Here is a 57,443-nt window from a genome sequence, read left to right on the forward strand (position 1 = left end):
CTCGCGGCCGAGCGTCGCGGCCCGCGAGGGCACCGCGGCGAGCGCCTGCGCATTCGGCGCGAACAGGGCGGGATGGGAGAACTCGACGGGCGCCGGGTCACCCGGCGCGATGATCACCCGCATGCCGATCCAGGTCCGGTCGAACAGCTTCTCGGCAAAGCCGTAGGGCATGCGGACGCAGCCATGCGAGGCGGCATAGCCGGGCAGCGGCCCGCCATGCAGCGCCACCCCGTTCCAGGTGATGCGCTGCATGTTCGGCATCCAGGCATCGTCGTAAAGAGTCGAGTGGTGGTCCTTGTCCTTCTCGATGATGGCGAACACGCCGGCCGGCGTCTCGCGGCCGGAGACGCCGGTCGACACCGGTGCGCGCCAGATCCAGCCATCGGCGTCGTAGAACGTCACCTTCTGGGTCTTGATCGACACGATCGCCATGATCGGATCGCCATGCGCACGCGGCGCCGTCGCCTCGATCACCGGCGCCGGACGCCCCTGCCGGGCGCGGGCCTCGACGCCGCCGGACAGCGCCAGCACAGCCAGCGCCGCAATGGTCACGAAGGCGGAACTTCCCCAACGCCGCCTGGCTGGAGCGAATTGCGACGCCGTAACCTGACCAGCCATGCCCTGCCTCGATTTCAATGCCCGTTGCCGCCCGCTCAGCGCGGGCGGCCGAGCACAGTCTTTGCGCTCGATCATGTTTTTTGGGTGAAGAACCTGGTGTCCAGGCTCGTGCGGGGCGCGAAGGCCGCGAGAATCGTGACTTGCCATACCGAGCCGAGAAACCTCCAGACGTGGCCGACGTGATCCTGCCGAGACGTGCCGTGTGCACAGGCGAACCACCCGGCCCCGTCGGACCAGAGACCCGGCAGGTTCCCTGCCATCCCGCGCGCTATCAGGAGAGTGGCGATTCGATTGCGCAAAGACAAGTCACCTACTCAGCAGTCGATCCGGCTCGCCCGTCGCATCCGCTGTCGCGAGGCGCGTAACAAATCCCAATGCCAATCGAATGGCCATTCAGCGCCCGGGGGGCGGCCCGCACCGACCTCTGGACGGCGCGCGAATTGATCGGCAAAGGAACGAAACCATGATCGGCGAAGTGATCGTCGTTGGCGATCTGAAGCTGCGCAGCGACGCCTCGCTCGACACATATGAGCGGCTGGGCGAACGCATGTACGGCATCGTGAGCAGACTTCCGGGCTTCCTGTCGGTCAAGTCGTACAAGGCGCCCGATGGCGAGGAGCTGACCGTGTTCCGCTTCGCCTCGGAGGAAGCGCTCGAAGCCTGGCGGACCCATCCCGAGCATGTCGAGACCATGAAGCGAGGACATGCCGAGTTCTTCGCCAGCGGATTCCTGCAGATCTGCAAGGTCGTCCGCGAGGTCGGACCGTTCGAGCACGACTGAGCTTTTCGATCCGTCATTGTGACGGACCGCCGAGGACGCACCGGGCTGCGGCAACGGCGCGATCGATGTCGGCCTCGTTCGTCTGCCAGTTGCAGACCGAGACCCGCATGCAGCGCTTGCCGCGCCACGTCGTGCCGCCGAAGAAGGCTTCTCCGGTGGCGCAGATCGCCGCGATCACGGCATCGGTCCGGCGATCGTGATCCATTTCGGTCGCGGCTGGACGCGGATCAAGGAACCTCAACAATCCCTGATTCAGGGTCGGCTCCCACATCACGGCCGCACCGGACAGCGTTCCGATCCGCATGACCAGGGCGTGAGCATAGGCACAGCATCGGTCGACGAGGTCAGCGATGCCCCGCCGGCCGAGCTGTCGGATGGCAGCATAGGTCGGAACGGCGCGGCCACGCCGCGACCATTCGGGGGTCCAGTCGATCGGGTCGCGGGCGCCGTCGACAAACATCGTATAGCTCGTACGATGCGAGAAGGCGCTCCGATGCGCCCCGGCACCGGCCACGAACGCGTAGCCGCAATCGAATGGCGTGTTGAGCCATTTGTGGCCGTCGTTGGTCCAGGAATCCGCGAGTTCGACGCCGCGCAGCAGATGCCGGTAACGCGAACTCGCAGCCGCCCACAGGCCGAAGGCCCCGTCCACATGCACCCATGCGTCGTGCGCGCGAGCGATGGGGATCAGGTCGACAAACGGGTCGAACGCGCCGATGTTGAGGTCGCCCGCCTGCAGGACCACGATCGTCGGCTGCAGGCTGTCTGCCAACGCGCGTTCGAGCGCCGACGGCGTGAGCTGCCCTGCATCGTTGCAAGGCAGAGACTGCACCGCGTTCTTGCCGAAGCCGAGCAGGCGCAGCGCGCGCTCGACAGAGCCGTGCCGCTCGCTACTCGTGATGACGCGAATGGAAGGCGCGCCGAACAATCCCCGTTCCTCGACATCCCATCCCAGCCGCGCGAGCAAGCGATGACGCGCCGCGCCGAGACAGGTCACATGCGCCATCTGCGTGCCCGTCACAAATGCGAAACTCGCCGTCATGGGCAGCCCGAACAACTCCTTGAGCCAAGCGCCCGCAATCTCCTCGATGACGGCCTCTGCAGGACCACAGGCATTGATCGCCGCGTTCTGGTCCCAGGCGGAGACCAGCCAGTCGGCGGCCAGCGCGGCCGGCATAGTCCCGCCGATCACCCAGCCGAAAAACCGCCCGGATGTGCTGCCGAGGATTCCCCCGTCGACGTCGCGAACGAGATCATCGATGACGCGCTCTGCGGCAACTCCGTCACTGGACAGCGCACGGCCTAGCCGAAGTCGTAGATCTTCAAGTGAAGCCGTCGCGTGGACCGGCGTGCTGTCCTGGCGCTCCAGATGCCGCACGGCATGCTTCAGCGCCAATTCCAAGGTCCCGATCCATTCATCGCGTCCCGGCATATATCCGTCCATTCTTGCGTCAGGTCTGCAGCGTTATATGCGTTGAAACCGCCCCGATGCTTCGCTATCGATCACACCATGAGGGACGGTCCCAACTTCGCTGCCATCGCCGCGCTGATCGGCGATCCGGCGCGCGCCAACATTCTCTCCGCACTGATGGATGGACGCGCCCTGACCGTCAGCGAGCTTGCCAGGTCGGCGGACATCGGACTTCCGACCGCCAGCGCCCACGTCAGCAAGCTCGAGCGGGCAGAATTGCTCGTCTCGGTCCGGCAGGGACGCAATCGCTATGTGCGCCTGTCCGGCGAGGACGTCGTGCACACGTTGGAGACGCTGATGCTGCTGGCGGCGCGCACGGGACATCGGCGCGTTCGCACCGGTCCGCGCGATCCCGCGCTGCGCGAGGCGCGCGTCTGCTACGATCATCTTGCCGGCGCCCGCGGTGTCCAGATGTTCGAGAGCCTGCTGCGTGGCAGGCTGCTGGAGCGCAGCGGAGAGCACGTCACGCTGACCGACGCCGGGCGACTTTTCACCGAGCAGTTCGGGATCGATCTTGGTGAGCTGCAGTCGAAGGACCGCATGACCTGCGTCAGTTGCCTCGACTGGAGCGAGCGGCGAGACCATCTCGCCGGTCGTCTCGGCTCTGCCTATCTCGCGCGGATCTTCAAACTCAAATGGGCCCACCGCGACAAGGACAGCCGCGCCGTGCTGTTCAGCCCGCAGGGGCTGCGCCAGTTCGAACGGTTGTTTCCGGTCTGAGGACCCGCCCACCCTGGCGTGGCTCGCCTGCATCAGCAGAGCGCCTTTCGCTGCGTTATTTGACCGCCTCGGCTTGCACGGCCGGCACTGCATTCCCATCCTCTGTGGAGGAGGACGGCCCGCGGCTGGGTCCTTCCCTTGCCGATGCCCGATCGCTGACGGAGATGACGCGTTGCCCGACCCGCGCGATTTTCACGTGCCTCAATCGTCCTACGCCAAGGAGGATCTCCTTCGCTCAAGCGAAGGCGGCTATTTCGGCCCGGGCAATGCGCAGCTGCCGGCGCCGCCGATGCTGATGATGGATCGTATCACCGAGCTGAGGCTCGACGGCGGGCGCTATGGCAAGGGGCGTATCGTCGCCGAGTTGGACATCACGCCCAAACTCTGGTTCTTCGAATCCCTCTTCCGCGACGATCCGGTGATGCCGGGCTGTCTTGGCCTCGACGCGATGTGGCAGATGGTGGGCTATTGGCTCGGCTGGTCGGGCTCGCCCGGCAAGGGCCGCGCCGCCGGCGTCGGAGAAGTGAGCTTTAGAGGCCAGATCACGCCGGACGTCAATTGCGTGCGCTACGAGGTCGACATGCGCCAAGTCAAACGCGGCCGCCTAGTGCTCGGCATCGCCGATGGCCGCGTGCTGGCGGACGGCGCGTGTGTTTACGAGGCCAATTCCATGAAGGTAGCGTTGACGACATCTTGAGCTTTGCTGCCGTTATGACGACAGCTGCTTCTCGAAGAACAGGTCCGGATAGGGATCGTCGTTGAAGCGATCGATCTCCGTCCAGCCGGCGCGGCGATAGAGCTGGACGGCCTCGGCGAGCGCGCTGTTGGTGTCGAGGCGAAGAATGCTGATCGAGAGCGTGCGGGCAGCCTCTTCGGCCGCATCCATCAGGCGGCGGCCAAGGCCGAGGCCGCGGGCGGCGGGCGCGACCCAGAGCCGCTTGATCTCGGCGACATCGCCGCCGCTGCCCTTCAGCCCGACACAGCCGAGCGGCAGGCCGTCGGACAATGCCACGAAGAAAGCCCCGCGCGGCGCCATCATGTCCAAGGCATCGGGATCGCGCGACAGCGACACGTCGAAGCCGCGTTCGAAGCGGCGCGACAGCTCGGCGTAGTACTCGCCGAGGCAGTAGCGCGACTGCTCGCCGCGCGGATCAACCTCATCGATGGCGATGCGGCTGCGTCCCAGCGCGGCCGCGACCAGGTCCATCGCCGCCAAGAGCGCCTCGGGCTGCCCGTGACGCGCCAGCATCGATTCGGCCTGGGCGTTGGAGAGCGTCTCATAGGCCTCGAATTCGCGCCGCCCGGCGGCTGTGAGCCTGGCGATACGGCGGCGCGCGTCGTCGGGATGCGGCCTGGTCATCACCAGCCCCTCCTCCTCCAGGCTGCGCAGCAGCCGGCTCATCAGCCCGGAATCGAGTGCGAGGTAGTCGCGCAGCTCGGCCACGTCGCTGCGGCCATGGCCGATTGCATTGAGCACGCGGGCCGCCCCGAGCGGCCGACCGCGCCCGAGAAACGAGGTGTCGAGCGCGCCGACCTCCGAGGTGACGGCGCGGTTGAAGCGGCGGACGCGGGAGATGGGGTCGAGCATAATGCCTGACTTAAGTCAGACATTTCCGTCTGTCAATTGTGCCCGTAGTCGAGTGCAGGTGGCCGCTCCAGCCTCTGTCGTCATTGCCTGCGCAAGCAGGGCATTCAGTACGCCGCAGCGTTTCGATTGATCACAGCCGTCATGTCCGGTCCGCGGGTACCAAAAGCATCCCCAAGCAAAAAAAGGGCGGCCCAGCCGCCGGCCGAAGCCGGTTGCCGGACCGCCAGGTTTTCCCCGGGAGGAACTCAGTTCAAAAGCTTGGCGACGTTGTCCTTGGTGACGAGGTCGAGGCCGGTGTAGATCACCTCCGGCACCTTCTCGCCCTTCTTGATCGCGAGCAGCGTGTCCATCGCCTTCTCGCCCATCTCGAACGGACGCTGGCCGGTCAGCGCGTTGGAATAGCCGTCGCGCAGCAGCTCGAGCTGCATCTTCAGCGTATCGGCAACGACCAGCGTCAGCTTGCCAGCGTCGATGTCCTTGCGGTTCTTGTTGACGAAGGCCTTGTAGCCCTCGGGCGCGAACATCGGCCAGCCGCCGATCGGCACGATGGCGCCGAGATCCGGCGTCGCGGTGCGCAGATCGGCCATCTGCTGCACGGCGAGCGCGGGATCGTCGTTGCAGAAGGTCGGCGAGCCCGCCACTTCCGTCCACTTCGAGCCCTTCAGCGCCTCGCGCACGCCGTCGACGCGCTCGGCAAGGTTCTTGGCGCCGGGACCGCCGGAGACGACGGCGTACTTGCCGCCCTCAGGCCGCAGCTCGCGGAGCTGCTTGCCGAGCGCGAGGCCGAAGTCCTTGTTGTTGGTGCCGATATAGGCGATGCGCTTGGAGCCCGGCGCATCGGCGTCGAAGGTGATGACGGGAATGCCGGCCGCCGTCGCCGCCTCGATCGATTTCGTCATCGATGGAACGTCGGCGACCGAGATGGCGAGGCCGTCGACCTTCTGGGTGATGAAGTCCTGGATGATCTGCGCCTGCGTGGCCGGCTCGTGCTCGACCGGGCCCTTGTAGATGCACTCGACATTGCCGAGTTCCTTGGCGCGCTTCAGACAGCCGTCGCGCGCGACGTCGAAGAACGGATTGTTCATCGCCTTCGGCACGATGGCGAAGCGGTATTTGGTCTCGGCCTGCGCCGGGGCCATCAAAATCGCGAGCGATGCGACCGCATAGAGCAGCTTCTTCATGGGTTTCCCTCCTCCATGTCTATCCCTGATCATTGTCTGTTCCGGGTGAGGATAGACGCGATTGTCATCCCGGCCAGTATTCGTCACAGCAGGCGCGCGCGGATACGATCCACAAGCACGGCGGCGATGATGATCACGCCGACCAGCGTCTGCTGCCAGTAGGAGTTGACCTGCGCCAGTACCAGCCCGTTCCTGATCACCTCGAGCAGGACGCAGCCGACGATGGCGCCAAGCGGACCGCCGAGACCACCGGCGAGGTTGGCGCCGCCGATCACGGCCGCGGCGATCACGTTGAGCTCGTAGGACGTCGCCATGTTGGCGGGCGCCGATCCGAGCCAGCCCGAGATGATGATGCCCTGCAGGCCAGCGGCAAGCGCGCCGATCACATAGACCTCGATCTTCACCCGGGGCACGGAGACGCCGGTGAGCTCCGCGGCCTTCTCGTTGCCGCCGATCGCAAACACGTGGCGGCCGAACGCGGTGTGGTGCAGCACCAGCGCCATCACCAGCGCCAGCACGATGAGATAGATGAAGGGCGCCGGCACGCCGTACACATCGCCCTGCGTCAGCGCATAGAAATAATCGGCGTCCGGGCCGCCGGGAAAGCTGCCCTTGCCGTTCGAGATCACGTAGCTGAGGCCGCGCACGATCGACAGCATGCCGAGCGTGGTCACGAACGGCGACAGCCCGAGCAAGGCGATGCAGACGCCGTTGATCAGGCCGACCACCAGCGAAACCGCCAGGCCTGCCAGCACCGAGACGATCAGGATCAGGCCGGGCACGTTCGCGACCACGGTCTTGCCGTCCGCGGCGAGATGCACGAACAGCGACGACAGCGGCATCCCCGGCGTCGATAGCGTCGTCATCACCATCGAGGTGATCATCGCCGCGAAACACATCATCGAGCCGACCGACAGGTCGATGCCGCCGGTGATGATGACGAAGGTGATGCCGAGCGTCGCGATGGCGATGAAGGAGAAGTTCTTGGCGACGTTCTGCAGATTGCCTTCGGTCAGAAAATAGGGACTGGCGAAGCTCATCACGATGATGAGGGCGATGAGCGCCAGCGTAACGTAGGCCGTCTGCGAGGCGAACACGCCGCGGTGCCACCATCTGATGACGCCGACATTGGTGAAGGTGACGTCGGTGCCGGCGGAGCTGGTCTCGGATGGAACGGACATCACGCCGCCTCCTTGGCGCCAGTGATCAGCGCGGTCACTTCCTCGGGGCTGGTCTCGCCGACCGGCTTGTCGGCCTTCTTCTCGCCGCGGCGCATCACCACGACGCGATCGCACACCGCGAAGATGTCAGGCATGCGGTGCGAGATCAGGATGACGGCTATACCCTGTTCCTTCAGGCGATGGATCAGGCTCAGCACCTGCTCGACCTGGCGCACCGAGATCGCCGCGGTCGGCTCGTCCATCATCACCAGTCTGGCGTTGGACAGCCGCGTCCGCGCGATCGCCACCGCCTGGCGCTGGCCGCCCGACATGTCCTTGACGAGATCGTGCGGCCGCGTCTCGGAGCGCAGCTCGCGAAACAGCTCCAGCGCGCGCGCCTCCATGCCCTTGTGGTCGAGCAGCGCCAGCGGGCCGAAATTGCGCTTCAGCTCGCGGCCGAGAAACACGTTGGCCGCTGCCGTGAGGTTGTTGGCGAGCGCCAGGTCCTGGTACACGACCTCGATGCCGACGCTGCGCGAATCCATCGGGCGATGGAAATGCACCTCGCGGCCGCCGAAATGGATCGTGCCCTGGCTCGGCGGAAAATTGCCGGCGATGATCCGCACCAGCGTGGACTTGCCGGCGCCGTTATCGCCCATCAGGCCGACGACCTCGCCGGAGCCGATCGAAAGATCCACGCCCTGCAGCGCGCGGATCGCGCCGAACTGCTTGCCGATGCCCTTCAGCTCAAGGACCGGCTGCGCGGCGGTGCTCATCACGGCGCGCTCAGCGTCATTCGTCATCGTGCGCAGGTTGCTGTCGTCAGACATAGCGGTTCACCACGCTTTCGAGATATTCCTGCCGGCCGGACCGCGGCTGCGGATCGAGGCCGGTGTTGACGGCGCGGTCGGCGAGCTCGGCGAGCGAGCGGCGGCCGGCGAGGATCGCCTGCCCCTCGTCGCCGTCCCAGCCGGCGTAGCGCCGCGCCAGCGGCGCGGTCAGCGCACTGTCGGTCAGCATCTCGTCGGCGGCGATCAGCGCCCGCGCGCAGGCATCCATCGAGCCGACATGGGCGTGCAGCAGGTCATCCGGATCGATCGACTGCCGGCGGATCTTGGCGTCGAAATTCAGCCCGCCCGTGGTGAAGCCGCCGCCCTTGAGCATGTCGTGGAACACCAGCGCCAGCTCCGGCACGTTCATCGCGAACTGGTCGGTGTCCCAGCCGAGCAGATCGTCGCCGCGGTTGATGTCGAGGGAGCCGAACACGCCGAGCGCCTGCGCCAGCGCGATCTCGTGCTGGAACGAATGACCGGCGAGGATGGCGTGGTTCTGCTCGATGTTGAGCTTGACGTCGTTCAAAAGGTCATAGCGCTGCAGGAAGCCGTAGCAGGTGGCGACGTCGAAATCATACTGGTGCTTGGTCGGCTCCTTCGGCTTCGGCTCGATCAGCAGCGGGCCCTTGAAGCCGATCTTGTGCTTGTGCTCGACGACCAGCGCGACGAAGCGGCCGAGCTGGTCGAGCTCGCGCTTCATGTCGGTGTTGAGCAGGGTCTCGTAGCCCTCGCGGCCGCCCCACAGCACGTAGTTGGCGCCGCCGAGACGATGCGTCACCTCGAGTGCGGCACGCACCTGTCCCGCCGCGTAGGTGAACACGTCCGGATCCGGATTGGTCGCGGCGCCCGCCATGTAGCGGCGATGCGAGAACAGATTGGCGGTGCCCCACAGCAGCCGCACCTTGGCAGACGCCATCTTCTGCTCGAACAGATCGCCGATCGCATTGAGATTGGCAACCGACTCCTTCAGCGTCGCGCCTTCCGGCGCTGCATCGACGTCGTGGAAGGTGAAGAACGGCACGTCGAGCAGCCGGAACAATTCGAACGCCACGTCGGCCTTGGCCCGCGCCATCGCCATCGCGTCGTCGCCATGCTGCCACGGCCGCAGGAAGGTCTCGCCGCCGAACGGATCGCTGCCCGGCCAGCAGAACGAATGCCAGTAGCAGACCGCGAAGCGCAGATGATCCTCCATCCGCTTGCCCCGGATGACGCGATCCTTGTCGTACCAACGGAACGACAGCGGGCTGCGTGACTCGGGCCCGCCATAGCTGACGGTCGCGCCGGTCTGGAAGAAGGGGGCCTGGACGTTCACGACGTTACTCCTTGAGAGCAGGATAGAGCTTGCGCCATTGCGCGTAGGCGGCGTCATATGCCGCGCGCTGCGGCGCGCGGGGTTCGAAACTCTGCAGCCGCTGCGGCTTGCGGCAGACATCGGCCGGTGCTGCGCCGGTCGCGGCAAGACGGCCGAGCCGCGCGGCGCCGATGGCGGCGCCGACCTCGCCCTCCTCGACCCGGTGCACGGTGACGCCGAGCACGTCGGCCATGATCTGCGCCCACAACAAAGAGCGCGAGCCGCCGCCGACGAGATCGAGCTCTGTGATCGGCTGCGCGCTGCGCGCGAGCGCGGCGAACATGTCGCGTGAGGCAAACGCCACGCCCTCCAGCACCGCCTGCACGAGATCACCGCGGCCGGCTGCGCTGCGCAGGCCAACCAAGGCGCCGGCGGCATGGGCATCGTTGTGCGGCGTGCGCTCGCCGTCGAGATAAGGCAGGAACTGCACCGGGCTCGGACGTTCGACGCTGATACCGAGCGGCGCCAGCAGCGCGGCTTCCGGCGTCTCGAGAAGGCGGGCCAGCCACGCCAGCGAGGCCGCGGCCGACAGCATCACGCCCATCTGATGCCAGAGACCGCCGAGCGCATGGCAGAACGCATGCACGGCCGCTTCCGGCGCTGGCGCGAAGCGGTCGGTCACCCGGAACAGCACGCCTGATGTGCCGAGCGACAGGAAGGCATCGCCGGGCGTGATGGCGCCGAGCCCGATTGCGCTCGCCGCGTTGTCGCCGGCGCCGCCCGCGATCACGACGTCAGCGCCCATGCCCCAGCGCCGCGCCAGCTCGGGCGACAACACGGCACTGCGCTCATTGCCCTCGACGAGGCGCGGCATGTGATCGAGACCGAGCCCGGTCGCCGCCAGCAGTTTCTCCGACCAGCGCCGCGCGCCGACATCGAGCCACAGGGTGCCCGCCGCATCCGACATGTCCTCGACCATCTCGCCGGACAGCCGATAGCGCACATAGGCCTTCGGCAGCAGCACCTTCGCGACCTCGGCAAATATCTTCGGCTCGTGCTTCGCCACCCAGACGAGCTTCGGCGCGGTGAAGCCGGGCATCGCGAGGTTGCCGGCGATGGCGTGCAGTTCGGGACAGCGGCGTTCGAGCTCGGCGCATTCGGCCTGCGAGCGGCCGTCATTCCAAAGGATCGCCGGCCGCAGCGGCCGACCGGTGCGGTTCAGCAAGGTCGCGCCGTGCATCTGGCCGGACAGGCCGATGCCGCTGACGGCAGCGGTCTCGCGCGGACGCTCCCGCGCGAGATCATCGACCGCGCCGATGACGGCCTCGACCCAGTGATCCGGATTCTGCTCGGACCACAGCGGCTGCGGATGCGACAGCGCCAGCGGCCGCGCGGCGCTCGCGATCAGCGCGCCCGTCTCGTCCTCCAGCACGGCCTTCACGCCGGATGTGCCGACATCCAGTCCGAGAAACACGTCTCCACTCCTCCCACCGACCGCAAGGCGCTTCGGCGATCTGCCGTCGCCTCGAAACAAGCACCTCGGTCTCTTCTCATTCCGTGCTCAGGCCGACCGCGTCATCGCGGCCATCCGCTCACGGCAGATTGTCCCGCATCACGATGTCGATGCGGATCGTCTCCTGTTCGCTCAGGATCGGCTCGCCGCGCGCCAGCGCCAGGAGCACGCGCACCGCGGAGCGCGCCTCGTGTCCCGGGTTCTGCGAAATCGCCGCGTCCATCACGCCGTTCAACAGCAGCTTGCGCGTCAGTGCCGTCACGTCGTGGCCGACGAACACGATGTCGTCGGCGCGCCCCGACTCGGTCAGCGCCTTGGCGACGCCGGCCGTGCCAGCGCCGACATTGTAGAGCCCGACGATGTCACGATGCTCGGTCAGCAGCTTGCGCATGAGGTGCTCTGAGCGATCGTCCACGTCATGCCCCTCAGCGACCGGCAAAACCTCAAGTTGCCGAAACTCCGCCGCGAGGACCTGGCCGAAGCCGAAGATGCGCTCGGCATGATCGCGCAGGCTTTGCGAGCCGGCCATGATCGCGACCCGCCCCGCCTTGCCGCCGGCGAAGCGTCCGACCAGCGCGCCCGCGGTGCGGCCGGCGGCGATGTTGTCGATGCCGACATAATGATGCCGTCGCGACGACGGCACGTCCGACACCAGCGTCACCACCTTGGCGCCGGACTCGACGAGATCGTTGATCGCCGCGCGCACGCTCGGATGATCGAGCGCCACCACCGCGACGCCGTCGACCTGACCGACGAGCTGCTCGAGCTTCGCGGCCAGCACGGCCGCATCGAACACGTCCGTCGTGACCACATCGACCGTGAGCCGGCGCGCGGCCATCCAGCTCGTCAGATCGCCGAGATGCGCCTGAATCTGCTGCATGAAGGGATTGGCGCCGGACGGCATCACGAAGGCAAAGCGCCGCGCGCGGGCACGGGCGAGTTCGGAGGCCGCCGCATGCGGCTGGAACGCGCTGCGCTCCATCGCGTCCTTGACGCGTCGCACCGTATCCGGGCGCACGCCCGGCCGGTTGTGCAGCACGCGATCCACAGTGGCGAGGCTCACGCCCGCCTGCCGCGCAATATCCCGCAATGTCAGCGGCGCGTTCATGCTCCTCCCCTTTGGGTTGAGGACCATAGCGCGGTTTTTGAGGTACGCAACTCATTTTTGAGGGCGGGCGGGGAAGCCGACAAACTGAGGCAGCCGGCGCCAATCCCGACAGCGCGTCCCGGATCGTTTGCCCCCTCCATCTCGAGCTGAGCGAAGTTGCACCAGCCGAAGCAGCCGCAGGCGGATGGGCACAAAGCCAATCGCCAGCCTGCCTCAAACCGCTCCCTGGGTATGGGTCCCGGCGTTCGCCGGGACGACAGCGAGGCTACTGATGCGTGGTGCCATCAAGCAGCGCAGGCGAACTGCGTCGCGTTGACCTCGCTCAGAACGGCAGCCCGACATAGTTCTCTGCCAGCGACCGCTGCGCGGCCTCGGACGAGAACAGATAGGCGAGCTCGGTGTCCTGCAGTCTGTCGTCGTAGGACAGCCGGTCGGGGAAACGATGCAAGAGCGTCGTCATCCACCAGGAGAAGCGCTGCGCCTTCCAGATCCGCGCCAGCGCCCGCTGCGAGTAGCCGTCGATGCCGCGATCGTCGCCTTTCTTGTAGTGGTCGAGCAGCGCATGATAGAGATAGTAGATGTCGGACGCAGCCGAGTTCAGCCCGCGCGCGCCGGTCGGCGGCACGATATGGGCGGCGTCGCCGGCCAGGAACAGCCTGCCGTAGCGCATCGGCTCCGCGACGAAGCTGCGCAGCGGCGCGATGCTCTTCTCGATCGACGGTCCGGTGATCAGACGGCCAGCGATCTCCGCCGGCAGCCGGCGCTTCAGCTCCTCCCAGAACGCGTCGTCGCTCCAGTCCTCGACCTTGTCGGTGAGCGGCACCTGGACATAGTACCGGCTAAGCACCTGCGAGCGCAGCGAGCACAGCGCAAAGCCGCGCTCGTGCTTGGCATAGATCAGCTCCGGCGACACCGGCTTGGTGCGCGACAGCACGCCGAGCCAGCCGAACGGGTACACCCGCTCGTATTCGGTCAGCTTGTCGTGCGGGATCGACTTGCGGCTGACGCCATGAAAGCCGTCGGCGCCGATGATGTAGTCGCAGTCGATGCGGACGACCTCCTCGTCCTGACGGTAGGTGACGAAGGGCTTGTCGGAAGCGATGTCGTGCGGCGTCACGTCGGCCGCGTTGTGCACGACCTTGCCGCCGAGCTTGTCGCGGGCCTCGTAGAGATCGCGCGTCAACTCGGTCTGGCCATAGACCATCACCGAGTTGCCGCCGGAATATTTGTGCAGGTCGACGCGATCGAGCTTGCCGTCATGGGCTATGTAGAAACCGTGATGGATCTCGCCCTCGCGGTCCATGCGCTCGCCGCACTGCGCCTCGCGCATCAGCTCGGCAAAGCCGTGCTCGAGCACGCCGGCACGGATGCGCGACAGCACGTAGTCGCGGCTGGATTTCTCCAGGATGATCGTATCGATGCCCTGCAGATGCAGGAGCTGCGACAGCATCAGGCCCGACGGGCCTCCGCCGATGATGCAGACTTGGACTTTCATGGGCGTGTTCTCCCGGATTCGCAGACGCAGGCTTGTTGGGTATGCTTTTCAGTCGCGGATTTTAGCAAGGAATGCGCAGGGATCACTTGGATGGACGCGGCATTCTCTTGCACTTTTCCGACACCATGCCGCGATGCACAACGAACGCCGCAATGGTATCGGCGGCGCCGATCAGCCTGCCGGCGGCGCCGCGTCGTCTCCGACGCCCATCGCACGGCGATAGTCGCGCGGGCTCGCCCCGGTGTGCCGCTTGAAGAAGCGGCAGAAATAGGCCGGGTCCTTGAAACCGAGCTCGAACGCCAGCTTCGACACCGGCGCCGCAATATAGGTGAGCCGCCGGCACGCCTCGCGCGCGAGCCGCGCATGCACGATGTCGAGCGCGGACTGACCGGTCTCGGCCCGCGTCAACCGATTGAGCCGCTCCGGCGTCATGCCGAGTTCGTCGGCGTAGCGCGCCACCGACCAGTGATCGCGGTGATGCGCCTCGACCAGCACGATGAAGCGGGTGAACAGCGCGGCATGCCCGCTGCCGCGCCGCGCGCCTTGCGACTGCCGCGCGCTCTGCTGCGCCAGCCGCCACACGATCGAGCGACCGAGCCAGTGCGGAACCGGCGAGGCCGCGGAATCGGCGGCGGCGAACTCGTCGGCGAGGTCGACGAACAGCGCGGCGATGCGCCGCGTCGCGACCGCCTGTGCGTCGAGATGCAGGATCTGCGCGGTTGCGAACAAGTCGCGCAACGCCTCGCCGGTCGCCGGCACGTCGCCCTCCACCACCGCCCGCGGATTGAACGTCAGCACATAGCCGTCAGTGTCGCGCGAGAAGCGGAAGGCATGGACGACGCCGGGGGGAATGATCACGGCGACCGGGCCGGCACAGCGCTCGCGGCTTTCGTCCAAGGCGATCTCGGCCGGGCCGGAGCCGACCCAGAGGATCTGGTGCAGGCCCTGATGGGTGTGCGCCTCGATCTCCCAGCGATACAGCTTGCTGCGCACCTGGATCGGCTCGACATGCAGCATGTCCGGCTGCGCGGCCGACGCTTCGCCGTACAGCGCGAACGCGGGGATCGACGGCTTGGTGCGAAAGCGGGGCATGAGCGAGAGCTAACCCTGAATGTCGGAAAAGTACAAGTCTTGGCCGGCTTTCGTGTCTCACGCCGCGGCCACGGCTCGGCTAGATCAATGAAAAGAACAACAACGACCACACTCAATGGAGAGGAGGCCCAACATGTTCGCGTTCGACCCGTATTCGCCTGCGGTCGATGCCGACCCGTTCCCGTTCTACAAGACGCTGCGCGACGAACACCCCTGCTTCTGGAGCCCGCAGGCCCAGGTGTGGATCCTGTCGCGCTATGCCGATGTGGCGGCGGCCGGAACGAACTGGCAGACCTATTCGTCGGCCAAGGGCAACCTGATGACCGAGCTGCCGAACCGTGCCGGCGCGACGCTCGGCACCACCGACCCGCCGCGCCACGACCGGCTGCGCGGCCTCGTCCAGCATGCCTTCATGAAGCGCAATCTGGAGAGCCTGTCAGGCCCGATCCGCGACATCGCGCGCGACTGCGCCGAGGCGCTGCGCGGCCAGGACCGGTTCGACTTCATCGAGGCATTCTCGTCGAAATTCACCGTGCGCGTGCTGTTCGCCGCGCTCGGCCTGCCGCTCGGCGACGAGCAGACGGTGCGCGACAAGGCGGTGCTGATGGTGCAGAGCGATCCGGTGAGCCGCGCCAAGGGACCGCAGCACATCGCAGCCTACAACTGGATGCAGGACTATGCGGCCGGCATCATCGCGGAGCGCCGCGCGCGGCCGCAGAACGACCTGATCTCGCACTTCAGCATGGCCGAGATCGACGGCGACAAGCTCGACGAGCGCGAGGTGCTGCTGACGACGACCACGCTGATCATGGCCGGCATCGAGTCGCTCGGCGGTTTCATGACGATGCTGGCGTATAATCTCGCCGATCACGCGGAGGCGCGCCGGGCCGTCGTCGCCAATCCCGACCTGATGGCGGACGCCGTGGAAGAGTCTCTGCGCTACAACACCTCGGCGCAGCGCTTCCGCCGCTGCCTGCAGAAGGACGTCACCCTGCACGGCCAGACCATGCGCGAGGGCGATTTCGTCTGCCTCGCCTACGGCTCCGCCAACCGCGACGAGCGGCAGTTTCCCAATCCGGATGTCTATGACATCAGGCGCAAGCCACGCGGCCATCTCGGCTTCGGCGGCGGCGTGCACGCCTGTCTGGGATCGGCGATCGCGCGCATGGCGATCAAGATCGCGTTCGACGAGCTGCACAAGGTCGTGCCGGACTATCGCCGCACCCAGGAGCAACTGCCCTGGATGCCGTCTTCGACCTTCCGCAGCCCGATGTATCTCGAGCTGACGGTGCATTAGTCATCGCGAGGACTAATGGCAGGCTCGAGCTCGCGCCTCGCTGACGGTACGCCCCCTCGCCCCGCTTACGCCGGACGAGGGGCACCAACGGGTCTACAAGAGCTCAAACCAGCGCGCCGAGATCCGCTGCGCTGAAGCCCTTCAGGCCCGCCTTGTCGCCGGCCTTGATCTTGGCGACCCATTCGGCATCGCTGATCAGCGCGCGGCCGACCGCAATGAGGTCGAACTCCTCCTTGGCCATGCGCTCCAGCAGCGCATCGAGATCGGCCGTCGTCGACGGCTTGCCGGCGAAGGCCGAGAAGAATTCATCGGACAAGCCGACCGAGCCGACGCTGATGGTCGCGGCGCCCGTGATCTTCTTGGCCCAGCCGGCGAAGTTCAGGCCCTTCTCGCCGTCCACGTCCGGGAATTCCGGCTCCCAGAAACGGCGCTGCGAGCAGTGCAGGATGTCGACGCCGGCCGCGACCAGCGGCTGCAGCCAGTCGGCCATCAGCGCCGGCGTCTCGGCGAGGCGCGCCGCATAGTCCTGCTGCTTCCACTGGCTGACGCGCAGGATGATCGGGAAATCGGGACCCACCGCCTTGCGGATCGCGGCGACGATCTCGCCGGCAAAGCGGGAGCGCTCCTTGATGGTGGCGCCGCCATAGCGGTCCTCGCGCTGGTTGGTGCCGGACCAGAAGAACTCGTCGACCAGATAGCCGTGCGCACCATGGATCTCGACGGCGTCGAAGCCCGTGCGCTTGGCGTCGGCCGCGGCTTGCGCGAATGCGGCAACGGTGTCGGCGATGTCGTTCTCGGTCATCGCGTTGCCGCGCGGCTTGCCGGGCGCAACCAGCCCGGATGGGCTCTCGACCGGCGCATCGGGCTCCCAGCGGCTCATGCCCTTGGTCGAGCCGGTGTGCCAGATCTGTGGCGCGATGCGGCCGCCGGCGGTGTGCACGGCGCTCGCCACGTTCTGCCAGCCGGCCAGCGCGGCATCGCCGTGGAAGAAGGGAATATTGGGCTCGTTGCGCGAGGCCGGGCGGTTGACGACAGTGCCCTCGGTGAGGATCAGCCCCACGCCACCTTCGGCGCGGCGGCGGTAATAGGCAGCGTTGGCCTCGCCGGGAACGCCGTTCGGCGCGGCGTTGCGGGTCATCGGCGCCATGACGATGCGGTTCTTCAGCTCCAGCGACTTCAGGCGAAACGGACGAAACAGCACGCTGGTATCGAGGTCGGACATTCAGGGGGCTCCATTGCGTTCGGAACCGCTCCAGTATACTTCGTAAACCTGAAGTCAATCAGGCACCCGAAGTCGCTCAGGTATATCGGAGGAAACCGCTGTCGTGACCGCCGCATCGACATCACAGACCGCCCCGCTCCGCTGCAAGCCGCAGCACTTCTCGTCGGAATGCCCGAGCCGGGTGCTGATCGACCAGATCGCCGACAAATGGTCGATGATGGTGCTGGCCGTGCTGGACTCCGGTCCGCTGCGCTTCAACGCGATCAAGAAGCAGCTCGAGGGCGTCACCCAGAAGGCCCTGACGCAATGCCTGCGCCGGCTCGAGCGCAACGGCCTCGTCGCCCGCGAGGTGATCGCGGACTCGCCGGTCGCGGTTCAGTACGAGATCACGCCGCTCGGCCGTACCCTGCAGCCACCGTTCCGCGCGCTCTATGCCTGGACCATCGCCAAGATGCCGGAGGTCGAGCAGGCCCGGCAGGCCTTCGACGAGCGCCGGAGTCGCTGATCCCAGGCGGCCAAAGGCCGCTACTGGAAGGCCACCTCCGCGAAGCTGCGCAGCTTGCGCGAATGCAGCCGCTCCGACTCCTGATGCTTCAAGAGCTCCAGCGCCTTCAGCCCGATCTGGAGATGCTGGCCGACACGCTGGCGATAGAAGTCGCTCGCCATGCCGGCGAGCTTGATCTCGCCATGCAGCGGCTTGTCGGAGACGCAGAGCAAGGTGCCGTAGGGCACGCGGAAACGATAGCCGTTGGCGGCGATTGTGGCCGACTCCATGTCGAGCGCGATGGCGCGCGACTGCGAGAGGCGATGGATCACGGCCGGGCCGGAGATCTCCCAATTGCGGTTGTCGACGCTGGCCACGGTGCCCGTGCGCATCACCCGCTTCAGCTCGAACCCGGAATAGCCGGTGACCGTCTCCACGGCCTCCTCGAGCGCGACCTGCACCTCGGCGAGCGCCGGGATCGGCACCCAGGGTGGCAGCTCCTGGTCGAGCACATGGTCCTCGCGGACATAGCCGTGCGCCAGCACGTAATCGCCGAGCCGCTGCGTATTGCGCAGGCCCGCGCAGTGGCCGACCATCAGCCAGGCATGCGGCCGCAGCACCGCGATGTGGTCGGTGACGTTACGCGCGTTCGACGGACCAGTACCGATGTTGATCAGCGTGATGCCCTGGTGCCCCGGCTCGACGAGATGAAGCGCCGGCATCTGCGGCGTGCGCGCCGGCGCGGAGCCGGTGGTGCCGCCGCCGAGACGGGCATTGCGGGTGATGACGTTGCCCGGCTCGACGAAGGCCTCGGCTGCGCCCTGCCCGGCCGCCAGTTGCTGGCGGCCCCAATCCGCGAAGGCGTCGACATAGAACTGGTAGTTCGTGAAGATCACGAAGTTCTGGAAATGGTCGGGATCGGTCCCGGTGTAGTGATAGAGCCGGCGCAGCGAGTAGTCGACGCGCGCGGCGCGAAACAGCGACAGCGGCTCGGGCATGCCGGGCTTCAGTCCGAGCGTGCCGTCGGCGATCGCATCGTCCATGGTCGCAAGATCCGGAGCGTCGAACACGTCGCGCAGCGAGCGCGTCACCAGCGGGCTCTCGTGGTGCGGAAGCGCCGTCTCGATGTTGATGTCGCGGCGGTAGGCGAAATGCACCGGGATCGGCTCGGCCGACTCGCCGATCTCGACCGGCACGCCATGATTCTCGATCAACAGACGGATCTGCTCGGTCAGGTACGAGCGGAACAGGTCCGGCCGCGTGACGCTGGTCTCGTGCACGCCGGGCCCCGCGACGAAGCCATAGGCGAGACGCGAGTCGAGCCGGGCGTGACTTGCGGTGGTCAGCCGCACGAAGGGATAGGTCGCGCGGATCCGTGTCGCCGGCACGACGCCGTTGGCATAGGCCTCGAAATGGCCGCGCAGGAAAGCGGTATTGCGCTCGTAGATCTCTTCGAGCCGGGCCACCGCGGCGGCCGCGTCGGTGAAGGTTTCTGTTGCCACGGGTGGCGGAGATTGGACAGTCAATGGCGATCCTTTGTATCCGGCGGACGGTCGTCGAGGCAGACTTGCGCAATCATAGAAATCACCCCTGGCTTTGCCCAGGGGGGCGGGTCACGCGACGACGCCCATGAACTGGACGTTGAGCCATGATGCGCTGCATTGCGACAAGGATTTGTGGCCGAATGTTTCAATTGCCTGTGCGCGTCATTGCTCATAAGACGGTTTCACATTGGCCGGAACAGGTCGATATCTGAAAAGGGAGGTCATCGCGCAGCATGTCGCAAGCGAATGGATTCGGATTGGCTGGCGTCATCGGCATGCCCGTCGCTCATTCCCGCTCGCCCACGATCCACAATTTCTGGCTCAACGCTCACGGCCTGCGCGGCGCCTACGTCCCGCTCGCGGTTCAGCCGGAGCGGCTGAAGGATGCGCTGGCTGGGCTGGTTGCGCTCGGATTCCGCGGCTGCAACGTGACCATGCCGCACAAGCAGACGGCGATGCCGCTGCTGCACCGGGTCAACGACACCGCACGACGCATCGGCGCCGTGAACACGATCGTGGTCGAAGCGGATGGCACGCTGAGCGGCTTCAACAATGACGGCAACGGCTTTGTCCAGAGCCTGCGCGATGCCAGGCCGAACTGGCGCGCCGACGAAGGCCCTGTTCTCTTGCTCGGGGCCGGCGGTGCAGCGCGCGCGGTCGTTGTGGCGCTGCTGGAGAATGGCGCCCGCGACATCCGCATCTGCAACCGCACCACCGAGAAGGCGCAGGCCATCGCAGCCGAATTCGGGACGGCCATCAGCACGGTGGCGTGGGATGATCGTTCGGCGGCAGTCGCCGATGTCGCCCTGCTCATCAACAGCACCGATCGCGGCATGATCGGAAAGCCCGCATTGGAGATCGACCTGGGGCGGCTGTCCGCGACGACGCTCGTCGCAGACCTGATCTACACACCGCTCGAAACGCCCTTCCTCGCGGATGCGCGCGCGCGCGGCTGCACGACGGTCAACGGGCTCGGCCTGCTGCTCAACCAGGCGCGTCTCGCTTTCCAGGCCTGGTTCGGCGTGCTGCCCGACGTCACGCCCGAACTGATCAAGGCCATTCAGGCGACGTTCTGAGCGTCTGTCAGAGAAGGCTCGACCATGGCACTTCCGGCAGGCCCCAGGATCGATTGCCACCTCCACACCATCGATCCCGCGCGCTTCCCCTACGCGCCGGACACCCCCTATCGTCCGACCGGCCAGGAAATCGCGCCTGCCGCGCATCTCATTCGCGTGCTCGACGTCTTCGACGTCCGGCACGCGCTGATCGTTGCGACCAATTCCGGCTATGGCTCCGACAGCCGCATCCTGCTCGACACGCTCAGGCTCGGAGATGGCAGGTTCAAGGGCGTTGCGGTCGTCGAGAAGGACGTCGACATCGGAGAACTGGAGCGGTTGAAGGCCGCTGGCGTCATCGGCATCGCGTTCAACGTGCCGTTTCACGGCACCGACTATTACCGCGACGCCGCGCCGCTGCTGGACAAGCTGACCGACCTCGATCTGTTTCTGCAGGTCCAGGTCGAGCAGGATCAGTTGCTCGACCTGCTGCCCCTCATCGAGCGGTCGACGGTCCGCCTCGTGTTCGATCACTGCGGCCGGCCTGCCGTGGAGCATGGGCTGCAACGCCCATCCTTCCAGGCCCTGCTCGCGCTCGGCCGCGACCGCGACGCGCATGTGAAGCTGTCCGGCTACTACAAATTCGCGCGCCAGCCCTATCCGTACGCCGACACGTGGCCATTCATCGCCGCGCTGGTCGAGGCCTTCACGCTCGATCGCTGCGTGTGGGGCTCCGATTGGCCGTTCCTGCGCGCGCCCGAACGCCTCGACTACGGGCCGCTGCTGGCCGGCATTACCGAGATCTTTCCGGACCCGGACGATCAGCACCGGCTGCTATGGCGAACGCCGTCGCGACTACTGGGTTTTGCAGAGGCACCCGCAAGTTCATCATCATAAGCAAAAAACAATCGGGAGGACGTCATGAGGCATCTGGGAAGAGTGAGCGGCTTGGCGGCCGCCATGTCACTGTGGGCGGGTTTGGCCTGGGCAGAGAACACCGTCTACATTCCCGATGTCGTCGAGCTGTCCGGCCCCGGAGCCGTGTCGGGCACGAACTGGCGCGATGGCGTCGCCCTGGCGGTCGACGAGATCAACAATGCCGGAGGCATTCTCGGCCGCAAGATTGCGACCGAGCACCTCGACACCCAGAGCAATCCCGGCGTCTCCCGGGCCCAGGTGCAGAAGGTGCTCGACCGCGAGCCCTATGTGGTGCTGGGGCCGATCTATTCGGGCTCGGTCAAGGTCAACATGGCGCTGACGCAGCAGGCCGAGGTGCCGCAGATCGTCGGCGCCGAGGCCGCCGATATCACGACGCAGGGCAATCCCTGGATCTTCCGCACCGCCTTCGGCCAGCAGTTCAGCATGCCGAAGATCGCCAACTATCTGCATGACCAGCTGAACGTGAAGTCCGTCGCGGTGGTCTGGGTGAACAACGATTTCGGCAAAGGCGGCCGCGACAGCTTCGTCAAGGAGATGAAGGCCCGCGGCATCGACGTCGTGTCCGACCTGTCGACCGAGCAGGGCCAGGTCGATTTCGGCTCCGACGTCATCAAGCTGAAGAACGTCAAGGCCGACGCGATCTTCGTCTACACCAACGAGGAAGAAAGCGCGCGTTTCCTGATCGAGGCCAAACGTCAGGGATTGTCGGTGCCGCTGTTCGGAGAGACGACGCTGCTCAGCCAGAAGGTCGTGGAGCTCGCAGGCCCCGCCGCCAACGGCGTGCGCGGCCATGTCGGCCTGAGTGCGGATGCGCCGGTCCCAGCCATCCAGGCCTTTGCGAAGAAGTTCAACGAGCGCTACCGCTATTGGCCCGACCATAACGGCATCAAGGGCTATACCGCGGTCTATCTCGTCAAATACGTGACCGAGATGATCGGCAAGTTCGACGGCCACGCTTTCGGCGCCACCATGAAGGGATTGACGCTGACGCCGGACAAGGCGCCGGGCATGCTGATGGAGGCAAGCTGGGACCAGAACGGCGACATCGACCGTGAGAGCTTCCTGGCCGAGATCGTCGACGGCAAGCAGAAGATCGTCGCGACGCTGCCGAAGCTGAAGCCGCCCAAGGCGCCGTAGATCTGCGCCATCGTAGAAACCTCCTCACGCGCAACGCGCGCGAGGAGGGAAGAAGTATCAGCCCTTGGCGAGCTGCACGTCAAGATCGTGCAGCACCTGGTAGCAGGGCAGCACCTGGGCCACGGAGGCGTTGGGCTCGCGGCCCTCGCGGATCGCGGCGAAGAACTCGCGGTCCTGCAGCTCGATCCCGTTCATGGAGACGTCGACCTTGGAGACGTCGATCTTCTCTTCCTTGCCGTTCACCAGATCGTCGTAGCGGGCAATGTAGGTGCCGGTGTCGCCGATGTAGCGGAAGAAGGTGCCGAGCGGGCCGTCATTGTTGAACGACAGCGACAGCGTGCAGATCGCGCCATTGGCGGCCTTGAGCTGGATCGACATGTCCATGGCGATGCCCAGGGTCGGGTGGATCGGACCCTGGATCGCATTGGCCTTCACGATCGGCGAGCCCGCCTGATAGGCGAACAGGTCGACGGTGTGGGCGGCGTGGTGCCACAGCAGATGGTCGGTCCAGCTGCGTGGCTGGCCCAGCGCGTTCATGTTGGTGCGGCGGAAGAAGTAGGTCTGCACATCCATCTGCTGGATGTGGAATTCGCCGGCCTTGATCTTCTTGTGCACGAACTGGTGGCTGGGATTGAAGCGGCGGGTGTGGCCGCACATCGCGACCAGCTTGGTCTCCTTCTGCAGCTCCACCACCTGCTGCGCGTCCTTCAGCGAGTCGGCGAGCGGAATCTCGACCTGGACATGCTTGCCGGCCTTGAGGCAGTCGATCGCCTGCGCCGCATGCATCTGGGTCGGCGTGCAGAGGATGACGGCATCGACCTCCGGCAGCTTGAGGCTGTCGGCGAGCTCGGTCGAGACGTGCTTGATGCCGTATTTGTCGGCGACTTCCTTGGTCTGGTCGAAGCGGCGGCCGACCAGCGACACCACCTCGACCCCGTCGATGTTCTTGATGCCGTCGAGATGCTTGATGCCGAAGGCGCCGGCGCCGGCGAGCGCGACCTTGATGGTCTTGACCATATCAGTTGTTCTCCAGGATCAGATGGCCGACGGCCGTGTTGCTCGCCGGCACATGATAGAAGCGGTGACGCACGGTCGGCGCGTTGCCCTTCTTGGTCTCGTTGACGTCGCTCATGGCGCCGCGCGCGATCAGCCACATCACGAGCTCGATGCCCTCGCTGCCGGCCTCGCGGACGTACTCGATATGCGGCACCTTGGACAGGCCTTCCGGATCGTTGATCAGCTTGTCCAGGAACATGTTGTCCCATTCGCGATTGATCAGGCCGGCGCGCGGCCCCTGCAGCTGGTGGCTCATGCCGCCGGTGCCCCAGATCTGCACGTTGAGCGGCTCGTCATAGCTCTCGATCGCCTTGCGGATCGCCTTGCCGAGCATGAAGCAGCGGCGGCCGGACGGCACCGGATATTGCACGACGTTGACGGCGAACGGGATCACCGGGCACGGCCAGGCATCGACCTGGCCGAAGATCAGGCTGAGCGGCACGGTGAGGCCGTGATCGACGTCCATCTTGTTGACGATGGTGAGGTCGAAATCGTCCTGGATCACCGACTGCGCGATGTGCGCGGCGAGCTTCGGATGCCCGATCACCTTGGGGACCGGGCGCGGGCCCCAGCCCTCGTCGGCCGGCTGATATTCAGCCGCGGTGCCGATCGCGAACGTGGGAATCATGTCCAGGCTGAAGGCGGTCGCATGGTCGTTGAAGACCAGGAATACGACGTCCGGCTTCTGCTCCTTCTCCCACTGCTTGGCGAAGTCGTAGCCGGCGAAGACCGGCTTCCAATAATCCTCGCCGGTCTTGCCGAGGTCGAGGGCTGCGCCGATCGCCGGGACGTGCGAGGTGAAGACGCTTGCGGAGATATGGGCCATTTACTTCTTCTCCCCGGTGTAGCGGTTGCCCTCGACCGAGCGGCCGCCCTTGATCATCATCTCGCGGTACTGGTCTTCGGTCATGCCGGTCATGCTGCCCGCCATCTGCTGAAAGCTCTTGCCGTCGGTCGCGCCGATCTTGGCGAGGAAGTAGATGTTGCCGCCGAGCGCAATGCAGCGGTTGAGGTCGCGGTCGAGCACGGCCTGCTTCTGCTCCTCGCTCATCGGCCATTCGTCGAGATAGGCGCGCTCATTGGCCTTGAAGCGGGCGCGGTTCTCCGCCTTCATCAGGGACATGCAGAACTGGTTGAGGTGATAGCCCATCCGCGACATGTCCGCGTCGAAGATGGTCGTGCCGGGAACGTCGGTATAGGGTTTGTCGAGCGACATCGCTTCCCTCCTTCAGGATTCTTCGGGCCAGTACAGCCGCATCGGATTGTCGACCAGGAGCTTGTGCTGCAGCTCCGCGGTGACGGCGATATGCGGAATGAAGTCGACCAGCAGGCCGTCGTCGGGCATGTGGTCCTTCAGGTTCGGATGCGGCCAGTCGGTGCCCCACAGCACGCGATCCGGGAAGGTCTCGACGATGCGCTTCGCAAACGGCACCACGTCGCGATAGGCGTTCTGCTCGCCGTTCAGCGCCGGCGGTCCCTTGACCGACAGACGCTCCGGGCAGCTCACCTTCGACCAGACGTTGCCGTGCTCGCGCATGAACTTCACGAACAGCTCGAACTCGGGACCATCGACCGGCTTGGTGACGTCGGGACGGCCCATGTGGTCGACGACGACGGTTGTCGGCAGCGAGGTGAAGAAGTCCCACAGCTCCGGCAGGTCGACGGCCTCGAAATAGATCACCACATGCCAGCCGAGCTTGCTGATGCGGTTGGCGATCTCGATCAGCTCGTCCTTGGGCGTGAAGTCAACCAGGCGCTTGACAAAATTGAAGCGGACGCCGCGCACGCCGGCGTCGTGCATCGCCTGCAGCTCGGCGTCGCTGACGCTGCGCTTGACGGTGGCGACGCCGCGGGCCTTGCCGTTCGAATGCACCAGCGCATCGACCATGGCGCGGTTGTCGGCGCCGTGACAGGTCGCCTGCACCACGACATTGCGCGCGAAGCCGAGATGGTCGCGCAGCGCGTAAAGCTGCTGCTTGGACGCGTCGCACGGGGTGTATTTGCGCTCGGGCGCATAGGGGAATTCGGCGCCGGGGCCGAACACGTGGCAGTGCGCGTCGACACTGCCGGCCGGCACCCTGAAGTGCGGCTTCGACGGGCCGTCATACCAGTCGAGCCATCCCGGGGTCTTCTGGAACTCCATGAGGTTCCCTACTCCTTGGACTTGATCTTGTTGAGAATGCGATCGGCCTCGGTGCGCCAGTCCGGGCTGCGCGCGAATTCCTTGGTGCCGCGGGTGCCGAACAGGCCGCCATCGGCGAGATCGGCGACCCAGGCCTGGCGCTCGGCGGTGCCTTCCGCCGACCACGGCGTCAGCCCGATGTCGCGCACGGTCTCGGCAACCTCCCTCACCTCCTCGGCGCGGCGGCGGCCATGCTCGATCACGCGCTGAAAGAAATAGGCGCCCTGCTTCTCCCAGTCGATGCCGGGGAACGTCTCCTGCAGCGAAGCCAGCACCGCGTCCTCGACGCCATAGGCGCGCGCGGTGGTGAAGCTCTCGATCACCATCGCCTCGAGCCCCTTGATCATGATGCTGCGGCACATCTTGGTCGCCGAGGCGACGCCGAGCTTGTCGCTGGCGGGCTTGGCGGCGAAGCCAAGATCGTTGAGCAGCGGCGCCAACTCGCGCGCGCCGGCGCCGCCGAGCAGCAGCGGCACCTTGATGCGATACGGCGGCACCGAGGTCATGACCGCGCCCTCGACATAGCGGCCGCCGGCGCCGTCGATCAGCGCGGCGGCGCGCTGCTTGGCGCCGGGCGAGGCCGAGTTGAAGTCGAGGAACCACGCGCCAGGCTTGATGGCTGCAGCGCAGGCCTCGGCGACGGCCACGTCCTGGCTGGCGGTCACCGCGGAGACGATGAAGTCGGCCTCCGCCGCCAGCTCCGCATGCGATGCGGCCAGCGTCACGCCGATGCTGTCGGCGTGGTCACGCATCGCGTCGCCGCGCGAGTCGGCCAGCTTGACGTCATAGGCCGAGACGCGCACGCCGTCCTTGCGCAGATCCTCGGCGAGGATCTTGCCGACCTCGCCGTAGCCGATCAGCCCGACATGCCATCGGTTCGAAGGATTTGGGTTGGACGCCGCGGTCATGCTCAATCGATGTATTTGAGCCCGGCCTTCGCCAGCGGCTCGCGCATCTTGTACATGTCGAGGCCGAGCACGCCCGACGCCAGCTTCTCGCGCTTGTCGGCCTCGTTGGCCTCGCGCGCAGCAGCGGCGTCCGCTGCCTGGTGGGCGACCGCGGCCGGCACCACGACGATGCCGTCGACATCGGCGACGATCACGTCACCCGGATTGACGGCAGCTCCGGCGCAGACGATCGGGATGTTGACCGAGCCGAGCGTGGCCTTGACGGTGCCGCGAGCCGAGATGGCGCGCGAGAACACCGGGAACTGCATCTCAGTCAGATCAGCAACGTCGCGCACGCCGCCGTCGATGACGAGGCCCTGGGCGCCGCGGGCGCGGAAGCTGGTGGCCAGCAGATCGCCGAAGAAGCCGTCGGTGTTCTCCACCGTGCAGGCGGCGACGACGACGTCGCCGGGCTGGATCTGCTCGGCCGCGACATGCAGCATCCAGTTGTCGCCGGGCTGCAGCAGCACGGTGACGGCGGTGCCGCACATTTTCGCCGTCGGATAGATCGGGCGCATGTAGCACTGCATCAGGCCGACGCGGCCCATCGCCTCGTGGATGGTGGCGACGCCGAACTTGGACAGCTTCTCCACCGCCGCCTTGTCGGCGCGGGTGATCTTCGTCTTGACGATGCCGAGATTGTTCATGGGGGTGCTCATATCGCCTGCCCTTTAGATTACTTGCCCTTGGCCTTCAACGCGGCGTCGAGCCGCGGGAACACGCGCCGTGCATTGCCTTCATAGATCTGGTGGCGCTGCTCGGGGGTCAGCTTGGCGGCCTCGATATAGCGCTTGGTGTCGTCGTAGTAGAAGCCGGTCTCCGGGTCGATGCCACGGACGGCGCCGATCATTTCCGACGCAAACAGGATGTTGTCGATCGGGATCACGCCGGTCAGCAGGTCGATGCCCGGCTGGTGATAGACGCAGGTGTCGAAGAAGATGTTGTTGAGCAGGTGATCCTTCAACAGCGGCTTCTTCAGCTCCTGGGCGAGGCCGCGGAACCTGCCCCAGTGGTACGGCACCGCGCCGCCGCCATGCGGGATCAGGAACTTCAACGTCGGGAAGTCCTTGAACAGGTCCGACGTCAGGCACTGCATGAACGCCGTGGTGTCGGCGTTGAGGTAGTGCGCGCCCGTGGTGTGGAAGCAGGCGTTGCAGCTGGTGGAGACGTGGATCATCGCGGGGATGTCGAGCTCGACCATCTTCTCGTAGATCGGATACCAGTGCCGGTCCGACAGCGGCGGCGAGGTCCAGTGGCCGCCCGAGGGATCCGGGTTGAGGTTGATGCCGACGAAGCCGTACTCCTTGATGCACTTCTCCAGTTCGGGAATGCAGGTCTTGGGGTCGACGCCCGGCGACTGCGGCAGCATCGCGACGCCGATGAAATTGTCCGGGAACAGCTTGCTGACGCGGTAGCACAGCTCGTTGCAGATCGCGGCCCAGGTCGAGGACACCTGGAAGTCGCCGATGTGGTGAGCCATGAAGCTCGCGCGCGGCGAGAACACGGTGAGGTCGCTGCCGCGCTCCTTCATCTTCTTGAGCTGGTTGCTCTCGATGCTCTCGCGCAGCTCGTCGTCGCTGATCTTGAGCTCGGAGGCCTTCGGCATGACGGACGGATCCTTGATGCCCGCGATCTGCCGGTTGCGCCACTCTTCCAGCGCCTTCGGAGCCGTCGTGTAATGGCCGTGCACGTCGATGATCACGTCAGTCTCTCCCTCAAAGCTTCTGTGTCTTGCGGTGGCGCGCGCCGCTCAATGCGCCACCACGGCGGAGCCGACATCCTCGCCGCTGCCGCGGCCTCCCGGTCCCACGACCTGCTTTACCACAAGGGCGAGCGCCGCGATCAAGCCGGGAACCGCGATCACGGTGAAAATCTCGCTGAAGGTCAGGTGCCGCGCGGTCAGCTCGGCGACCAGGAACGAGCCGGCAATGCCGCCGAAGCGGCCGATGCCCATCATCCAGGCCACGCCGGTGGCGCGGCCCTGGGTCGGATAGAACGCGGCGGCCAGCGCCGGCAGCGACGACTGCGCCGTGTTCATCACGACGCCGGCGACGAACACGATCACCACCAGGAAGCCGATGTTGCCGACGGCCTGGCCGATCAGGAAGATCGCCACCGCGGTCAGGGCGTAGCCGACCGCCACGATGCGGTTGGCATTGAAGCGGTCCATCAGCAGGCCGAAGAACACCGCGCCGACGCCGCCGAGCGGGAACAGCGCCGAGATCAGGGTCGCGGTCTGCGGGTTGAGCCCGACATCCTTGAACAGCACCGGCATCCAGTTGATCAGCGAGTAGAAGATCACGAGCCCCATGAAATAGGTGACCCACAGCATCACCGAGCCGACGCGCAGCACCGGCGACAGCACCATGCCGATGCCGGTGGCGTTGACGCGCCGGGTGGTCTCGGCGTGCTCCGGCTCCAGCATCACGAACTGGCCGACATCGGAGGCTGCAGCCGATATCCGGCGCATCACCTTGCGGACGCGCTCGACGCTCGCGCCGCGCGACAGCAGGTAGTGCACCGACTCCGGCAGGATCGCGATCAGCAGCACGGTCAGCACCAGCGGGGTGACACCGCCGAGCACCAGCACGCTGCGCCAGCCCCATTGCGGGATCATCCACGCCGCGAGGAAGCCGCCGCAGGCCGCGCCGAGCGGAAAGCCGCAGAACATCAGGTTGGTCATGGTCGCGCGCAGCCGGCCCGGACAGTACTCGCTGAGCAGGGTCACGGCGTTCGGCATGGCGGCGCCGAGGCCGATGCCGGTGACGCAGCGGAGCACGGTGAGCTCGGTCAGGTTGGTCGCGAACGCCGAGGCCAGACAGGCGATGCCGAAGACCAGCACGGAGCCGACCAGCACCAGCTTGCGGCCGAGACGATCGGCGATCGGCCCCGCGAACAGCGCCCCGCCGGCAAGACCGAACAGCGCCGCGCTCAGCACCGGTCCAAGCGCCGATTTCTCGATGCCCCACTCCTTCAGGAGCGACGGCGCGATGAAGCCGATCGCCGCGGTGTCGAAGCCGTCGAGCAGCACGATGACGAAGCCGAGCGCGAAGATCAGCCACTGGAAGCCGGAGAACTTGTGGTCGTCGAGAAAGGCCTGGACGTCGACGCGGGCGGTCGTTGGCATCGCTTCTGCTTCCTTGGGTGCTGTTCTGGCGCGTTGGCCGAGGTCCGCAGGGCGCGCGATCCCTGACGGGATCGGCCCTGCTGCTTCGGCGGCTTGACCGGGTATGTGACCGAGCGCGCCGGCCCGCGCCAGCGCCCGGGGGCTTCTATCAGCTATTCTGAAACGGCATAAGATATCAGATGAGCCATGCTGATTTTAGAATGGGTCTGAACAACTCCGCTGTTGGCTTTCGCACGACTCAGACACCGCGGGCTCCACCCTCCCCTGGAGGGGGAGGGTCGGCTCACGGGGAGCGAAGCGAGCCGTGAGGCGGGGTGGGGTGATCTCTCCAGATGCACCGGTGTCCATGGCTTCACCCCACCCCGCTCGCCCGCTTCGCGTGCGAGCGACCCTCCCCCTCCAGGGGAGGGTGGCACTGCCCGAGCCGAGATCACCCGCGATTCACCGCGGCAGCTTCCGGATCAGCGCGGTCGCCAGCTTGATGGTCTGCTGCGCCAGCGGCGTCGGGCGCTTGTGCGCCGAGGTGACGAAGCACAGCACGCTGGTCGGGGCGGGCTCGGTCAGTGGGCGGATGGCGAGCTCGCTGGCGCGGCCCGAGGCGGCGACGCCACTCGGGGTCAGCACGGCGTGGCCGTAGCCGGCGCAGACGAGATCGATGATCGAGGGCACGCTCGACACCTCCCAGGCGATGTCGAGCTTGATCCCGGCGAGCGCCGCCTGCGTCTCCAGCAGGCGCCGCATCGCGTGCACCCGCTCCGGCATGATCAGGCTGTAGCGCGACAGCTCGGCCATCGGCAGCGGCGCGGTGACGCGGCGCTTGCCCTTGGGCGCATGGCTCACCAGCGCCAGCGGCTCCTGCAGCACCGGCGTGATCTCGATGCCGGCCTGGGCCTCGGGATTGTAGACCATGCCGACGTCGATGCGTCCGGTGGTGACCCACTCCACCACATGCGTCGACAGGCCCTCGACGACGGCCAGTCGCGCCGCCGGATACTCCTTGCGGAAGCGATCGATCAGCGGCAGCGTCAATTGCCGCGCGATGCTCGGTGGCAGGCCGATGGTGACGCGGCCGACCGGCGCATCTCGGCTGGCGCCGAGATCTTCGCGCGCATGCGCCACCAGCTGCAGCACGCCGACGCTGTGGTCGAGCAGCCGCTTGCCGGCCTCGGTCAGCGCCACGCCGCGCCCGTTGCGCGCGAACAGCTGCTGCTTCAACTCCGATTCCAGCGCCCGCACCTGCCGCGACAGCGCCGGCTGCGCCACGTCGAGCACGGACGCGGCCTTGCTGAACGAGCCGAGCTCGGCGACCTGCACGAAATATTCGAGCTGCTTGAGGTTCATGGGTGAAGGCCTCGACCATCAAGCGTCAGTCTGCCGCGCTGCCCGCCCCACCCCCGACTGTCGTCCCTGCGAACGCAGGGACCCATAACCACCGGCCCTGATTGTTGAGCACGAAAGGCAACTCGGAGTCTTTTCCGACAATCGGCCGTCCGCGGTATGGGTCCCTGCGTTCGCAGGGACCACAGCGGAGGATGCGGCGGCAGCACACCCGATTGTTGACAGCGTCGCCCCATCAGCCGCCTCATCTCAATTCAGCACGTTCACCGAGAAATTCAGCGCCGACGCGAACGCGACCCAACAGGCATAGGGCACGAACAGCAGCGCCGCGATCCGGTCCTCGCGCCATTGCATCACGATGAAGGTCACGATCAGCACGAACATGCTGGCGATGATCGCGAACGCGACCCACATCAGATGCGCGGTGAAGAACACCGGCGACCAGGCGAAGTTCAGCACTAGCTGTCCCCACCACACCTGCATCACCGCACCGCTTTCGACCCGCTCATAGGTGCGCCAGCCGGCGACCGCGATCATGACGTAGAGCACCGTCCAGGCGATCGGAAACAGCCAGCCGGGCGGGGTGAACCAAGGCTTGTTGAGCGAGCCGTACCAGGCGCCGGGCATGTTGGAGGCGCCGATGATCCAGCCGCCTCCGACCACGAGAACCAGCAGGACGAGGAGATGCAGGATGGATCGGTTCATATTCCGCTCGGCGTGATTTGCAGGAGGAGGTTCTCGGTCCGGTCCGCTGGCGACCGGCAGCCATGCGGCCGAGGCACCCACGCGCGCACTGGACAGGGCTGCCCGGGACGCGTAGCCAGGACATAACACAATGCGAGGAAAAGTCAGGGTTTTCGCCTGACCACCAATGTCCAGGGGCCGGAACGCCGATCACATCTGCGCCGGGTCCTGATACCAGGAAACGGAGTTTCGTCAGTGGCTGATTCCCCGGCCCCCTCTTCAGCCATCGCCTCGATCGCGGCCGTCGAGGCCGGCCTCGCCGCCCAGGGCTATATCGCCAGCCGCCAGATCGCCACCGCCGTCTACCTGTCGCAGGCGATCGACAAGCCGATCCTGGTCGAGGGCCCAGCCGGCGTCGGCAAGACCGAGCTTGCCAAGGCGATCGCCGCCTGGCGCGGCCTCAAGATGATCCGGCTGCAATGTTATGAGGGGCTCGACGAGGCCAAGGCGCTCTACGAGTGGAAATACGCCAAGCAGCTGCTCTACACCCAGATCCTGAAGGACAAGCTCGGCGAGGTGCTCGGCGGCGCTCAGACCTTGCATGCCGCGCTCGGCCAGCTGCACGATTTCGGCGACGTGTTCTTCTCTAAGGAGTTCGTCGAGCCGCGGCCGCTGCTGCAGGCGCTGCTCGAGCCCAACGGCTGCGTGCTGCTGATCGACGAGATCGACAAGTCCGACGCCGAGTTCGAGTCGCTGCTGCTGGAGATCCTTTCGGACTTCCAGGTCACGATCCCCGAGCTCGGCAGCATCGCCGCCGCCAAGCCGCCGACCGTGATCCTGACCTCCAACTCCGAGCGCAATCTCGGCGACGCCCTGAAGCGGCGCTGCCTGCATCTGCACATCGGCTTCCCCGAGCAGCGGCTGGAAGAGCGCATCGTCGAGAGCCGCGTGCCCGGCATCTCGCAGAATCTGCGCCGGCAGCTCGTGGCCTTCATCCACGACGTCAGAACGCTCGACCTGAAGAAGCAGCCGTCGGTCAGCGAGACCATCGACTGGGCGCGCGTGCTGGTGCTGCTGCAGGCGGCCGAGCTCGGCCATGACGTGGTGAAGGATACGCTCAACGTTCTCTTGAAATACGAGTCCGACATCGAGGTGGCGCTGCCGCAGGTGACGACCTTCGTCGCCAAGGCGCAGCGCCAGAACATCTTCGGGTGAGGCTCTCATGCAGGAGAACCTGCATCGGTTCTTTCGGGCGGCGCGCGGCGCCGGCGTGCACGTGTCGCCGGCCGAGAGCATCGACGCGATGCGCGCTGTGGCGAGCGTCGGTCTCGCCGATCGCACGGTGCTGCGCGACAGCCTGCTGCTGACGCTCGCCAAGAGCGAGGACGAGAAGAAGGCGCTCGGCGCCTGCTTCGACCTGTTCTTCGCCCATGTCGATCCGGCGCAGGCCGAGGCGAATGACGAGACGCAGCAGGACGCGGCGTCGAATGAGGCCCAGTCGGCCCCGCCATCCGGAGAGCCGATCGGCGGTGAGGCGGACGCGGAGCTCGGCGCTCTTGCCCAGATGCTGCTGGCGCAGAACACGGCTGACATCTCGGCCGCGATCGCCAACGCGTCCAGCGCCGTCGGGCTGTCGGAGATCCGCTACTTCACCCAGCGCGGCCTGTTCTCCAGCCGCATGCTGGAGACGATGGGGATCCAGCGGCTGCGCGACGATCTCGATAGGCTCACCGAGACCAATCCGGCGTTGGCGGAGCGGCTGCAGGCCGGGCTCGACGGCCTGCGCGACACCGTGCGCGATGCGGTCGCGCAGGCGCTCGCGCTGTACGGCCGCGAGGAGACCGAGAACCTGCGCCACGAGATCCTGCGCAACGCGCAGCTGTCGCGGATCGAGCCGCGCCAGGTCGCGGAGATGCGCGCGCTGATCCGGCAGATCGCGCGCCGCCTGCGCGAGCGCTATGCGAAGCCGCGCAAGCGCCAGCGCCGCGGCCATCTCGACGTCCGCCGCACCCTCCGCCGCAACGCGGCCTGGGGCAGCGTGCCCTTCCTCACCGCGTGGAAGCGCCGGCACCGCGACCGCCCGAAGATCGTCGCGCTGTGCGACGTCTCGGGCTCCGTCGCCCGCGTCTCGGATTTCTTCCTGCTGCTGATCCACAGCCTGCACGACGTCGTCAGCGATGTTCGCTCGTTCGCGTTCTCCGGCCACCTGATCGAGGTCAGCGAGATCCTTGAGCAGAAGCCGGCCGAGGAGGCCATGGCCGAGATCATGGACAAGGTCGGCTTCGGCTCGTCCGACTACGGCTCGTCGCTGGTGGATTTCGAGAAGCAGTTCATGTCGTCGGTGACGCCACAGACCACCGTGATCATTCTGGGTGATGCCCGCAGCAACAAGCTCGACCCACGCGCCGACATCCTCAAAGCCATCTCCGAACGCGCCAAGCGCGTGGTCTGGCTCAATCCCGAGGGCCGTATGACCTGGGGCTGGGGCGATTCAGAGATGCCGCGCTACCAGACCTTCTGCAACGTCGTGCGCCCCTGCGCGACAGCTCAGCAATTGGAACGCGCTGTGAGCGACATCGTCTCGGCGTATCAGTAGCACTCCGCTCTCCCCACGCGTCATTGCGAGCGCAGCGACGTGTCCGCCGAAGCCCTCTCGGGCGAAGGCGGAAGCAATCCAGGGCCGAGTGCGCGACTCTGGATTGCTTCGTCGCTGCGCTCCTCGCAATGACGCCATAAGTTCGTAGGGTGGACAAAGCCGTCGTGCGGAGTAAGCCGCACGATCGCGTGCCCACCGGCGGACCGTCCGCGAACAACGGCGGGCACGGCGCGATCAGACAGTGCCAAAAAACAATCGCGATCAGGGCGCGCCTTTGCCCACCCTACGCACCGGGAGCGGAGCTACCGTCCCCCCGCGGCGCGCTTCAGCAACGCCGCGCGCTGCTGATCTGTAAAAGTCACACCCGACTTCTTCTCGACCACCCGCACGGCCCATGACCGCATCGGATCGTCATCCACCCGCGCCGGCTCGCGCAGGATGGCGACGCCGATCTCCAGCATCTTGGCGTCGGCCTGATGCTCGATGCCGCCGCCCCCGGCCGTCGCCAATGCCAGCGCGCCGGCCGCAGCGCCGATGCCGGCGGCCAGCGCCGTCGTCACGAAGAGTTTCCAGTCCAAGTCCGCCCCCTGCTCTCACCCGCCACTGCGCCGTCACGCTCGAACAGGTTGATGTCTGCGACATGGCGATCCCAAGTCGTTCATTCGGCGGCAGGATCATCAGACGACCACAATTGTTCCACTAACGAAGCGACATGCCTGCGAACCGTGATGTCCTGTGTGACTGCCCGTCGCGTTACCATGTCGCAGCGCGCTGGCCTTGTGCCGTCGGGCAAATCACGACGATGCTTGCGCCCAACCTGCCCAGGCGAAGAGGGGCGTACGCGTCGTCACGATACGTGGGGCAGGCCGCGGTGGACGCCGTTGCATCATGCGCTTGTTGCGCGGACGAGTGATGTCGTGGCGTACGGTGAAGTCGTGATGTCCTGATACCCCGACGCTGGTATCACGTTCGCGACGATGCTCAGTGCATCGCGCGGATCATGGTGGCCAACAAGCCCGGCGCACCAGGGAGACCACGTATAAGCCGTCAAACATCGCGCAGGGAAGGCCGGCATGTTCGGCCCACCTGTGGTTCCTGCCCCGTGCATTTTCTGTCGCACGGGGGCCGCGGGTGTGGTGGACACCCGGCCTTCCCTGCGCCCTCGATTTTCGCCGGGGGTGATCGACCAGCAAAGCTCGGGCCGACCAGCCGCGAGAACGCGATGTCACGTTCCAAGTTCGACCGATCAAAGACCAGCCCCTGCCGGCAGCACGCGCCCTCAGCGCGGCACCACCGCAGTCGCCTCGATCTCCACCCGCGCGGCCTTCTCGACCAGCCTGACGACCTGCACCAGGGCCATCGCGGGATAATGACTGCCAAAGATCTCGCGATAGATCTTCCCAAGCTCCCTCAAATTGCCGAGATACTCATCCATGTCGACGACGTACCAGGTCAGCCGCACCAGGTGCTCCGGACGCGCATTGCCTTCAGCCAGGATCGCGGCGATGTTTTCCAGCGCCTGCCGGACCTGCGTCACAAAGCCATCGGCGAGCGTCTCGCTCGCGTCCCAACCGATCACGCCGCCGGTGACGACGATGCGCCCCTCGGCACTGATGCCGTTGGCGTAGCCCTTTGGCATCGGCCAGCCGCTCGGCTGCAGAACGCGCATGCCCTCGGCCTCATCCTGCTTCACCACGGCCAGCGTGGGCGCCTTGGTCGTGCTCACGAACGTCTCTCCTTGTCTCTCCTACGAGGCCGCGCCGGGCGACGGCGTAGCGGCAGCCTGCGCGATCTGCCGCAGGGCGAACCGCTTCAGCTTGCCGGTCTCGGTCTTGGGCAGTTGCGTCACGAACTCGATCGCGCGCGGATATTTGTACGGCGCGATCTCGCGTTTGACATGCTCCTGCAGCTCGGCCACCAGCGCCGGCGTGCCTTCCACCCCCGGCGCCAGCACGACATACGCCTTCACGACCATTCCGCGCGCGTCGTCGGGAGCACCGACGACGCCGCATTCGGCGACCGCCGCATGCGTCAACAGCGCCGCCTCGACGTCGGTGCCGGCGATGTTGTAGCCGGACGAGACGATCATGTCGTCAGAGCGCGACTGATACCAGAAGTAGCCGTCCTCATCCATCACATAGGTGTCGCCGGTGACATTCCAGCCGTTCTGGACGTATTTGCGCTGACGCTCGTCGGCGAGATAGCGGCAGCCGGTGGGACCCCGCACCGCGAGCCGCCCCATCGTGCCCGGCGGCACGTCGTGGCCCTCGTCGTCGACGATCTTGGCCTCGTAGCCCGGCACCGGCTTGCCGGTGGCGCCGGGACGGATCTCGTCCTCGACGGCACTGATGAAGATATGCAGCATCTCGGTCGAGCCGATGCCGTCCATCAGCTTCAGCCCGGTCGCCTTCAGCCAGGCGTCGAAGGTCGGCTTCGGCAGGGTCTCACCGGCGGAGACGCATTTGCGCAGCGAGGAGATGTCGCGCCCCTCGAGCTTGCTCAGCATCGCCCGATAGGCGGTCGGCGCCGTGAAGCAGATGGTGGCCTTGTAGCGCTCGATGGCCGCGAGCAGATCGTCCGGCGAGGTCTTTTCCAGCACGACGTAGGATGCCCCGATGTGCATCGGAAACAGCACGCCGCCGAAGCCGAAGGTGAAGGCGAGCGGTGCGGTGCCGATGAAGCGGTCGCTCTGGCTGGCGCGCAGCACGTTGCGGGCGTAGCCGTCGCACACCGCGAGCATGTCGCGGTGGAAATGCATCGTGCCCTTGGGATCGCCGGTCGTGCCGGAGGTGAAGGCGATCAGGCAGAGATCGTCGGAGGCGGTATCGACCGCGGTGAACTCCGGGCTGGCATCGGCGATCAGCGCCTCCAGCGCGTTGGGCTGGCCGTTGCCCCAATAGACCACCTGCTTCAGCGCCGGCGCGATCGGGCGGGTCTTTTCCATCTCGTCGGCCAGCTTGCCGTCGCACAAGGCCAGCGCGATCTGCGCCTTCTGGATCGGATAGGACAGCTCTTTGGCGCGCAGCAGCGGCATGGTGGCGACCACGATGCCGCCGGCCTTGATGACGGCCAGATAGGCGGCAACCATCATCGGATTGTTCGCGGAGCGGAGCAGCACGCGGCCGCCGGGCACGAGACCGAGCTTGCCGACCAGAACGTTGGCGATTCTGTTCACCAGCGCCTGCAGCTCACGATAGGTGTAGCTGATGTCAGCGCTGATGATGCATGGCGCATCGCCCCGCCCCTCCTTGACCCAGCGATCGACGAAATGCGTCACGCAGTTCAGCCGCGGCGGATACTGGAATTCGGGCCGGCTGAAGACGAAGTCTGGCCACAGCTCACGCGGCGGTAGATTGTCCTGGGCGAAGGTGTCGACGTGGGCGCTATGCGCATGCGCGCTGGCGCTCTCCGGCTGCTGAACCTTGGCGGCAGTGGCCATCACACGCTCCTGTCTGAAGGGAAGGACGCCCGGCACGTTTCAGTCCTAAACATTTTAGACTTAAAACATCTAGGCGCAAGAGCCGAAGATTGTGCACTGCCCGCAAATTGTTTGAGCGCCTGCCGCGCGTGGCAGCGTGGCCTGCGACGTCCTGTCAGGCCCGCTTCAATCCTGCCGGCGCTGCACGGCCTTCTGCGCCGATCCCTTGGTCTTGGCGAGCAGCCGCATCAACTCGCGCACGTCCTTCTCCGTGAGATCGCCGAAGATGTCCGCGATCCAGGTCTCGTGCTCGGCCGCCATCTTGCGGAATTCGGCGCGGCCGAGCTTGGTCAGCCGGATCACCTGGACGCGGCGGTCGGTGTCGGAGGTGCGGCGATCCAGATGGCCGGATTCGACGAGGCGCTCGACCAGTCCGGTGACGTTGCCGTTCGAGACCATCATGCGCTTGGAGACGTCGGACAGGGTCATGCCATCAGGCGCCTTGTCGAGCTGCGCCATCAGGTCGAAACGCGGCAGGGTCACGTCGAAACGCTCGCGCAGCCGGCTGCGGATCTCGCCTTCGATCAGGGTCGTACAGGTGAGCAGGCGCAGCCACAGCCGCAGCTCCTCGGCATGGTCCTCGGGCAGCTCGACGGCCTTGGTCTCGGAATCAAGCGTCATGACGGAATCACTTGGGCACGTTCAGCCTCGTCTGGCGAGGCTCGTGAGTTTGACCTTCAGGACCTCCTGGGAGCAAGGAAAAATGTACCGTCATTTTGCGCAGGACGATGAGGCGGCAATTCCTTTAACCTTCAAGCAATTGGCGCGGCGCTTGCATGCGTGCCGAAACTGCCCCTTCCGCAAGCAGCTCGCTTGCAGCTGAGGGCGTCATCAGACTAGGCTTGTGACCAAGCTGCGGTCTGGCCCATCGTTTGGTCAGGTGCAAAAAACATAAACCTGAATTTCCGCATCCCGGGGGAGTCGTCATGAAAATGAGTTCGAAGCTGGCCGGTCTCGGCGTCGGTCTTGGCATTGCCGCGAGCCTGCTCGCCCAGCCGGCGCTGGCCGACGACAAGATCAAGATCGGCGTCATCGTCACCCTCTCCGGCCCCGCCGCCGCGCTCGGCGGCCAGGTCCGCGACGGCTTCAACCTTGCCATCAAGGACCTCGGCGGCAAGATGGGCGGCAAGGACGTCGAGGTGGTCGTCGCCGACGACGAGCTGAAGCCGGACGCCGCGATCACCAAGGTCAAGGGCCTGCTCGAGCGTGACAAGGTCGACTTCGTCGTCGGTCCGATCTTCTCCAACATGCTGCAGGCGATCCACCGGCCGGTCACCGAGAACAAGACGTTCCTGATCAGCCCGAATGCCGGTCCGTCCAGCTACGCCGGCAAGGAGTGCAGCCCCTACTTCTACGTGACCTCGTACCAGAACGACCAGGTGCATGCCGTTCTCGGCAAGGTCGCGCAGGACCGCGGCTACAAGAAGATGTATCTGCTGGTTCCGAACTATCAGGCCGGGCGCGATTCCGTCGCCGGCTTCAAGCTCGACTACAAGGGCGAGATCGTCGAAGAGTCCTACGTTCCGCTCAACACGCTCGACTTCCAGCCCGAGCTGTCCAAGATCTCCTCGCAGAAGCCGGACGCCGTGTTCACCTTCATGCCGGGTGGCATGGGCGTGAACCTCGTCAAGCAGTTCAAGCAGGCCGGCCTTGCCGACACCATTCCGGTGCTCTCGGCCTTCACGGTCGACGAATCCACGCTCCCTGCGCAGCAGGATGCCGCGGTCGGAATGTTCGGCGGCGCCAACTGGGCGCCCAATTTCGACAATCCGCAGAGCAAGAAGTTCGTCGCCGGCTACGAGGCCGCCTACAACAGCGTGCCCGGCACCTACGCGATGCAGGCCTATGACGCTGCGCTGCTGATCGACAGCGCCGTGAAGGCGGTCGGCGGCAACCTCAGCAACAAGGATGCAGTGGCCGCGGCGCTGAAGAAGGCCGATTTTGCCTCGCTGCGCGGTAACTTCAAGTTCAACACCAACGGCTATCCGATCCAGGACTTCTATCTGACCAAGGTCGCCAAGCGGCCGGACGGCAAGTTCCAGACCGAGATCGTGCAGAAGGTGTTTGAAAACTACGCCGACCGCTACGCCAAGGATTGCGCGGCCAAGTAACAGCAGGGAGCGAAAACGACATGAACCATCCGGAAATCGCCGGCATCACCCGGGCCAATGAGGGCATCCAGGGCATCTCCTGGAACATTCTCGGCCAGGTCTATGTGCCGAAGAACCGCACCGAGCACAGCTTCTCCTGGCACGCGACGTTCCCGGTCGGCACCTTCGTGCCGCCGCACATCCATCCCGACCAGGACGAGTATCTCTACATCCTCGAAGGCCGGCTCGACTTCTTCCTGGATGGCGCCGAGGAATACGCCACCGCCGGCGACACGGTGCGGCTGCCGATGGGCAAGCCGCACGGCATCTTCAACAAGTCGCAGCAGACGGCAAAGACGCTGTTCTGGGTGTCGCCGACGCGGCGGCTCTACGAGCTGTTCTGGGCGATCCACAACATGCGCGAGCAGAACCCGGACGACGTGGTGAAGCTCGCCGCCGAGCACAACATCCACTTCCTGCCCCCGCCTCCGGGGGCGTGAGCCGGATCTGGCGCTTGTTTCGAACTGTTGCGCAGAACGCAGCGCGCTCCCTCTCCCCGTCCTCACGGGGAGAGAGCTGGGGTGAGGGGCAGCCCGTTCGGGCAGTCTCAGATAGTTGCTACGACGCCTGCCGCGTCACCATCCGCGCGGCAAAGCCGGCCCGGCTCGCATAACCGCGCACGATACCCTCTCGGGCCTCGTAGTTGAGGATGGTGTTGATGTCCGTGAAGCCTTGCGGCGCGAGCTGCTCGACGGCATCGATGACGCCCTCGGGGCCGCCGCGGCGGTTCGACGCGACGATCTCGGCGGTCATCGGCAGCCGCTTCTGCTCATAGGCCATCAGCGCCTGGCGCGGATGCTCGGAGCGGGCCAAGGCATCGGCGAGCGCGCGGGCATCGAGAATGGCCTGCGAGGCGCCATTGGAGCCGACCGGGTACATCGGATGCGCGGCATCGCCCAACAAGGTGACGCGGCCGCTCGACCAGTACGGCAGCGGATCGCGGTCGCAGCAGGGATATTCCCAGAACTCCGGCGTCGCCCGCACCATCGCGGCGAAGTCGACCTGGGGAATGGAGAAGCCGTTGACATGCGGCATCAGCTCGTCCGTCTTGCCGAGCCGCGACCAGTCCTCACGCCGCGGCGGCGCGGTGTTGGCATCGCCGATGCGCACCAGCACGGCCCAGTTGGTGAGGCGGGTCGCGGGGCTCGAGCCCTCGGCGATCGGATAGATCACCGCCTTGGCGTTCAGGCCGCCGGCGATGATCATCGACCGCCCGGTCAGGAACGCCGGCCAGTCGGTGGCGCCGCGCCACAGCATCAGGCCGTTCCAGCACGGCGCGCCCTCATTGGGGAACAGCGTCTGCCGGACCTTGGAATGAATGCCGTCGGCGCCGATCAGGACGTCCCCGCGGACGGTGTGAACATGAGCGCCGGTGCGGTCGAAGAAATAGGCGGTCACACCGCCCTCGTCCTGGGTGAACGAGCCGAGCCGGCAGCCGGTGTGGACCTTCTCAGGCCCGAGCCGCTGCATCACCGCCTGATGGATCACGCTCTGCAGACGGCCGCGGTGAATCGAGAATTGCGGCACGTCGTGGCCGGCGTCGAGCCCGCGGGTCTCGTGCCAGACCTCCTGGCCGCGCCGAGTCAAGTAGAACAGCTCATAGGTCCGGATGGCGACTTCGTCGAGCCGGTCGAGCAGCCCGAGCTGGGCGAGCTCCCGGATCGCGTGCGGCAGGGTGTTGATGCCGACACCGAGCTCGCGGATTGCATCCGCCTGCTCGAACAGCTCACAGTCGATGCCGCGCGCCCGCAGCATCAGGGCCGTGGTCAATCCGCCGATACCGCCGCCAACGATGATCGCCTTCATCGCCTCTACTCCACTCGTACTTCTCGTACCGGGCAGCAGCGTGGCACGGAGCCTTACTCCGCCGCAAGCGGCTTCGCAGCCTCTGCCGTCAGCTCGGCCCGCGTTTTCGGCTTAGCCTTAATCTTCAGCTCCTCGAAATCCTGCCGGTCGCGGACGCTGTTGCGGAAGATTTGCTCCTTGCCCGGCAGATATTGCGGCGGACAGAACATGTCGGCGCCGTACCAGGCCGCGGCCTTCATCGTGAAGGCGGGGTCGACCAGATGCGGACGGCCGAGCGCGACGAGATCGGCGCGGCCGGCGGCCAGGATGGTGTTGACCTGGTCGGCCGAGGTGATGTTACCGACGCACATGGTCGCGACATCAGCCTCATTGCGGACCTGATCGGAGAACGGCGTCTGGAACATGCGGCCGTAGATCGGCTTGGCCTCGCAAACGGTCTGGCCGGTCGAGACATCGACGAGATCGACGCCGGCCTCGCCGAACGCGCGGGCGATCAGCACTGCGTCGTCACCAGTGACGCCGCCGTCGGCCCAGTCGGTGGCGGAGATGCGCACCGACATCGGCTTGTGCGCCGGCCACGCCGCGCGCATGGCGGCGAAGACCTCCAACGGAAAGCGTAACCGGTTCTCCAGCGACCCGCCGTATTCGTCCGTCCGCTTGTTGGTCAGCGGCGAGATGAAGCTGGCGAGCAAATAGCCGTGGGCGCAGTGCAGTTCGAGCATGTCGAATCCGCAGCGGTTGCCACGCTCGGCCGCAGCGACGAAGTCGGCCTTGATCGCATCCATCGCCGCGCGGTCGAGCTCGCGCGGCACCCGGCTCTCCGGGAAATACGGCAATGGCGACGCCGACACGACGTCCCAGCCGCCCTGCTCCAACGGCTGGTCGATACCGTCCCACATCAGCTTGGTCGCGCCTTTGCGGCCGGCGTGGCCGAGCTGCAGCGCGAACTTCGCCCGCGAGTTCGCATGAACGAAATCGACGATGCGCTTCCACGCCGCTTGCTGCGCATCGTTCCAAAGGCCGGCGCAGCCAGGCGTGATACGCGCATCGCGGCTGACGCAGGTCATCTCGGTGAACAGCAGGCCAGCGCCGCCGATCGCCCGCGAGCCATAATGCACGAGGTGGAAATCGCCGGGCACGCCCTCCTCGGCCGAGTACATGCACATCGGCGACAGCACCGCGCGGTTCGTGACCGTCATCTCCCGCAGCTTGAACGGCTGGAACATCGGTGCGACCGGCTTCTCGACGTCGACGTCGAAGCCCTTGGCGCGGACCTGCCGCGCGAAGGCCTTGTCAACCTCGGCCACGAAGTCCGGCGCGCGCAGAGTGAGATTGTCGTAGGTGATCGCTTTCGAGCGCGTCATCACGCCGAACGCGAACTGAACCGGATCGAAATCCCAGAAGCGGTCGACGTGCTCGAACCAGACCAGCGACACGTCGGCGGCGTGCTGGGTCTTCTCGACCTCCTCGCGCCGGCCATGCTCATAAAGATCGAGCGCCGCCGGAATGTTGGGCGCGCGCTGCATGGCGTCAGCCAGCGCGATCGCGTCCTCCATCGCAAGCTTGGTGCCCGAGCCGATCGAGAAATGCGCAGTCGACTTGGCGTCACCGAGCAGCACCATGTTGTCCTTGACCCAGCGCTTGTTGCGGATCATCGGGAAATTGCGCCACATCGAGCGGTTGATCAGCAGCGGATGGTCGCCGAGGAACCAGCCGAAGATCTCCTTCATGCGGTCGGCGGATTGCCGCTCATCGAGCCCGGTCAGGCCGGCCCGCTCGAAGGTCTCTGGATCGGTCTCGAAGATCCAAGTCGAGTACCCCGTCTCGTATTGGTAGGCGTGCGCGATGAACGGACCCCACTCGGTCTCCTGGAAGATGAAGGTGAAGGCATCGAGCGGCTTGGTCGAGCCCATCCACGCGAACTTGTTGGCGCGCAGATCCACCTCCGGCTGGAAGTGATCGACGTACTTCTGACGGAAACGACTGTTGATGCCGTCAGACAGGATCAGGAGATCCGCATCAGCGAATTGCGACTCGTCCTCGAGGTCGACCTCGAACTGCAGGGTCACACCCAGCTCGCGCGCTCGCTCCTGCAGGATTCGCAGCAGCGTGCGGCGCGAGCAGCCGCAGAAACCATTGCCGCCGACCCGGTGGACCGTGCCGCGGAAATGCACGGCAATATCATCCCAGTAGGCGAACTCCTGGGTGATCCGCTGGTAGCTCGGCAGATCGTGCTTCTCGAAATTGTCGAGCGTGGCGTCGGAGAACACCACGCCGAAGCCGAACGTATCGTCGGCGCGGTTGCGCTCGTAGACCGCGATGTCGGCGCTGGGCCGCTGCTTCTTGAGCAATATCGCCGCATAGAGACCGGCAGGTCCGCCGCCGATGATCGCGATCTTCATGAGCGCCTCCACTGGAGAGCCGAGCCAATGAAAATTATTTTAGACCTAAAATATCTCCTGGCAAGTCCCTTCGGTTCCCGGAGCAGCTCAATTCCCCTGGAAGACCGGTTTGGACTTGGCGGCGAAGGCTTCGAAAGCGCGATTGAAATCCTCTGTTGTCATGCACAAGGCCTGGGCAACTGCCTCCGCCTCGATCGCCTCCTCCACCGACATCGCCCATTCCATGGCCAGCATGCGCTTGGTCATGGTGTTGGCGAAGGTTGGACCGTTCGCGATCTCGGTCGCCAGCGTCACCGCCTGGGTCAGCACTTCGGCCGGCGCAACGATACGGCTGAAGAAGCCCCAGCGCTCGCCTTCGTCCGCGCTCATGAAGCGGCCGGTGTAGAGCAGCTCGGAGGCGCGCGACTGGCCGATGATGCGCGGCAGGATCGCACAGGCGCCCATGTCGCAGCCGGCAAGGCCGACCTTGTTGAACAGGAAGGCGACCTTGGCACCGGTCGTGGCGAGCCGGATATCCGAGGCCATCGCGACGATCGCGCCCGCGCCGGCGCAGATGCCCTCCACGGCAGCCACGACCGGCTGAGGACAGGCGCGCATCGCCTTGACCAGATCGCCGGTCATGCGGGTGAACGCGGTCAGGCCCTTAGTGTCCATCTTCACCAGCGGACCGATGATCTCGAAAACGTCGCCGCCGGACGAGAAATTGCCGCCTGCACCGGCCACGACGATCGCCTTGACGTCATCGTCGAACGCGCAGGCCCGGAAGAAGTCGGTCAGCTCGCGATAACTCTCGAAGGTCAGCGGGTTCTTGCGCTCGGGCCGGTTCAACGTCACGGTCGCGACGCGATCCTTGACCGCAAGCAGGAAATGGCTGGGCTTGTAGTCCGCCAGCGGCACGGTGACGGGATTGGCCGGTCTCGACATGTAAGCTCCCTCTGTTCAACTGTCTTCGTTAGGCCAGGGCGCTGCGGCTCACACTTCGCCGCCGGCAACCGCGATCGCCTGCCCTGTGATCGCACCGGCACCGCTGCCGCACAGCCACAGCACGGTGTCGGCAACCTCCTGCGGCGTGATGAGACGCCCCTGCGGATTGTGCTTGGCAAGTTCGGCGATCGCTTGCTCCCGGCTGCGGCCGGTCTTTTTCATGATGTTGTCGACGCTTTCCGCGACAAGATCGGTATCGGTAAAGCCGGGACACACGGCATTGACCGTGACGCGCGTCGCGGCCAGCTCCAGCGCCAGCGATCGCGTGAGGCCGACGACCGCATGCTTGGCCGCGGTGTACGCGCTGACATAGGGATAGCCCTTGAGACCCGCGGTCGACGCCACGGCGACAATCCTGCCATAGGGCCTGCCCTTCATCGCCGGCAGCACCGCCTGCACGGCGTGGACGACGCCCATGAAGTTGATGTCCATCATGCGGTGGAACAGCGCGGTGTCGGATTTCAGGAACGGCGCCGATTCTGCGCTTCCCGCATTGGCAATCAGGATGTCGATCGGCCGACGCGCGGCGGCGCTTGCGGCTGCGGCATTGAGCGCCGCCGGATCGGCAACATCGGCGATTGCGGCGTGATCTGCGCATCCGGCCGCGACCGCCTCATCGAGCGTTGCGCCATTGCGACCGACGATCGTCACGGTTGCGCCCGCAAGCTTCAAGGCGCGCGCAATTTCGCGGCCGATGCCGCGCCCGCCCCCCGTCACCATCGCATGCGCGGCTTGCGGAAGTCCGGACATGCGTGCGCCTCCTCTGATTTCGTTGGCAGGTCTCGACGGGGAAGTTATTTTAAACTTCAAATTTTTGCAACAACACGCCGGAAGCGGCTTGACACCTCGGTTACCGCGACTAGCGTTCAAGGGCCCGGAGCGAGCAACGTAGCGGCCTCGGGCATATCTCGGAGGTCTGCGTGCCTGCGTCGCAAATCTTTACCACGAAGGACGGCCGTTTCGGCTACGAGGCATCGGGGACGCCTGAGCAGCAGAGCGTTGTGTTCCTGCACGGCATCGGTGGTGCCGCGCGCGCATGGCGTGGTCAGCTCGATTATTTCGGCGAGCGCTGCCATGCGGTGGCCTGGGACATGCCGGGCTATGGCCGATCCGCACGGCTCGACATGGTCAGCATCACCACGCTCGCCGCTGCGCTTCAAGATTTCCTGATCCAGATCGGCGCCAAGCAGCCGATCCTCGTTGGTCATTCCATCGGCGGAATGATCGTACAGGAATGGTTGACGACGCATCCGCAGGCCGCGTCGGCCGTGGTGTTGGCTCAGACCAGCCCGGCCTTCGGCAAGGCCGACGGCGACTGGCAGAAATCGTTCATCGAGGCGCGTCTCGGACCGCTCGATCGGGGCGCGACGATGGCGTCGCTGGCGCCGGACCTGGTCAAGGAGTTGGTCGGCGACGATCCCGATCCGCATGGCCTTGAAATTGCAACCTCCTGCATGGCCGGTGTACCCGAGACAAGCTATCGCGCCAGCATGCTGGCCCTGCTCGGTTTCGACCGGCGACAAGCCTTGAAGGACATCAAGGTGCCGACGCTGGTGCTCTCGGGCTCGAAGGATCGCAACGCGCCGGCGCCGATGATGGAGAAGATGGCGAGCTTCATTCCCTCGTCCGACTACGTCGAACTTCAGGGCGCCGGTCATCTGGTCAATCTCGAACGGCCCGGCGAGTTCAGCGCCGCACTCGATACGTTCCTGACGGCACGTGCAACACCAGCGACAGCGGAGAGATGATGACGATCCCGGTCCAGAAGACGGCGACAGCCTCCGGCGAAGCCCTCGATGCTCCGATGTTCGATCCGGCGGCATATCGGCTCACGGCCGAGCAGGCCGACATCATCGCACGGGCCCGGGAACTCGGGCAGAGCGTACTGGCGGGCCGCGCCGCGACCTGGGATCGCGAGGCGAGCTTTCCGACTGAGAACTACAAGGACCTGCATCGCGCGGGCCTGCTCGGCATCTCCGTTCCCAAGGCTCTCGGGGGCCTCGGCGCGGGCTACCAGACCTATGCACTCACCGCCGCCGAGATCGGCCGCTATTGCGGCGCCACGGCGTTGACCTGGAACATGCACGTCTGCTCGACCCTGTGGTCCGGACCGCTCGCCGACGATCTCGACATGGACGAGGACGTCCGCGCCGAGCACGAGCGGCGGCGCGCGATCCACTACAAGCGCATCGTCGACGACGGCGCGATCTATTCGCAGCCGTTCTCGGAGGGCGGCGCGGCGGCAGCGGGCGGCGTCGCGTTCGGCACCGAGGCCAAGCCGGTCAAGGGCGGCTGGCTGATCAACGGCAAGAAGATCTTCGCCTCGCTTGCCGGACACGCAGATTATTATGGAGTGCTATGCACCGAAGTCAGCGAGGGTGAGAAGGCATCCCGCCGCAACACGCTCTATCTCGCGGTGCCGGCGAAAACGGAGGGCGTCTCTGTCGTCGGTGACTGGGATCCGCTGGGCATGCGCGGCACGGTGTCACGCACCCTGCTGTTCAAGGATGTCTTCGTTGCGGAGGACGCCGCCTTGATGCCGCGCGGCGTCTACTTCCAGGCAGCGATGCGCTGGCCGCACATGTTCATGACGCTGTCGCCGACCTATATGGGGCTGGCGCAGGCCGCGTATGACTTCACCGTCAAATATCTGCGCGGCGAGGTGCCGGGCATGCCGCCGGTCAAGCGACGGATGTACCCGACCAAGCAGATCGCGGTCGCGCAGATGCAGATCAAGCTGGAACAGATCAAAGGCATCTGGTTCCAGGCCGTCAGCGAGGCACGCGCCAATCCGACGAAGGAGCAGGTGCTGCGCGCCTATGCGGCGCAGTACTCGGTGATGGAGGGGGCCAATGACCTGGCGGCGCTCGCCATCCGCACCTGCGGCGGACAATCGATGCTGAAGACGCTGCCGCTGGAGCGCATCTATCGCGACAGCCGTTGCGGCTCCCTGATGTTGCCCTGGACCGCGGAATTGTGCCTCGACCGCATCGGCCGCGAGGCACTGTACGAGCCCGGCGAGACGGACGACTGAGCGTGGACCTCTGCAGCCTGATCGAGCGCAACGCGGCGTTCACGCCGGACAAGCCGGCGATCCATTTCGAAGGTGTAACGCAGAGTTATGCCGATTTCAGCGAGCGCATCGCGCTGTTGGCGCGCGCGCTCAAGTCCGAGTTCAGCGTCGGACGTGGCGACCGCGTCGCGATTCTGAGCCTCAACCGGCCGGACTATCTGGTCCTGCTCTATGCCTGTGCGCGGCTCGGCGCGATCCTTGTGCCGTTGAACTGGCGGCTTGCGGTGGCCGAGCAGGTCTTCATTCTCTCGGATGCTGCCGCCAAGGTGCTGGTGCTGGAGCAGGCGTTCGCGCCGGTGCTGCCGGCGCTGGCCGAGAGCCACCCGGAGACAGCGCCGGTCGGCATCGACTTTGCCCCGGCCGACGGACTGACGCTCGATGAACTGCTGGCGCGCGGTCATGGCGACGACCGCAACCCGCACATCGATCTCTCCTGCCCGCTGCTGATCGTCTACACCTCGGGCACCACGGGCCGGCCGAAGGGCGCGGTGCTGCGCCAGGAGGCGTTGCTGTGGAACGGGGTGATGAGCCAGCACATGCACGGCCTCACCTCCGAAGATCACGTGCTGACGGTGCTGCCGCTGTTCCATGTCGGCGGCCTCAACATCCAGACCACGCCGGCGCTGCATCACGGCGCCACCGTTACGCTGCACGCCCGCTTCACGCCGGATTCGACGCTGGCAGCGATCGTCAACGACCGGCCGACATTGACCGTGCTGGTCCCTGCAACGATCCAGGCCGTCACCGAGCATCCCGATTGGAACGCGACGGACCTGTCCTCGCTGAGAGCTGTTGCGACCGGATCGAGCATCGTGCCGCCAGCGCTGATCGAGCGTATCACGGCGTGCGGCGTGCCGGTGCTGCAGGTCTATGGCTCGACCGAGACCTGTCCGATCGCGGTCTACACACGGCTCGGCGGCGACCTCTCGCGCGCAGGCTCGACCGGCCTGCCCGGGCTGTGCTGCGAGGCCAAGATCATCGACAAAGACGGCGACGAGCTTCCGGCGGGCAAAGCGGGCGAGATCGCCGTGCGCGGGCCCAATCTGTTCTTCGAATATTGGGGCAACGCCAAAGCCACGCAACAGGCGATCCATGACGGCTGGTACCGCACCGGCGACATCGCCCAGCGCGATGCCGAGGGGTACTTCTTCGTGCTCGAGCGCAAGAACAACATGATCATCTCCGGCGGAGAGAACGTCTACCCAGCGGAGATCGAGCGCGTGCTCCGCGAGCATCCCGACGTCGTCGAATGCGGCGTGATCGGCCGGCCCGATCCGCGCTGGGACGAGGTGCCGGTGGCGTTCGTCGTCAGGCGCCAGGGCTGCGCGCTGGACGCCGAGACCCTGCGCGCGCATCTGCAGTCGCAGCTCGCGCGCTTCAAGGTGCCGCGCGACATCGTTTTCGTCGACGACCTGCCGCGCACCGCGCTCGGCAAGGTGCAGCACCATCTGCTGCGCCAGATCGACGGCCCCAAATAAGCGAGACGGAGACGCACTCTTGAAAATTGCAGTGCTCGGCGGCGGCAACGGCTCCTTTGCAGCGGCAGGCGATTTCGCGCTGGGAGGTCACGAGGTCCGGCTGTGGCGCCGCGATGCGGACGCTGTCGCGCAGCATCGCGCGGCGGGCTCGACGATCGTCGTCAAGGACGTCAATGGCCGGCATGAGGCGCGGCTCGCGCTGGTCACGACCGACATCGGCGAGGCTATCAGCGGTGCCGAGCTGATCCTCTGCCCGGCGCCGGCCTTCGCGCAAGCCGACATCGCCCGCCTGCTGGCGCCGCATCTCGCCGATGGGCAGGTCGTGTTCCTGCCCCCGGCGACCTTCGGCACCATGATCTTCGCAGCGGCGGCGCGCGAGGCCGGCAATGAAGCCAGCGTCAGCTACGCCGAGACCGGCACCCTGCCCTGGCTGACGCGCAAGCACGGCCCGTTCGAGGTTGCCATCACCATCCGGGCCAAGCGGCTCCCGGTCGGCGTGTTTCCTCTCAAGACGGCGGATCACGCGCTCGCGGTGATCGGCCGCGCCTTCCCCGGCGTGATCGAGCCCTGTGGCGACGCGCTGTCGGGTGCGCTGATGAATGCCGGCTGCATCATCCATCCGCCGCTGATCGTGATGAATGCCGGCCCCATCGAGCATTTCGAGCGCTGGGACATTCACAAGGAAGGCACGCAGCCCTCTATCCGCCGCGTCACCGACGCACTCGATGCGGAGCGGATCGCGGTGCGCGAGGCGCTCGGCTACGGCGCGCCGCATTTTCCGCTGGCGCATCACTACGCCAAGGAGGGCGAGATCTGGATGTATGGCCGCGGCTCGCACGATCGGCTCACCGATTCCGGCGATTGGCGGGAGCAGCTCGTGCTGACGCAGCACCGCTACATGCGCGAGGATCTCAGGCTCGGCCTGTCGTTCCTGATCTCGGCCGCCGAGCTGACCGGCACGCCGACGCCGCTCGCCCGCGCCTTCCTGGCCATCGGCGGCGCGATCTGCGGCGAGGACTTCATGGCGACGGGACGTACGCTCGAAAGCCTCGGCTTGGGCGGCCTCGACCGGGCCGCGCTACAGGCGCTGTTAAGCGAGGGATTTGCGGTATGAGCGCGCGCGGTCATATTGCCTGCCTCGGTGCCGGCCGCATGGGCCGCGGCATTGCCGTTGCCTTCGCCTATGCCGGCCATCCCGTGACGATGATCGACATCAAGCCGCGCACGGCGGAAGAGTTCGCCAGCCTGCAGCGCGATGCGCTCGGCGAGGTCGGCGCGACATTCGCGACCTTGGCGCGGCTCGGGATGCTGCAGGCCGCTGACGCCAACAAGCTGATGGACAAGATCGCCGTCGCGCCGGCCGGCTCGAGCGGCGATGTCCTCGCACAGACCACGCTGGTGTTCGAAGGCGTGCCGGAGATCGTCGACCTCAAGCGCGAAGTGCTGGCTGCGGCGTCGCGCGCGGTCGCGCCCGACGTCATCATCGCCTCGACGACATCGACGATCCTGGTCGACGACCTCTCTGGTGCGGTGGAGCGTCCTGAGCGCTTCCTGAATGCGCACTGGCTCAATCCAGCCTATCTGATTCCGCTGGTCGAGATCTCGCCGGGCAAGGCGACCGATCCCGATGTCACCGCGCGGCTGAAGGCGTTGCTGGAAGACATCGGCAAGGTGCCGGTGGTCTGCGCGGCGACGCCGGGCTTCATCGTGCCGCGCATCCAGGCACTCGCGATGAACGAGGCGGCGCGCATGGTCGGCGAAGGCGTCGCCAGCGCCGAGGAGATCGACAAGGCGATCCGCTACGGCTTCGGCTTTCGCTACGCGGTGCTCGGCCTGCTCGAATTCATCGACTGGGGTGGCGGTGACATTCTCTACTACGCCAGCCGCTACCTCGAAGGCGCGCTGGGCAGCGACCGCTACCGCGCACCCGAGGTGATCGAGCGCAACATGGCCGAGGGCCGCATCGGCCTGCGCACCGGCGCCGGCTTCCTCGATTATTCCGGGATGGACGTTGCGGCCTATCGCGAGCAGCGGCTCGGCGCGCTGGTCGAGATGCTGCGGCATTTCAAGCTCGCCCGGCCGCCGGTGGTGGATTGAGGCGGAGCACGCGGCAGCAACGGAGCCGTGAGGTGGGCAAAGGCGCGCCACGCCGTCGCCGGATCGTGACGATCTCTCGCGCGCCGTGCCCACCAGTCGCACCGATTGCGTGGATCTACGGTGGGCACGCAACCGCCCTGCGGGTGGCCGCTTTGCCCACCCTACGGCTGCGGTGATCTTCGCCTCTCGCGAATGTTGACCGCAACGACATCAACGAACTCCGACGTCGTCCCGGCGAACGCCGACGGCGGTGGGTGGGGTGGGTTCACGGCTCAAACAGCGGGCCAAATAAACAGCTACGACATAACTGGTCGTTCTCGCGGCGCATCTCGCCCGAGTCATGCATCGAATGGGTCCCTCGCGAATCATGCAGAGGGCGCAGGGAATGCCGGGTGAAGGCCTCACCCATGGCCCGCCTGCGAAAAAAATGCAGGCGGCAGGTACCACAGGCAAAGCCGAACACGCCGGCATTCCCTGCGCGATGGGTCTAACGCTTATACGCAGTCTCCCTGGTGCGCCGGGCTTGTTGGCCACCATCACCGCGCGGCACTCAGGCCGACGCGACTTGATACCAGCATCGGGGTATCAGGACGCTGCGACTTCACGTCCGCGAGCGATCGTTCGTCCGCGCCCTCGTAAGAAGACGCTGCGATCTCTCGCGGCCATCGCATCCCCACCTCGCGTGTCGTGACGATCGCGCGCAACGCCCCTCCGCAGTGAGGCGGGATGCAGAGAGAGAACCATGATTTCCGAAAAATCGCAAGAAGATTATTTTTAACAGAATAGCGGGATGATTCTGTCTCGGCGCTTGTCATTTGGGCCGGCCCGCCCCGTGAGGACGGTGCGCTCCCCTCCCCCTTGCGGGGAGGGGTTGGGGATGGGTGTCCACGAGTTGTGCTTGGAGTGACGAGCACAAGAGCCCTGCATCGATCAACCGATGGCGTGTTGCGGCCCCACGCGTCTCACAGTGGAGGTTTGGGTACGAGCAGTTGTGCCCACAACGAAGTTCAGCGTATGGGGACCCCCACCCCCGCCCCCTCCCCGCAAGGGGGAGGGGAGCGCACTACCGCCGCGGCGGCAGCTCGCCAGTAGAATGCGCAGGACTCTACCCGAACGCATCCTGCAGCACGCCGTGCTTGATCACGGCGACCCCATCCAGCTCGATCGTGGTGCCCATCATCGGCAGGTCGAAATGACCCGCCGTGTAGCGGCCGGCAAACTCGTTGGCGCCGGTGGAGAACAGGAAGTTGCCGGGGACGGCGCGCAGCTCGGTGCCGTTGGTGTCGCGCTGGTCGTACATGGCCAGCGCCTCGTAGCGCGCGCCGGTGTTCATGCCCCAGCCGACATGCGACACGGCGTAGGCCTCGCGGTCGCCCCAGGACGCGAGATAAGATCGCATCATCGCTGCGTCGGCGCCCTCGCCTGCCAGATCGGTCACGTAGTCGTCGCGCAGGGTCATCGTGACAGGCGAACTCAGATAACGCTTGAAGGTGAGGTTGATGTCTCCGGGCGCCATCACGATGGTGCCGTTGACCGATTTGCTCTTGGGGAAGCTGACGACGATGCCACCCGGCCAGTGCGCCAGGGTGCCCGGACGATCGGTCCAGCCCCAGACGCCGACGGTGGAGGCGCCCTCCATGATCACGTCGAGGTCGGTGCCGGCCTTCGACGTCACGCGCATCCGCTTGGTTCCGCGCAGCATCTTGGCGGCGGCGCGCACCCGCTTTTCGAGCGCCGAGTCCGGCACCATGCGCTCGAGCGCCTCGGGATGTTCGTTGGAGATCACCAGGATGCGCGCGCCGGCCTTCAGGATCTCCGGCGTCTCCACCGCATGCATCAGGCCTTCGATGGTACAGTCGACGACGAAGCCGGCCTGCTGAAGCGCTGAGACCACCGGCGCGAGCTTGCCGATCGCCTCCGACGCGCCGGTCGAACGGACGGGAACGGGATGCTTGTTGCGCGGGGTCGGCACCACGACATGGAACGGCCGCGCGCCCATCCGCAGCAACGCCAGCTCGGCGATGTGGACGTTCAGCGCCCGGGACTGCGTCTCCGACAGGATCGCAGCGGTGTCGCCCGCCTTCACGGCGCAGCGCTCGAAGATCTCACAGAATGCGTCGATCCATTTCGCCTCGATGCGATCCGCCAGCATGGTCGTTCTCCCGATTGTCGTTGTGTTGTTATCAGACCGAGGGGAAGCCGCGCAGCAGATAAGCGCGCAGGCCTTGCAGCAGGGCGTTGAGAATGAGGCCCAGCAGCGAGATCGTGATCAGCGGCACGAACATGTCGACGGCCTGGAAGGTGCGCGCGGCGGTCACCAGCACGTGACCGAGCCCGTCGGTCGAGGTGATCATCTCGGCCAGGAACACGACGATGCAGGAGATCACGAGGCCGATGCGGCAACCGGTCAGGATCGAGGGCATCGCGGCCGGCAGCACCACCTTCCACAGGACGTCGCGCGGCGGCGTCCCGGCGGCGAGCGCCGACCAGATCAGCTTCTGCTCGACCGTGGCGGCGCCGTAATAGCTCGACAGCAGGATCGGAAACAGCGCATCCGCCGCCACCAGCATGATCTTGGATTCGTGGCCGAAGCCGAGCAGCAGCAGGAAGGCCGGATAGAGCGCGACCTTCGGCAGCGGCGCCAGCACGCGCACGATCGGCTTGACGGCGGCGTTGACAGGCGGGCTCACCGCGGCGGCAATTCCCAGGGAAACACCGAGCACCACGGCGATCGCAAAGCCCGCGAACAGCCGGAATAGCGTCGCCACGATGTCCTGCTGGAAGGTGACGCTGGTGAGTTGCTGGCCCATGCGCTGGAACACCTGTCCCGGCGGCGGCAGCAGGGTCGGCGGCGCGTAGCCGAACGACACCAGCCCCTGCCACAGCAGCAGGACCAGCACGATCGGCGCGGCGCCCAGCAGGATGTCGTTGGAGGTGCGCGTCATGAGAAGCTCAGCGGCATGTCGAACTGCGGCTCGGACCAGCGCACCAGCCAGCGCCTGACGACCTCGAACGCCGCATCGAGGCAGATGCCCATGGCGCCGATGATGATGATCATCGCGAACACCGTGTCGTACTGGCCCATGTCGAGCGCGTTGAACAGGATGTTGCCGGCGCCGGACTGCCGCGCGATCATCTCGCTGGTGACCATCGTGATCAGCGCCAGCACCAGGCCGGTACGGCAGCCGGTCAGGATCTCCGGCAAGGCTGCGGGCAGGACGATGCGCAGCAGGCGCTCGCCGGCCGAGAGCCCCATCGCCGCGCCCGACCACAGCATCTTCTCCTCGACCGCCTTGGCGCCCTCGAAGCTGTGGTAGATCACCGGAAGGCTGACGCCGAGGAAGATCACCAGCGTCTTGGAGATGTCGCCGACGCCGAGCCACAGCATGATGATCGGCATCAGCGCCGCCTTCGGCACCGGGTAGATCAGCATCAGCAGCGGATTGAAGAAGGCGGCGGTCGACCGGCTGCGCCCCATCAGCAACCCGAGCGGAATCGAGAACGCAAGCGCGAGCGCGAAGCCGATCGCCATCCGCCGCAGCGAGGCCATGATGTTGATCAGGGATTCCTTGTCGGTGAGGATCGGCGGGATCGCGCGCAGCGATTCCAGCGCGGTCGGGAAGCTGTCGTTCTTGAGCCCGAGCGAGGCGAGCTGCCAAGCCAGCAGCAGGCCGCAGCAGGCCAGAATCGGCGCGAGCGGCTTCGACAGACCATTCATGACGGCAGCTCGTTGTCACCGGAATCGTCGAACATGCGCTCGATGTCGACGATGTATTTCTGATAGCGCGGGTCCAGCAGCAGTTCCTCGCGGCGGCGCGGCCGGGGCAGATCGATGTCGATCACCTCGCGGATTCGGCCGGGCGAGCGCGACATCATGACGACCTTGTCGGACAGGAACACGGCTTCCTCGACCGAGTGGGTCACGAACAGGACCGTCTTACGGTCGCGCTCCCAGATGTCGAGCAGGTCGTTCTGCAGCCGCGTGCGCGTATGCGCGTCGAGCGCGCCGAACGGCTCGTCCATCAGCAGCACCTCCGGCCCGTAGGCCAGCGTGCGGGCCAGCGCGACGCGCTGCTTCATGCCGCCGGAGAGCTCCTTGGGATAGAATTTCTCGAAGCCGGTAAGTCCGACCATGGCGAGCAAAGTCCGCGCGAGCGCCTCGGCCTTCGCCGGCTTCTTGCCCTGCTGCAGCGGACCATACATGACGTTGCCGAGCACGCTCTTCCAGGGAAACAGCGCGAACTCCTGGAACACCGGGCCGCGATCGGTGCCGGGACCGGTGATCGGCTTGCCCTTCATTTTCGCGGTGCCGCTGGTCGGGCTGACGAAGCCACCGACGATGTAGAGCAAGGTCGACTTGCCGCAGCCGGAGGGACCGAGGATCGAGACGAAGGCGCCCTCGCCGACCGTCAGCGAAATGTCCGACAGCGCGGTGTGGTCGCGGCGCGACGAGGTCTTGAACACCTGCGACACGTGATCGATCTCGATGATCGGCGTGGCCGCGCGACGGCCGAGCGGAGTGCCCGCGAGCTGGCCGGGTCGGATCGGGGTCACGTCCATGTCGGCTTCTCTTTCCGATGCAGCACGCTCAAACGCTCCGTGAAATCAGGCAAGACAGACTGCCGCAGATTAGCAAGAAACCTGCCAATCGTCGCCACGCGCGGATCATTCCCGGTCCTGATCGAACCAGGGCCATTCGGCCGGCCCTTCGTGAGTCACGGCGCCGAGCGGTGCCTGCCCAACGAGTTTCGCGTATTTCGCCAGTGCCCCTGCCCTGTGCCGCGGCGGCCGCTGCGACCACGCGCTGCGACGCACCGCGAGCTCGGACTCATCGAGCAGCACGTCGAGCGTGCGCGCCTTCGCATCGATGCGGATCGGATCGCCGTCTTGCACCAGCGCCAGCGGACCGCCGACGAAGGCTTCCGGCGAGACATAGCCGATGCACATGCCGCGGGTGGCGCCGGAGAAGCGGCCGTCGGTGATCAGCGCGACCTTCTCGCCCATGCCCTGGCCATAGATCAGCGCCGTGACGCCGAGCATCTCGCGCATCCCAGGACCGCCGACCGGACCCTCGTTGCGGATGATCAGCACCTCGCCGGCCTGATAGTTGCGTGCGCGCACCGCGGCGACGCAGGCCTCCTCGTCCTCGAACACCCGCGCGCGGCCCTCGAACACCAGGTTCTTGAGGCCGGCAACCTTGATGACGGCGCCGTCGGGCGCGAGGTTGCCCTTGAGGACAGCGACGCCGCCATCCGCCATGATCGGCCTGGCCGGGCTGAACACGATCTCGCCGTCCGGCGCATTGGCCGCGCCATATTCCTCGGCCAGCGTGCGGCCGGTGACCGTGATGCAGGAGCCGTCGATGTGGCCGCTCTCGATCAGCGCGCGGATCACAACGGCGGCGCCGCCGATGTCGTAGACGTCCTTCGCCGTGTACTTGCCGCCCGGCCTGAGATTGCCGATCAGCGGCGTGCGCGCGAAGACCTCGCCGACATCGTCGAGCGTGAAACGGATGC

The 57,443-nt window shown here is 66.1% G+C and carries 53 protein-coding genes (2 of these 53 only partly in view); 17 read left to right on the top strand and 36 right to left on the bottom strand.

The genetic code is table 11. The features are described 5' to 3' along the window. A protein-coding gene (locus QX048_RS16800) for a L,D-transpeptidase (RefSeq protein WP_315826450.1) crosses the window boundary here: on the bottom strand, positions 1 to 618 show its beginning. The gene continues 936 nt to the left of window position 1, outside the view; only the first 618 of its 1,554 coding nucleotides appear in the window; the start codon lies at positions 616 to 618; its stop codon lies beyond the left edge, outside the window. Between the two features lie 463 nt (positions 619 to 1,081). Here QX048_RS16800 and QX048_RS16805 point away from each other — a divergent pair, with 463 nt between their 5' ends. Further along, complete coding sequence (locus tag QX048_RS16805) at positions 1,082 to 1,399, top strand: antibiotic biosynthesis monooxygenase (protein WP_315826451.1); 318 nt, start codon at positions 1,082 to 1,084, stop codon at positions 1,397 to 1,399. Between the two features lie 13 nt (positions 1,400 to 1,412). Here QX048_RS16805 and QX048_RS16810 read toward each other — a convergent pair whose 3' ends face one another. Continuing rightward, on the bottom strand, positions 1,413 to 2,801 hold the full coding sequence (locus QX048_RS16810) for a pyridoxal phosphate-dependent decarboxylase family protein (protein WP_315826452.1): 1,389 nt from the start codon (positions 2,799 to 2,801) through the stop codon (positions 1,413 to 1,415). 108 nt (positions 2,802 to 2,909) lie between these two features. Here QX048_RS16810 and QX048_RS16815 point away from each other — a divergent pair, with 108 nt between their 5' ends. Both QX048_RS16815 and fabA read left to right on the top strand, forming a co-directional pair. Next, positions 2,910 to 3,590 (top strand): winged helix-turn-helix domain-containing protein, encoded by a 681-nt coding sequence (locus tag QX048_RS16815; RefSeq protein WP_316200513.1) that lies wholly within the window; start codon positions 2,910 to 2,912, stop codon positions 3,588 to 3,590. A gap of 172 nt (positions 3,591 to 3,762) precedes the next feature. Continuing rightward, positions 3,763 to 4,287: a bifunctional 3-hydroxydecanoyl-ACP dehydratase/trans-2-decenoyl-ACP isomerase gene (fabA, locus tag QX048_RS16820; RefSeq protein WP_315826454.1), complete on the top strand. Its 525-nt coding sequence runs from the start codon at positions 3,763 to 3,765 to the stop codon at positions 4,285 to 4,287. 12 nt (positions 4,288 to 4,299) lie between these two features. Here fabA and QX048_RS16825 read toward each other — a convergent pair whose 3' ends face one another. From QX048_RS16825 to QX048_RS16865, 9 genes are all read right to left on the bottom strand, one after another. Continuing rightward, positions 4,300 to 5,178 carry a helix-turn-helix domain-containing GNAT family N-acetyltransferase gene (locus QX048_RS16825; protein ID WP_315826455.1) on the bottom strand — a complete coding sequence of 293 codons (879 nt, stop codon included), beginning with the start codon at positions 5,176 to 5,178 and terminating at the stop codon, positions 4,300 to 4,302. A 245-nt stretch (positions 5,179 to 5,423) separates the two neighbouring features. Then, positions 5,424 to 6,359 carry a sugar-binding protein gene (locus QX048_RS16830; RefSeq protein WP_315715648.1) on the bottom strand — a complete coding sequence of 312 codons (936 nt, stop codon included), beginning with the start codon at positions 6,357 to 6,359 and terminating at the stop codon, positions 5,424 to 5,426. A gap of 83 nt (positions 6,360 to 6,442) precedes the next feature. Continuing rightward, positions 6,443 to 7,540: an ABC transporter permease gene (locus QX048_RS16835; protein WP_315751980.1), complete on the bottom strand. Its 1,098-nt coding sequence runs from the start codon at positions 7,538 to 7,540 to the stop codon at positions 6,443 to 6,445. Next, complete coding sequence (locus tag QX048_RS16840; protein ID WP_315715808.1) at positions 7,540 to 8,295, bottom strand: ATP-binding cassette domain-containing protein; 756 nt, start codon at positions 8,293 to 8,295, stop codon at positions 7,540 to 7,542. The genes QX048_RS16835 and QX048_RS16840 overlap by 1 nt, the downstream gene beginning before the upstream one ends. Before the next feature lie 46 nt (positions 8,296 to 8,341). Next, positions 8,342 to 9,664: a xylose isomerase gene (xylA, locus tag QX048_RS16845; protein ID WP_315767971.1), complete on the bottom strand. Its 1,323-nt coding sequence runs from the start codon at positions 9,662 to 9,664 to the stop codon at positions 8,342 to 8,344. A 4-nt stretch (positions 9,665 to 9,668) separates the two neighbouring features. Beyond that, on the bottom strand, positions 9,669 to 11,117 hold the full coding sequence (gene xylB, locus QX048_RS16850) for a xylulokinase (protein ID WP_315826456.1): 1,449 nt from the start codon (positions 11,115 to 11,117) through the stop codon (positions 9,669 to 9,671). Positions 11,118 to 11,235: 118 nt separating this feature from the next. After that, positions 11,236 to 12,264 carry a LacI family DNA-binding transcriptional regulator gene (locus QX048_RS16855; RefSeq protein ID WP_315826457.1) on the bottom strand — a complete coding sequence of 343 codons (1,029 nt, stop codon included), beginning with the start codon at positions 12,262 to 12,264 and terminating at the stop codon, positions 11,236 to 11,238. A gap of 322 nt (positions 12,265 to 12,586) precedes the next feature. After that, positions 12,587 to 13,759: a 4-hydroxybenzoate 3-monooxygenase gene (gene pobA, locus QX048_RS16860; RefSeq protein WP_315715643.1), complete on the bottom strand. Its 1,173-nt coding sequence runs from the start codon at positions 13,757 to 13,759 to the stop codon at positions 12,587 to 12,589. Between the two features lie 171 nt (positions 13,760 to 13,930). Continuing rightward, on the bottom strand, positions 13,931 to 14,851 hold the full coding sequence (locus QX048_RS16865) for a helix-turn-helix domain-containing protein (protein WP_315751984.1): 921 nt from the start codon (positions 14,849 to 14,851) through the stop codon (positions 13,931 to 13,933). A gap of 133 nt (positions 14,852 to 14,984) precedes the next feature. On the opposite strand from QX048_RS16865, the gene QX048_RS16870 reads away from it, so the two are divergent. Then, positions 14,985 to 16,148, top strand: coding sequence for a cytochrome P450 (locus tag QX048_RS16870; RefSeq protein ID WP_315767959.1), 1,164 nt, complete (start codon positions 14,985 to 14,987; stop codon positions 16,146 to 16,148). Between the two features lie 103 nt (positions 16,149 to 16,251). Here the strand turns inward: QX048_RS16870 and QX048_RS16875 are convergent, their stop codons facing one another. Continuing rightward, positions 16,252 to 17,370 carry an NADH:flavin oxidoreductase gene (locus QX048_RS16875; protein WP_315767957.1) on the bottom strand — a complete coding sequence of 373 codons (1,119 nt, stop codon included), beginning with the start codon at positions 17,368 to 17,370 and terminating at the stop codon, positions 16,252 to 16,254. 181 nt (positions 17,371 to 17,551) lie between these two features. On the opposite strand from QX048_RS16875, the gene QX048_RS16880 reads away from it, so the two are divergent. Then, positions 17,552 to 17,875, top strand: coding sequence for a winged helix-turn-helix transcriptional regulator (locus QX048_RS16880; RefSeq protein ID WP_409977936.1), 324 nt, complete (start codon positions 17,552 to 17,554; stop codon positions 17,873 to 17,875). Positions 17,876 to 17,895: 20 nt separating this feature from the next. On the opposite strand, the gene QX048_RS16885 is transcribed toward QX048_RS16880, so the two are convergent. Next, positions 17,896 to 19,380, bottom strand: a complete 1,485-nt coding sequence (locus tag QX048_RS16885; protein ID WP_315715638.1) for an AMP nucleosidase — start codon at positions 19,378 to 19,380, stop codon at positions 17,896 to 17,898. Between the two features lie 251 nt (positions 19,381 to 19,631). Between QX048_RS16885 and QX048_RS16890 the strand changes: the two genes are divergently transcribed. Genes QX048_RS16890 through QX048_RS16900 form a run of 3 tightly spaced genes read left to right on the top strand, consistent with a single transcriptional unit; the run spans position 19,632 to position 22,529 of the window. Further along, positions 19,632 to 20,474: a shikimate dehydrogenase gene (locus QX048_RS16890; protein WP_315826459.1), complete on the top strand. Its 843-nt coding sequence runs from the start codon at positions 19,632 to 19,634 to the stop codon at positions 20,472 to 20,474. Between the two features lie 24 nt (positions 20,475 to 20,498). Next, on the top strand, positions 20,499 to 21,350 hold the full coding sequence (locus QX048_RS16895; protein WP_315826460.1) for an amidohydrolase family protein: 852 nt from the start codon (positions 20,499 to 20,501) through the stop codon (positions 21,348 to 21,350). A gap of 24 nt (positions 21,351 to 21,374) precedes the next feature. Further along, positions 21,375 to 22,529, top strand: a complete 1,155-nt coding sequence (locus QX048_RS16900) for an ABC transporter substrate-binding protein (protein ID WP_315826461.1) — start codon at positions 21,375 to 21,377, stop codon at positions 22,527 to 22,529. A gap of 57 nt (positions 22,530 to 22,586) precedes the next feature. On the opposite strand, the gene QX048_RS16905 is transcribed toward QX048_RS16900, so the two are convergent. The 10 genes from QX048_RS16905 to QX048_RS16950 form a co-directional block, all read right to left on the bottom strand. Further along, a complete protein-coding gene (locus QX048_RS16905) occupies positions 22,587 to 23,546 on the bottom strand; it encodes a Gfo/Idh/MocA family oxidoreductase (protein ID WP_315826462.1) in 960 nt (319 codons plus the stop codon). Position 23,547: 1 nt separating this feature from the next. Beyond that, positions 23,548 to 24,411: a class III extradiol dioxygenase subunit beta gene (locus QX048_RS16910; protein WP_315715633.1), complete on the bottom strand. Its 864-nt coding sequence runs from the start codon at positions 24,409 to 24,411 to the stop codon at positions 23,548 to 23,550. Next, entirely contained in the window at positions 24,412 to 24,801 is a 390-nt protein-coding gene (gene ligA, locus QX048_RS16915; RefSeq protein ID WP_257168873.1) for a protocatechuate 4,5-dioxygenase subunit alpha, read from the bottom strand. A 12-nt stretch (positions 24,802 to 24,813) separates the two neighbouring features. Beyond that, on the bottom strand, positions 24,814 to 25,728 hold the full coding sequence (locus QX048_RS16920; protein ID WP_315826463.1) for an amidohydrolase family protein: 915 nt from the start codon (positions 25,726 to 25,728) through the stop codon (positions 24,814 to 24,816). An 8-nt stretch (positions 25,729 to 25,736) separates the two neighbouring features. Further along, positions 25,737 to 26,675, bottom strand: a complete 939-nt coding sequence (locus QX048_RS16925; protein WP_315715630.1) for an NAD(P)-dependent oxidoreductase — start codon at positions 26,673 to 26,675, stop codon at positions 25,737 to 25,739. Positions 26,676 to 26,677: 2 nt separating this feature from the next. Then, positions 26,678 to 27,373: a 4-carboxy-4-hydroxy-2-oxoadipate aldolase/oxaloacetate decarboxylase gene (gene ligK / locus QX048_RS16930; RefSeq protein ID WP_011925385.1), complete on the bottom strand. Its 696-nt coding sequence runs from the start codon at positions 27,371 to 27,373 to the stop codon at positions 26,678 to 26,680. Between the two features lie 17 nt (positions 27,374 to 27,390). After that, entirely contained in the window at positions 27,391 to 28,416 is a 1,026-nt protein-coding gene (locus QX048_RS16935; protein WP_008971778.1) for an amidohydrolase family protein, read from the bottom strand. A gap of 48 nt (positions 28,417 to 28,464) precedes the next feature. Beyond that, entirely contained in the window at positions 28,465 to 29,841 is a 1,377-nt protein-coding gene (locus QX048_RS16940; protein WP_315826464.1) for an MFS transporter, read from the bottom strand. Between the two features lie 441 nt (positions 29,842 to 30,282). Then, positions 30,283 to 31,182, bottom strand: a complete 900-nt coding sequence (locus tag QX048_RS16945) for a LysR substrate-binding domain-containing protein (protein ID WP_315715625.1) — start codon at positions 31,180 to 31,182, stop codon at positions 30,283 to 30,285. Between the two features lie 246 nt (positions 31,183 to 31,428). Further along, entirely contained in the window at positions 31,429 to 31,842 is a 414-nt protein-coding gene (locus QX048_RS16950; protein WP_315826496.1) for a TspO/MBR family protein, read from the bottom strand. Between the two features lie 276 nt (positions 31,843 to 32,118). On the opposite strand from QX048_RS16950, the gene QX048_RS16955 reads away from it, so the two are divergent. After that, complete coding sequence (locus QX048_RS16955) at positions 32,119 to 33,078, top strand: MoxR family ATPase (RefSeq protein WP_315715624.1); 960 nt, start codon at positions 32,119 to 32,121, stop codon at positions 33,076 to 33,078. 7 nt (positions 33,079 to 33,085) lie between these two features. Beyond that, a complete protein-coding gene (locus QX048_RS16960; RefSeq protein WP_315826465.1) occupies positions 33,086 to 34,459 on the top strand; it encodes a vWA domain-containing protein in 1,374 nt (457 codons plus the stop codon). A 302-nt stretch (positions 34,460 to 34,761) separates the two neighbouring features. Here the strand turns inward: QX048_RS16960 and QX048_RS16965 are convergent, their stop codons facing one another. The 4 genes from QX048_RS16965 to QX048_RS16980 all read right to left on the bottom strand — a co-directional run bounded on the left by QX048_RS16965 (position 34,762) and on the right by QX048_RS16980 (position 38,558). Beyond that, on the bottom strand, positions 34,762 to 35,037 hold the full coding sequence (locus tag QX048_RS16965) for a hypothetical protein (RefSeq protein WP_315715622.1): 276 nt from the start codon (positions 35,035 to 35,037) through the stop codon (positions 34,762 to 34,764). A gap of 701 nt (positions 35,038 to 35,738) precedes the next feature. Further along, on the bottom strand, positions 35,739 to 36,185 hold the full coding sequence (locus QX048_RS16970; protein WP_315715621.1) for a RidA family protein: 447 nt from the start codon (positions 36,183 to 36,185) through the stop codon (positions 35,739 to 35,741). A 21-nt stretch (positions 36,186 to 36,206) separates the two neighbouring features. Next, positions 36,207 to 37,898 (bottom strand): benzoate-CoA ligase family protein, encoded by a 1,692-nt coding sequence (locus QX048_RS16975; protein ID WP_315826466.1) that lies wholly within the window; start codon positions 37,896 to 37,898, stop codon positions 36,207 to 36,209. A gap of 165 nt (positions 37,899 to 38,063) precedes the next feature. Continuing rightward, positions 38,064 to 38,558: a MarR family transcriptional regulator gene (locus tag QX048_RS16980; RefSeq protein WP_315751998.1), complete on the bottom strand. Its 495-nt coding sequence runs from the start codon at positions 38,556 to 38,558 to the stop codon at positions 38,064 to 38,066. Between the two features lie 305 nt (positions 38,559 to 38,863). Here QX048_RS16980 and QX048_RS16985 point away from each other — a divergent pair, with 305 nt between their 5' ends. Beyond that, positions 38,864 to 40,048 carry an ABC transporter substrate-binding protein gene (locus QX048_RS16985; protein WP_315715618.1) on the top strand — a complete coding sequence of 395 codons (1,185 nt, stop codon included), beginning with the start codon at positions 38,864 to 38,866 and terminating at the stop codon, positions 40,046 to 40,048. A 20-nt stretch (positions 40,049 to 40,068) separates the two neighbouring features. Beyond that, a complete protein-coding gene (locus QX048_RS16990; RefSeq protein ID WP_315751999.1) occupies positions 40,069 to 40,527 on the top strand; it encodes a cupin domain-containing protein in 459 nt (152 codons plus the stop codon). 118 nt (positions 40,528 to 40,645) lie between these two features. On the opposite strand, the gene QX048_RS16995 is transcribed toward QX048_RS16990, so the two are convergent. The 4 genes from QX048_RS16995 to QX048_RS17010 form a co-directional block, all read right to left on the bottom strand. Beyond that, positions 40,646 to 41,893 (bottom strand): flavin-dependent oxidoreductase, encoded by a 1,248-nt coding sequence (locus QX048_RS16995; RefSeq protein WP_315715616.1) that lies wholly within the window; start codon positions 41,891 to 41,893, stop codon positions 40,646 to 40,648. Between the two features lie 53 nt (positions 41,894 to 41,946). Next, entirely contained in the window at positions 41,947 to 44,295 is a 2,349-nt protein-coding gene (locus tag QX048_RS17000; protein ID WP_315826467.1) for a bifunctional salicylyl-CoA 5-hydroxylase/oxidoreductase, read from the bottom strand. Between the two features lie 87 nt (positions 44,296 to 44,382). After that, positions 44,383 to 45,219: an enoyl-CoA hydratase family protein gene (locus QX048_RS17005; RefSeq protein ID WP_315715614.1), complete on the bottom strand. Its 837-nt coding sequence runs from the start codon at positions 45,217 to 45,219 to the stop codon at positions 44,383 to 44,385. A 48-nt stretch (positions 45,220 to 45,267) separates the two neighbouring features. Further along, positions 45,268 to 46,029 (bottom strand): SDR family oxidoreductase, encoded by a 762-nt coding sequence (locus tag QX048_RS17010; RefSeq protein WP_315715613.1) that lies wholly within the window; start codon positions 46,027 to 46,029, stop codon positions 45,268 to 45,270. A gap of 170 nt (positions 46,030 to 46,199) precedes the next feature. Here QX048_RS17010 and QX048_RS17015 point away from each other — a divergent pair, with 170 nt between their 5' ends. The 5 genes from QX048_RS17015 to QX048_RS17035 are packed head-to-tail and all read left to right on the top strand — an operon-like array spanning position 46,200 to position 51,927. After that, complete coding sequence (locus QX048_RS17015; RefSeq protein ID WP_316191804.1) at positions 46,200 to 47,027, top strand: alpha/beta hydrolase; 828 nt, start codon at positions 46,200 to 46,202, stop codon at positions 47,025 to 47,027. Next, positions 47,027 to 48,313, top strand: coding sequence for an acyl-CoA dehydrogenase family protein (locus tag QX048_RS17020; protein WP_316191805.1), 1,287 nt, complete (start codon positions 47,027 to 47,029; stop codon positions 48,311 to 48,313). Before QX048_RS17015 ends, QX048_RS17020 begins: the two co-directional genes overlap by 1 nt. A gap of 2 nt (positions 48,314 to 48,315) precedes the next feature. Continuing rightward, positions 48,316 to 49,830, top strand: coding sequence for a class I adenylate-forming enzyme family protein (locus tag QX048_RS17025; protein WP_316191806.1), 1,515 nt, complete (start codon positions 48,316 to 48,318; stop codon positions 49,828 to 49,830). A gap of 19 nt (positions 49,831 to 49,849) precedes the next feature. Continuing rightward, entirely contained in the window at positions 49,850 to 50,944 is a 1,095-nt protein-coding gene (locus tag QX048_RS17030) for an NAD/NADP-dependent octopine/nopaline dehydrogenase family protein (protein ID WP_316191807.1), read from the top strand. After that, the gene (locus QX048_RS17035) at positions 50,941 to 51,927 is read left to right on the top strand and encodes a 3-hydroxybutyryl-CoA dehydrogenase (RefSeq protein ID WP_316191808.1); all 987 of its coding nucleotides are present in this window, start codon (positions 50,941 to 50,943) and stop codon (positions 51,925 to 51,927) included. Before QX048_RS17030 ends, QX048_RS17035 begins: the two co-directional genes overlap by 4 nt. 1,105 nt (positions 51,928 to 53,032) lie before the next feature. Here the strand turns inward: QX048_RS17035 and QX048_RS17040 are convergent. The 5 genes from QX048_RS17040 to ilvD form a co-directional block, all read right to left on the bottom strand. Further along, on the bottom strand, positions 53,033 to 54,079 hold the full coding sequence (locus QX048_RS17040; protein WP_316200512.1) for a peptidase M29: 1,047 nt from the start codon (positions 54,077 to 54,079) through the stop codon (positions 53,033 to 53,035). A 31-nt stretch (positions 54,080 to 54,110) separates the two neighbouring features. Next, complete coding sequence (locus QX048_RS17045; RefSeq protein ID WP_315752008.1) at positions 54,111 to 54,872, bottom strand: ABC transporter permease; 762 nt, start codon at positions 54,870 to 54,872, stop codon at positions 54,111 to 54,113. Then, positions 54,869 to 55,645 (bottom strand): ABC transporter permease, encoded by a 777-nt coding sequence (locus tag QX048_RS17050; RefSeq protein WP_315715605.1) that lies wholly within the window; start codon positions 55,643 to 55,645, stop codon positions 54,869 to 54,871. The genes QX048_RS17045 and QX048_RS17050 overlap by 4 nt, the downstream gene beginning before the upstream one ends. Next, the gene (locus QX048_RS17055; protein ID WP_315715604.1) at positions 55,642 to 56,487 is read right to left on the bottom strand and encodes an ABC transporter ATP-binding protein; all 846 of its coding nucleotides are present in this window, start codon (positions 56,485 to 56,487) and stop codon (positions 55,642 to 55,644) included. The genes QX048_RS17050 and QX048_RS17055 overlap by 4 nt, the downstream gene beginning before the upstream one ends. A 105-nt stretch (positions 56,488 to 56,592) precedes the next feature. Beyond that, positions 56,593 to 57,443, bottom strand: partial view of a dihydroxy-acid dehydratase gene (gene ilvD / locus QX048_RS17060; protein WP_316200511.1) — the final stretch only. Its footprint extends 856 nt past the window's final position; 851 of the gene's 1,707 nt are visible here — the last part of the coding sequence; the start codon falls outside the window, past its right edge; its stop codon occupies positions 56,593 to 56,595.

Origin of the sequence: Bradyrhizobium sp. SZCCHNS30572, assembly GCF_032484415.1 — a bacterium.
In the GTDB taxonomy this organism is placed as follows: domain Bacteria; phylum Pseudomonadota; class Alphaproteobacteria; order Rhizobiales; family Xanthobacteraceae; genus Bradyrhizobium.

Bases quoted from the DNA above. Each gene is read 5' to 3' on its own strand.
- QX048_RS17020 (WP_316191805.1), top strand. From the start codon at position 47,027: ATGACGATCCCGGTCCAGAAGACGGCGACAGCCTCCGGCGAAGCCCTC.
- QX048_RS16900 (WP_315826461.1), top strand. From the start codon at position 21,375: ATGAGGCATCTGGGAAGAGTGAGCGGCTTGGCGGCCGCCATGTCACTG.
- QX048_RS16910 (WP_315715633.1), bottom strand. From the start codon at position 24,411: ATGGCCCATATCTCCGCAAGCGTCTTCACCTCGCACGTCCCGGCGATC.
- QX048_RS16830 (WP_315715648.1), bottom strand. From the start codon at position 6,359: ATGAAGAAGCTGCTCTATGCGGTCGCATCGCTCGCGATTTTGATGGCC.
- QX048_RS16920 (WP_315826463.1), bottom strand. From the start codon at position 25,728: ATGGAGTTCCAGAAGACCCCGGGATGGCTCGACTGGTATGACGGCCCG.
- QX048_RS16940 (WP_315826464.1), bottom strand. From the start codon at position 29,841: ATGCCAACGACCGCCCGCGTCGACGTCCAGGCCTTTCTCGACGACCAC.
- QX048_RS16890 (WP_315826459.1), top strand. From the start codon at position 19,632: ATGTCGCAAGCGAATGGATTCGGATTGGCTGGCGTCATCGGCATGCCC.
- QX048_RS16905 (WP_315826462.1), bottom strand. From the start codon at position 23,546: ATGGTCAAGACCATCAAGGTCGCGCTCGCCGGCGCCGGCGCCTTCGGC.
- QX048_RS17005 (WP_315715614.1), bottom strand. From the start codon at position 45,219: ATGTCGAGACCGGCCAATCCCGTCACCGTGCCGCTGGCGGACTACAAG.
- QX048_RS16815 (WP_316200513.1), top strand. From the start codon at position 2,910: ATGAGGGACGGTCCCAACTTCGCTGCCATCGCCGCGCTGATCGGCGAT.
- QX048_RS16825 (WP_315826455.1), bottom strand. From the start codon at position 5,178: ATGCTCGACCCCATCTCCCGCGTCCGCCGCTTCAACCGCGCCGTCACC.
- QX048_RS16985 (WP_315715618.1), top strand. From the start codon at position 38,864: ATGAAAATGAGTTCGAAGCTGGCCGGTCTCGGCGTCGGTCTTGGCATT.
- QX048_RS16975 (WP_315826466.1), bottom strand. From the start codon at position 37,898: ATGGCCACTGCCGCCAAGGTTCAGCAGCCGGAGAGCGCCAGCGCGCAT.
- QX048_RS17000 (WP_315826467.1), bottom strand. From the start codon at position 44,295: ATGAAGATCGCGATCATCGGCGGCGGACCTGCCGGTCTCTATGCGGCG.
- ligA (WP_257168873.1), bottom strand. From the start codon at position 24,801: ATGTCGCTCGACAAACCCTATACCGACGTTCCCGGCACGACCATCTTC.
- QX048_RS16855 (WP_315826457.1), bottom strand. From the start codon at position 12,264: ATGAACGCGCCGCTGACATTGCGGGATATTGCGCGGCAGGCGGGCGTG.
- QX048_RS17040 (WP_316200512.1), bottom strand. From the start codon at position 54,079: ATGCTGGCGGATCGCATCGAGGCGAAATGGATCGACGCATTCTGTGAG.
- QX048_RS16925 (WP_315715630.1), bottom strand. From the start codon at position 26,675: ATGACCGCGGCGTCCAACCCAAATCCTTCGAACCGATGGCATGTCGGG.
- QX048_RS16895 (WP_315826460.1), top strand. From the start codon at position 20,499: ATGGCACTTCCGGCAGGCCCCAGGATCGATTGCCACCTCCACACCATC.
- QX048_RS17050 (WP_315715605.1), bottom strand. From the start codon at position 55,645: ATGAATGGTCTGTCGAAGCCGCTCGCGCCGATTCTGGCCTGCTGCGGC.
- QX048_RS16870 (WP_315767959.1), top strand. From the start codon at position 14,985: ATGTTCGCGTTCGACCCGTATTCGCCTGCGGTCGATGCCGACCCGTTC.
- QX048_RS16980 (WP_315751998.1), bottom strand. From the start codon at position 38,558: ATGACGCTTGATTCCGAGACCAAGGCCGTCGAGCTGCCCGAGGACCAT.
- QX048_RS16945 (WP_315715625.1), bottom strand. From the start codon at position 31,182: ATGAACCTCAAGCAGCTCGAATATTTCGTGCAGGTCGCCGAGCTCGGC.
- QX048_RS16960 (WP_315826465.1), top strand. From the start codon at position 33,086: ATGCAGGAGAACCTGCATCGGTTCTTTCGGGCGGCGCGCGGCGCCGGC.
- QX048_RS17055 (WP_315715604.1), bottom strand. From the start codon at position 56,487: ATGGACGTGACCCCGATCCGACCCGGCCAGCTCGCGGGCACTCCGCTC.
- QX048_RS16840 (WP_315715808.1), bottom strand. From the start codon at position 8,295: ATGAGCACCGCCGCGCAGCCGGTCCTTGAGCTGAAGGGCATCGGCAAG.
- QX048_RS17045 (WP_315752008.1), bottom strand. From the start codon at position 54,872: ATGACGCGCACCTCCAACGACATCCTGCTGGGCGCCGCGCCGATCGTG.
- QX048_RS16835 (WP_315751980.1), bottom strand. From the start codon at position 7,540: ATGTCCGTTCCATCCGAGACCAGCTCCGCCGGCACCGACGTCACCTTC.
- QX048_RS17035 (WP_316191808.1), top strand. From the start codon at position 50,941: ATGAGCGCGCGCGGTCATATTGCCTGCCTCGGTGCCGGCCGCATGGGC.
- QX048_RS16865 (WP_315751984.1), bottom strand. From the start codon at position 14,851: ATGCCCCGCTTTCGCACCAAGCCGTCGATCCCCGCGTTCGCGCTGTAC.
- ligK (WP_011925385.1), bottom strand. From the start codon at position 27,373: ATGAGCACCCCCATGAACAATCTCGGCATCGTCAAGACGAAGATCACC.
- QX048_RS16875 (WP_315767957.1), bottom strand. From the start codon at position 17,370: ATGTCCGACCTCGATACCAGCGTGCTGTTTCGTCCGTTTCGCCTGAAG.
- QX048_RS16805 (WP_315826451.1), top strand. From the start codon at position 1,082: ATGATCGGCGAAGTGATCGTCGTTGGCGATCTGAAGCTGCGCAGCGAC.
- pobA (WP_315715643.1), bottom strand. From the start codon at position 13,759: ATGAAAGTCCAAGTCTGCATCATCGGCGGAGGCCCGTCGGGCCTGATG.
- QX048_RS16990 (WP_315751999.1), top strand. From the start codon at position 40,069: ATGAACCATCCGGAAATCGCCGGCATCACCCGGGCCAATGAGGGCATC.
- QX048_RS17010 (WP_315715613.1), bottom strand. From the start codon at position 46,029: ATGTCCGGACTTCCGCAAGCCGCGCATGCGATGGTGACGGGGGGCGGG.
- QX048_RS16995 (WP_315715616.1), bottom strand. From the start codon at position 41,893: ATGAAGGCGATCATCGTTGGCGGCGGTATCGGCGGATTGACCACGGCC.